Here is a 53,717-nt window from a genome sequence, read left to right on the forward strand (position 1 = left end):
CGAGCGCGCGTTCGTCACCGCCGACCGCGACCAGGCGGACGTCGACGTCGCGTGCATCCACGACGCGTTCACCGTCCTGGAACTGCTCGAACTCGAGGAACTCGGCTTCTACGACGCCGGGGAGGCGTGGCAGGCGACGATGGACGGCGAGACGCGCCGCAACGGCGACCTGCCGGTGAACCCCGGCGGCGGCCTGAAGGCCCGCGGCCACCCGCTCGGCGCGACCGGGGTCTCCCAGCTCGTCGAACTCGTCTGGCAGTTGCGGGGCGAGGCCGACGGCAGGCAGGTGGACTGCGAGACCGGCCTGGCGGTGAACGTCGCCGGCTTCGGGAACAACGCGGTCTGTTCCATCTTGGAGGTGAGCACATGACTGCGACTGAGTGCGAGACCTGCGGCGAGCAGTGGGCGTACGACCGCGTCCGCTGTCCGAACTGTGGCGGCGAAACGTTCGCGGACGTCGAACTCGGCGAGGGCGTACTCGTCTCCACCACCGTCTCGCGGGTGACGCCACCGGGCGTCCGGGAGCCGAACCCGCTGGGAATCGCCCGGTTCGGCGACGTGGCGCTGACGGCACAGCTCGTCGACGAGGAACTGAGCGCGGGCGACGAGGTGGTGCTGACGGGCGACTACGAACTCCGCGAGGGGCACCGCGGCCCGCGGCTGGAACGCGCCTGAGTACCCGGCGGAGACTCGCCGGGCGCGTCCGAGGGAGTCACTCCAGGCCGATGTTGTCGGCCAGCGCCTCCTGGCACTCCCTCGAGCGTTCCGGGTGGACGACGACCGGTTTCCGCTTGTTCTCGACGTGTACGACGAGCTTCTTCCGCTTGCGGTACGTCCGGTAGAAACTGTAGACGCCGACTGCCGCGAACGCCACGCCGACCAGCGGGTTGCGCGTCGCCACGACGTAGCCACCGACGCCCACGAGGAGCAGGCTCATCACCGCGATGTCCCACTCGAGGAGCCGCCGGTCGATCTTCTGGATTGCCTCGTTGGCGATCTTCACCCGCTCCTCCCCACCGCGGTCGACGTACACCGCATCCTCGGAGTAGCCGATCCAGCCGCCGGTGCGCAGCGGCATGCGCGTGATCTCGACGGAACGGCGTTCCTGTCCCTGCTCACTCATGGTCGAAAGAAACTGCAGTGGTTCTTTTGCGTTGCGGAACCGCGGACGGTTAGTCGTCCGCGAGTTTCTCGTTCGCGGGTTCGCCGCCGGGCATGTACCGTTCGTGGTACGGCTCGAAGGCGTCCTCGTCCTCGGTGATGTCCTCCCAGGCGGTGAGGCCGCGTTCCTCCGGCGTGCCGGGGATGGTGTTGTCGAGGATGAACGCGGCGATGCCGCCGACCGCGATCTCGGTGCCGAGGATGATGCTGAGGGTCGTCGCGACCTCGGGGATGCCGAGGACCGAGCCCAGGACCGGCACCTGCGACATTCCGGCCTCGAAAGTGATCCCCTCGGCGTTCTGAACGCTCGAGATGTACTGCGGGATGGACAGGCCAGCGAACAGCCCGAACCCGAGCACGAACACGTTGCGGTTCTGGTTCAGGTCGACGTGCTGGAGCTGCGAGAGCCCGACACCGACGATCTGTGCGAACATCGCGAGGAACAGACCGCCGACGATGGCGCTCGGGATGGTGGTGACGAACGCACCGAAGTACCCGACGTAGCCGACGACGATCATCACCACGGCGCCGATCTGGACGACGTAGCGGGAGGCGACGCCGGTGATACCGATGGCGCCGACGTTCTCCGTGTAGGACGTGGAGCCGTTACCGGTCCCCATGATCCCCGCGAAGACGTTGCCGAGGCCCTCCATACCGAGGCCGTGGTTGATGCGCTTCTTGTTCGGGGCGCCCTCGCCAGCCATCCGGGCGACGGAGTGGTAGTCTCCGAAGCTCTCGATGGCCGACGCGAGCATCCCCGCGATCATACCGGCTGCGAACGACGGCGTGAACAGCGGCATACCCCACTGGAACGGCGTGATCGGGCGGAGTGCGGGCGCCTCCCGGATGGCCGAGAAGGAGACGATGTCGACGATACCCGCGACCGAGAGCACTACTGCGAGCAGGTACGCCGCGCCCAGTCCCAGTAACACCGGGAAGAGCTTGAACACCCGCGAGTAGTCCTCGAGGTACTGCGAGAACAGGACGATGAGTACGAGCGTCAGTCCCGCGAGGTACCAGTTCTGCGAGGCGCTGATGATCTGTGGCACTCCGATTAGTGCGAGCCCGATGAGGGCGATGACCACGGAGATGACCAGCGGCCCGATGTACTTCTTCAGGCTACCGAAGATGCCGAAGTAGCCGATGAGCACCTCGACGGCACCGGCGATGATGATGGCACCCTGGAGCTCTCGCATCAGTACGGTCGGTTCTGTCGTCCCGGAGGCCGTCAACACGGTGATGATGGCGATTGCCGGACCGAGCATCGAGAACGTCCCACCCTGCACGATGGGGTAGCGGTTCCCGACGGTGGTCTGTGCGAGCGTCGCGATGCCCGAGACCACGAAGAACGTCCCGACGAGCTGGGCGGTCTGGCCCCCGTCGAAGCCGAGAGCGCCCGCGAGAACGAGCGGGATGGCGACCGTCGCACCGATCATCGTCAGCCAGTGCTGGGTTCCCAGCAGTATCGACTGGCCGAGTGGCGGCTTGTCCTCGATACCGTACTCTACCATCGAGGCTTCGCTCCCACCGTCTGGTACCATCTCGGGGTCACCCGAACTGTTCGTCCCGTCTACAGTGTCTGAATTGTCGTCTGTCATGTGAATGCCCTCCGTCCTGGAGTGGAGTGCCCCTGTGTGTGGTTCGCATCCATACCGGGCACGTACCTTTCTCTACTAACATACATTATAAAACTGCCGCCAATTCCGGGGGACAACGTGTCGTTATCGGGTTGCCTGGGGGGAAACGTATTTGCGGATGCTACCGGTCGTTGACGTATGGCGAGCACCAGCGAACCAGCGTACAGTGTCCACGCCGACCTCGACGTGATGATCGAGGCGCGTGACGGCACGGGACTGGCGACCGACATCTACCGACCGGCGGACCCGGACACCCGCGAACCCATCGACGAACCGCGGCCCGTCATCCTCGACCGGACGCCCTACGACAAGACGGGTGGGCGGACCCGTCACGGCGAGTGGTACGCCTCCCGGGGGTACGTCATCGCTATCCAGGACGTTCGTGGGCGCTTCGACAGCGAGGGCGAGTTCTACATCAACAGCGACGAGGCGGAGGACGGCGCGGACACCGTCGAGTGGCTCGCCGACCAGGAGTTCTGCGACGGGAACGTCGTCACGCTCGGGACCTCCTACGGCGCCTGGGTGCAGAACGCACTCGCCACGCAGGACCCCAACGGCCTCGCCGGGATGTTCGTCAACATGGGCGCCGCCAACGGCCGGAAGAAGACGTTCCGCCACAACGGCGCCTTCGAGCAGCGCTGGCTGTCGTGGGCGCTCACGCTCGGCGCCGGCTTCGCCCACGAGAGCCTCGCAGACCCGGACGTCCAGCAGGTGTTCGCGGACGTGGACGTCCGCGAGGTGTTCGAGAACGGCCCCATCCAGCGCGGCGAGTCCGCGCTCGCCGAGTTGCCCCAGTACGAGGACTGGGCGTTCGAGATCATGACCACGGCGTCGGCGAGCGACGACTACTGGCAGAACCCGAGCGTCAACTTCGAGCGCTACTACGACGAGTCCGCCGACGTCCCGACGGTGTACTCCGGCGGCTGGTACGACTCCTACACGGGCGCGACCTGCGACAACTTCGTCGGCCTCGCCGACCGGAAGGACAGCGACCACTACCTCCTGATGGGACCGTGGACGCACCTCGCGCGCCTCCCGGGCGGCCACGACCACAGCGAGAACCTGCTGTTCCCGCCACTGACGTGGGAGCACCCGACCGCTGGCGACCTGGCGTTCGGGGAGAACGCGACGATGAACTACCGCGAGACGCGCAAGCAGTTCTTCGACCACTACGTCCTGGGTGAGGACTCCTGGGACCTGCCCCGCGTCCAGTACTTCATGATGGGGCTGGGCGACGGCCACCAGACGGACGAGGGCAACCTGTTCCACGGCGGCGAGTGGCGCAGCGCCGACGAGTGGCCACCCGAGGGGACGGAGATGACGAAGTTCTACGCCCACGGCGACGGCACGCTCTCCACCGAGCAGCCGTCCGCGAGCGAGTCGTACACGTCCTACGAGTACGACCCCGAGGACCCGGTCCCGACCATCGGCGGCAACACCTCCTCCTATCTCACCTACGAGCCGCGCGAGGAGCCAGTGGGAGCGTACCCGCTGGGCGACCGGAACATCATCGACTTCGCTGGCCGCGGCGGCTACGACCAGCGCACGGACGAGGACACCTTCGGCGCCAGCGAACCGTACGGCCCGCTCAGCCAGCGCGACGACGTGCTCGTCTTCCGCACGCCGCCGCTGGAGGAACCGGTCGAGATCGCGGGCCCGATTCGCGTCCGCGTCTTCGGCGAGACGGACGCCCCGGACACGGACTTCACGGCGAAACTGATCGACGAACACCCCGAGTCCGAGGACTACCCCGACGGCTACGACCTGAACCTCTCGGACTCCATCTGCCGCGCGCGCTTCCGGGGCTACCGCGACGAAGCCGACTTCGTCGAACCCGGCGACGTCTACGAGTTCTACATGGAGCCGTACGACACGGCGAACCGCTTCAAGGCCGGCCACCGCATCCGTCTCGACATCTCCTCGTCGAACTGGCCGCGCTTCGACGTCAACCCGAACACGGGCGGCCCGCTGTACACGGACGACGACTACCAGGTCGCGGAGAACACCGTCCACCACTCGGCGACGCATCCGACGCACATCGAACTCCCCCTCCAGCCGAGCAGCGAGTAGCGGCGGAGAAAAAGACCGCGACCGTCTCTTTTCAGAACGTCTCGGAGTCGTGTGTGGAGACGACGCCGCTCCGTTCGAGGCCGTAGTGGCCAGCGACCTGCACGAGCACGGCTGCGATGATGCCGTTGAGCGCCGCGATGCCGGGAATCAGCTGTGGCGCATCGACGCCGGGGATGACCGCTCCCGCGGTGAGCGCCGCGACGACACAGCCGACGACGTACGCGACCACCGGGACGGCCCGGACGCTCGCGAAGTCGACCTCCTCCATCCGCGGGATGTCGAGGCGCCAGCAGAGCAGGAGGTCGGCGATGAGGACGCCACCGAGCGGCGGGACGTACTGGCCGAGCGTGGCGAGCCACGGGACCAGCATCCCATCGACGCCGAACAGCGCGAGCGCGATACCGATAGCGCCACCAGCCAGCACGAACGGGCGCTTGCGGTCGAACTCGAAGGCCTCGCTACCCGCGACGCCGAACGCGTACGCCGCGTTGTCGTTGGTCGTCCAGATGTTGAGGATGAGCGCGAGGAGCCCCACTGCGGCGAGCCCCTGGACGGCGAGCACCTCGTAGAGGTCCCCGCCGGTGTCGACGTACACCGCGCCGCCGACGGCGCCGCTGATGAACAGGAAGCTGTTGCCCGCGAGGAACGCGATGAGCCCCGCCCAGAAGCCGATCCGTCGGGACTCGGCGAATCGGGCCCAGTTGGGCGCCTGCGTGCCACCCGAGATGAAGGTGCCGACGACGATGGTGACGGCGGCGCCGAACGTCATCGAACCGGCGGACCCTGTCGTCTCCATCAGTCCCCCGAGGCCACCGGTGTCCTGGAGCGCGATGCCGATGGAGACCAGGCCGACGACCAGGAGGATGGGGACGGCGACGAGGGAGAGCTTCTCCATGCCCTCGTAGCCGAAGTAGGCCGTCGCAAGGTGGAACACGCCCCAGAGGAGGATGAGCGCGGACACCCACGTGGGCGTGTTGACGCCGAAGAACTTCGCTGTCGGGATGGCGACGAGTGGGATAGTGACGCCGAACCAGCCGATCTGCGTCCCGCCCAGCAGGAGGTCGGCCCACTTCGCGCCGAGTCGGCCGAAGGTGTACCGCGAGAGCAGTACCGTCGTGAGCCCCGTCTGCGCGCCGATGGCACAGAGTGTGGCCACGTAGAGACCGAGGATGATGCTCCCGACAGCGAGGGCGGTGAGCATCGAGCCGAAGCCGAGCGCCGCACCCACTTCGGCGCCCGACCACAGGGTGCCGGCGAAGAAGACGAAACCGAGGAGCACCGCGGAGATGCTCAATAGACTCCGACGTTCGTTCTCTGGCACGTGGTCTGTCGGCCAGTCTGGGTCCGGCAGGTTCTCCTTCCCGAATATCACGGTTCGAATCCAGCTCTGGTCTGTTCCGGATGCCATGGTGACGAGTGGTAACTACACCCAGGGCACTTTACTGTTTCTTTGCCACCCAGCGACAGCCATTTACTCCACGAACGTGAGGTGAACTCGATGGCAGACCACATCGTTACCGACGCACGAACGCTGGACGGCACGCGCGTGGACGTGGCGGTACGCGACGGCGTCGTCGAACGCGTCGTCCCGGCGGGCGAGGGCGACCCCGGGGCGTTCGACCCGGCCGACCACACGGACGCCGACGGCGGCCTCGTGACGCCGCCGCTCATCGAACCGCACCTCCACCTCGACGCCACGCTGACGGCGGGCGACCCCTCTTGGAACGACTCGGGGACGCTGGCTGAGGGCATCGAGACGTGGGCCGAGTACAAGCAGGACCTCGACTACGACGACGTCCAGGAGCGCGCCACGCAGACAGTGGAGTGGCTCGCGGCCCACGGCGTCACGAGAGTCCGCACGCACGCCGACACCACCGAGGAGTCGCTCACCGCCGTCGAAGCACTCCTCGATCTCCGCGAGGAAGTCGACGACCTGGTGGACCTCCAGGTGGTCGCGTTCCCGCAGGACGGCGTCTACACCGCCGACCACCACGAGGACCTGCTCGTCGAGGCCCTGGAGATGGGCGTCGACGTGGTCGGCGGCATCCCGCACAACGAACACACCCGCGAGGACGGCGTGCGGGACGTCCAGACAGCGTTCGACCTCGCGGAGCGCTTCGACCGCCGCATCGACCTGCACATCGACGAGACGGACGACCCCGGGTCGCGGTTCACCGAGGTGCTGGCGAGCGAGGCCATCAAGCGCGACATGGGCGACCGAACCACCGCCAGCCACACGACCGCGCTCCACTCCTACCCGAACGCCTACGCCGGGAAGGTCGTCTCACTGCTCGCGGAGTCCGGCGCTACCGTGATTACCAACCCGCCGGACAACAGCGTCCTCCAGGGTCGCTACGACGACTACCCGAAGCGCCGCGGCCACACCCGCGTCGACGAACTCCGCGACGCCGGTGTCACCGTCGGCATCGGCCACGACTCCGTGATGGACCCGTGGTACCACTACGGCGTCGGCGACCCGCTGGACGCCGCGTTCGTCCTCCTGCACTACGCCCACATGAGCGGCCGTGGCGACGTCGAACCCATCTGGGAGATGCTCACGCACGCGAACGCCGAAGTGTTCGGTGTCGACTCCTACGGCCTCGAGGAGGGGAACGAGGGTTCGCTCGTCGTCTACAACAGCCCGGACGGCTTCAACGCGCTCCGCACGCAGGCGCCCCGCCGCCTCGTGCTCAAGGACGGCCGACCCATCGCCCGCACCGAACCCGCGACAACGACGGTCAGCCGTGAATCCGGCGACGTCGACGTGGACTTCCACCGCTGACCGGCGGATAGCCGAACGCCCCACGGCATCCGACTACGCGACCACCGCCGACCGAACCTCGTTCTCCGCGACGACGCTCCCCTCGTGCAGCACGTACCGCGGGGCTACACCCTCCCGCAGTGCGTCCGTCGGCGTCTCGACGCTCGGCGGAAAGACGTTGAACGTGGCGGGAGCGCCCTCCTCGAGGCCGTAGTCGACGTCCATCACGCGGGCGGCGTTCGCGCCGACCATCTCCCACGCGACGCGGCGCTCCGCGGGCGTCTGGAGGTGCGCGGCGTGCGCGGTGAGCAGCGCCGTCTCGAGCATGCTCGCGCGGCCGTAGGGGTAGAAGCCGTCCCGGATGCAGTCCTGGCCCGCGGCGACCGTGAGGCCCGCCTCGCGGAGTTCGTCCACGCGGGTGATGCCGCGGCGCTTCGGGTGTCCGTCGTGACGGCCCTGCAGCAGCAGGTTCGTCGGCGGGTTCGTCACCATATTCACGCCGGCCTCGGCGAGCAGGTCGACGACGCGAGCGGCGTGCGCGTCGTCGTAGGCGGCCAGCGCGCACGTGTGGCCGGCGGTCACGTCCTCGACGCCGCGGTCGATCGCTTCCGCGGCGAGGTACTCCAGCGAGCGCGCGGTCGGGTCGTCCGTCTCGTCGACGTGCATGTCCACCGGAACGCCGTACTCGGTGGCGATGTCGAGGCAGGCGTCGACGTGCTCGCGAGTGTCGGCGTCGCTGCGTTCGTTGGCCGGCATGCCACCGACGGCGTCGGCGCCCTCCTCGAGCGCGTCTGCGAGCAGTTCCGCCGTGCCGGGGTCCTGGACTACTCCCTCCTGTGGGAACGCGACCACCTGCACGTCGACGACGTCCGCCCACGCCTCCCGGGCCTCGACGACGCCGCGGAGTGGCGTCAGTCCGCCGATGGTGTCGACGTCGACGTGCGTGCGGATGCGGGTACAGCCGTTCCGGACGTGGGCCTCGATGGCGCGCCCGGCGCGCTCGCGGACGTCTTCGACGGTGTACTCGCGCTTCCTGTCGTGGATGTTCGCGATAGCCTCGCCGAGGGTCCCGCTCTCGTTGTCGGGGAGTTCGTCGGCGATGTACGCCTTGTCGAGGTGGACGTGGCAGTCGACGAACCCCGGCGCGAGCAGGCCACCCTCTGCAGCTAGTTCGCGTGCTGCGTCGGCGCCCGTGGCGTCGAGAGCGGCGATGGCGTGCCCGTCGACGGCGACGTCCGCCGTTCGGCCGTCCGGCAGTCGAGCGTTCCTGAGGAGGAGGTCGTGTGCCATAGACACTCATGGACGAGCGGTTCCTTAACTGCTCGCCGACTGCGACTCCTTGGGACGGGTTAGCAAAACGCTTAATAGCAGCCTGGAGCGTATTTCACAATCGTCCGACCGGATTACCGGATATCCACGTGAGATACATGTGCAGGTATCGTTCACCCCCTGACGAGAGAGGCGCCCCGCACGCCGGAGGTCGCACGCCATGAAGCCGGCGACCTTCGAGTACCACCGACCGTCGTCCGTCTCGGAGGCCACGGAGTTGCTGGCGGACCTCGGCCACGACGCCGAACTGCTCGCCGGCAACCAGAGCCTCGGCATCATCATGGCCAACCGACTCGCCACCCCCGACCACCTCGTCGACCTCGACCGCGTCGACGAGCTGTCCGGGGTCTCCATCGGCGACGACGAGGTCGAGGTTGGCGCGATGACGACCCACCGCGACCTGGAGTTCGCTGACGACCTCCGGGACGTGCTCCCGATGGTCCCCCAGGCCGCCGAGCAGATCGCCGGCCCGAGCGTCCGTAACCGGGGGACCCTCGGCGGGAGCGTCGCCGAGGCCGACCCCGCCGGCAACTACCCCGCCGCGCTGGTCGCGCTCGACGCCGACCTCCACGTCGTCTCCGAGGACGACGGCGAGCGCACCGTGCCCGCCCGCGAGTTCTTCATCGCGTACATGTTCACCGACCTCGGCCCGGACGAACTCGTCACTGGCGCGACCGTCTCCCGGGAGCCGTTCCCGGTCGAGCGGACGGGCATGGCCTTCGAGACGCTCAAGCGGGCCGCCCAGACGTTCCCGACCGTGAGCGCGGCGACGGCGGTCCGCGTGGACGACCCGGACGCGGCGGACCCGGAGATCGAGGAGGCGCGCGTCGCGCTGGCGAACGTCGCGGACGTCCCGCTCCACGTCCCCGACGCAGAGGCGGCCGTCGAGGGGACGACGCTCGACGAGGACGCACTCGACGAGGCCGAAGCGGCCGCCAACGAGGCCGCCGACCCCTCCCCCGAGATGCACGCAGACGAGGAGTGGAAGGTCGAACTGGCCGGCGAATACACCCGTCGTTCCCTGCAGGCAGCATACAAACGAGCTATCAATGATTGAGTTCTCAGGCGAATTCGAGTCGGAGCACGAACCGGAAGAACTGTGGAAGTACTTCACCGACCCCGACATCCTGGCGCAGTGCGCGCCGGGCTGTGACCACATCGAACAGCACTCGGAGTCGGAGCTGTCGGCGACCGTCGCCGTCGGCGTCGGCAGCGTCAAGCCGACGTTCGACGTGGACATGACCGTCGTGGAGGCCGACGCACCGAACCGCCTCGTGATGCACGCGGGCGGCGACGCGTCGCGGAACTCCTTCGAGACGGTCGCGGAGATGGACCTCCTCGAGAACGAGGACGGCGGCACCACGGCGACGTGGAACGCCGAGACGAACGTCTCTGGGCTCATCGCGAGCCTCGGCCAGCGCGCACTCGGCAGCGTCGCCGAGCGCCTCGTCAACAACTTCTTCGACGACCTCGAGGAACTCGCGGACGAGGGCGTCCCCGCGGAGTCGAAGATCAGCGCGAAGCCGGACGCGACGGCGAGCCTGGACGAGTAACGCGGCCTCCTTCTCCGTTCTCCTACTTCGACAGCGACCGCTGCACTTCGGTGAGAAGAGAGCGCCGAGCGGTTACTCGCCGTCGCGGAGGCGCTTCCGGACGCGGTGGGGCGTCATCGGGATCTGGTCGGCGACGATCCCCTGGTCGGCCAGCGCGGCGTTGATGGAGGAGGCGATGGCCGCGGGGCCGTCGATCATGCCGCCCTCGCCGGTGCCCTTCGCGCCGGTGGCGGTGAACGGCGACGGCGTCTCGGAGTGCTCCAGTTCGACGTCGGGCATGTTCTTCGTCGACGGGAGGAGGTACTCGAACATGGTGATGGCCTGTGGCTGGCCCTCGTCGTCGTACTCGAACTCCTCCATGAGCGCCGCGCCGAGGCCCTGCGCGAGACCGCCGTGGGCCTGGCCGTCGACGATGGTGGGGTTGAGGCGGGTGCCACAGTCCCGCAGCGAGTAGAACTTCAGGATGTCGACCTCGCCGGTGTCAGTGTCGACCTCCACGATGGGCGCGTTCGCGGCGAACGCGGCCGTCGGGTAGACCGGGAACTTCCGGGTGAGCGCCTCGTCGAACTCGGGGAGGCTCGTCGTCGGGTGCTCGTAGTCGTAGCTGACCCGCGTGAGGCGTTCGTTCTTCTGGCCCGAGTCGAGTTCCGCGAGTTCCGCGAGCGTGAGTCGTTCGGAGCCGTCCGCGCGTTCGACGCCGCCGTCGCGGTAGACCACGTCGTCGACGTCGCAGCCGAACTCGCGCTGCGCGGCGAGCTTCCGGCAGTTCTCGCGGAGCTTCTGGGCGGCGCCCTCGGTGGCGCCCGACAGCATCACGGCCATCCGGGAGGCCGCGGTGCCGTACTCCGTCGGTGCCGTCACGCTGTCGAGGTAGCCGACCTCGATGTCGCTCGGGAGCACGCCGAGGCCGTCGGCGAGCAACTGGGTGACGAGCGTCTGGTGGCCCTGCCCGGAGGTGTCCGTCGCGAGGTACGACTGGACGGTGCCGTCCTCCATCAGTTCGATGCGGAAGTGCTCGGGGAGTTCGGAGACGTCCTCGCGGTCGCGGGCCTCGAGGGCGTCCTTGTCCGTGCGCTGGCGGTCCGTCCAGTCGGAGCCGGAGACGCCGGGTTCGATGTGGACGGTGGGGCTGTAGCCGCGGTACTTCCCCTCCTCGCGCTTCTGCTCGACGACGTCGGGGTCGAGCAGGCCGCCCTCGCAGACCTCTCGCTCCTCGACGATCTCCTCGATGCGGTCGAGTGCCGCCGGGAAGTCCCCGGAGTCGTAGATGTTGTGTGTCGGGAGGCGGAACGGCATGTCGTCGGGCTGGATGAGGTTCAGCCGCCGGAGGTCCGTGGCTTCCACGCCGAGTTCGCGGGCCGCCTCGTCGACGACCATCTCCAGGGCGTGGAGGTGTGGCGGCACGCCGAAGCCGCGGTAGGCGGTCTGGGCTGTCTTGTTCGTCAGCGCGATCTCGTAGTCGTAGCGGACGTTCTCGATGTCGTAGGCGTTCGTGACGACCGACAGCGGCTTCAGCGCCTGATTGACGGGATAGTGCGGGAACGCGCCGAAGTCGTCGACGAACCACGTGTCCAGGCCGCGGATGGTGCCGTCGTCGTCGTACGCGAGGCGCACGCGGTAGTCGCGGTCGGAGGAGTGCATGTCCCCGCCCTGGAGGTTCTCGATGCGGTCCTCGACGAACTTCACGGGCCGCCCGTCGAGCTGCTGGGACGCCATCGCGGCGAGCGTGCAGTAGCGGTGGATCGCGATCTTCGTCCCGAAGCTCCCACCGACGTCCGGTGGAACCTCCAGGTTCACCTTCTCCGGCGGGTAGCCCAGCGGCTCGTAGATGGTGTCGTCGACGAGCGTGTGGAGCTGGATGTTGCAGTCGATGTCGAAGGCGTCGTGGTCGGGGTCGTACGTCGCGACGACGCCAGCGGTCTCGAGTGGGACACCGGAGATGCGGCCCCACGAGTACTCCCGCTCGATGACGTTGTCAGCCTCCTCGAAGGCGCCCTCGACGTCGCCGAAGTCCAGCGTCTCGCTGTCGGCGACGTTCGAGCCGAAGTGCTCGTGGACGAGCGTCTCGTCCTCGCGGGCATCCAGCGGGTCGACCACGGGGTCGAGCTGGTCGTACTCGATGTCGACGAGGTCGACGATGTCCTCGGCGGCGTAGCGGTCTTTCGCGACGACTGCGACGACGGGTTCACCGACGAACCGGACCTTGTCGTCGGCCAGCGACCACTCCTCGAACCCCTTCAGACCGCAGGGCATCGGCTCGTACTCCTCTTTCAGCGTGTCGACGGTGAGCGCGAGCAGGCAGTCCGGATGGTCCTCTGCGGCGCTCGTGTCCACGTCCTCGACGTGCGCGTGTGGGTGGACGCTGCGGACGAGCGCCATGTGGACGGTGTTCTCCGGTTCGATGTCGTGGATGTACTCGGCCTCGCCGGTGAGGATGCGGTGGTCCTCGACGCGTTCGAGGCCCGACCCGACGAACGACTCCCGCTCGACGTGCGTGTCCGTCTCGGTTCCCGGTTCGGTCGGTGACTCGGCGCCGGACATCTACTCGCCACCTCCGGTGCGGTCCGACAGGTCGTCGCTAGGGGCCTCCATCAGTTCGTCGGCCGCCCGGTCGACCGCCTTGTAGATGTTCTGGTAGCCCGTGCAGCGACAGATGTTGTCCGCCAGTCCCTCCTTGACTTCGCCCTTGTCGGGGTCGGGGTTGCGGTCGAGGAGTTCCTTCGTCGCCATCACGAACCCACTGGTGCAGAAGCCACACTGGAGGGCGTGCTCCTGGTGGTAGGCCTCCTGGATGGGGTGGAGTTCGCCGTCGGTCGCCAGCCCCTCGACGGTCGTCACCTCGGCGCCGTCGACCTGGACGGCGTAGGTGAGACAGCTCTTCGTGCTCTTCCCGTCGACGAGTACCGTACAGGCGCCGCAGACGCCGTGCTCGCAGCCGACGCGCACGCCGCGCTGCCCGCACTCGCGACGGAGAAAGTCCGAGAGCTTCAGGCGGGGCTCCACGGTCGTCGATATGGTCTCACCGTTCACCGAGAGCGTGAGCTCCTCGGTGGGACGGTCGAGACTCTGTGAACTGCTCTCACTGCTCATGTACACCACAAGAAGGAACGGCCGCTCATTATAGTTTCGTTGAGAACGGGAGCGGACCGCCGGGCGGCGAACGGATTCGGGGAGCGAACGACCCCCGTTCGCTCGCAGTCAGGTCACGAACCCGGCGATGGTCGAGCGCTCACGGCGTCGGGTCGGTGCGCGGGTGGATGGGACCGGACTGCTCGCGGAGTCGCCCGCCCGCGGCGTCGTTCGCGACGGCCAGCGCCTCCGCGACGACGCTCAGTGCGATGCCCGTCGGACTGCCGTCGCCGAGGTCGAGGCCGACCGGCGTCGACACGCGGTCGAGTTCCCCGGGCGTGAACGTCGTCCCCTCCTCGGCGACCGCGTCCCGGATCTCCTCGAAGCGTTCCCGCGGCCCCATCAGTCCGACGTACGGCACCTCGGTCTCCCGGAGCAACGTCTCGAGGACCAGCTGGTCGTCGATGAGGTTGTGCGACATCAGGACCGCGTACGTGCGCTCGGGCGCCTCGACGACCTCGTCGACGTCGCTCGGGTGCGTGCCGACGACGCGGTGGGCGTGCGGGAACGCGTCCTCGCTGGCGCGCGCGCCGCGCGCGGACGCCACGGTCACCCTGAAGCCGGCCTCCGCGCCGAACCGCGCGACCGCGTGGACGTCGTTCTGCGCGCCGAACAGCAGGAGGTCGGGCGCGGGTTCGACGCCGTCGACGAACACGCGCAGGTCGCCGGCCGCCCGCTCGACGGTCACGGCGCCGCTCGACCCGGACTCCCGGGCGTCCGCCGAGGCGTCGCGCAGTTCGTTGAGGACGTCCGCGGGGAGTCCCGGTCGGTCGTCGCCAGTTCGCGGCCCGTCTGCGGTGACGACGGTGCGCGCGCCCACGGGAACCGTCTCGTCGTCGCTCTCGACGACGGTCAGCACGGTCGCCGGTTCGCGGTCGGCGAGCGCCGCCAGCAGCGGGTCGTAGGAGTCGTCCAGCGGTTCGACGAGAACGTCGATGATGCCGTTGCAGCCGAGGCCGAGGCCCCACTCGTCGTCGTCCATCAGGTCGAACGTCTCCACGGCCGAGGCCGCGGTCTGTCGGGCGTCGGCGGCGAGTTCGGCGACCGGTCCCTCAAGGCAGCCGGCGGTGATGGCGCCGAGCGCGTCGTCGTCGTCAGGCGCGAGCAGTTTCGCACCGGGGCGGCGGTAGGCCGACCCCTCGACGTCGACGACCGTCGCGACGGCGGCCGTCGCGTCGGCGTCCCGGAGGCTCCGGAGTCGGTCGTGGAGGTCGCGGTCGGTCACGCTCCACGGGTCGTCGGAATCCATGTGAACGCCTTTCACCCGCGCACACTTAGACGTATCCACGAATCCGCCCGGACGTAACCACTCGTAGTTTCGGTCAGTCGGCCGGGTGGCTGGTTTCGGTCACGAGAGTACCCCCGGTACTCAGTCGTCGAGCGTCACCGCGGGGGCGCCGCCGATCGCGCTCCGCCAGAGCACCCAGATGCCGACGACGGTGGCGCTCATCGCGGCGAACCCCGTCGCGTACGTCGCCGTCGCGGCCACCAGTTCGCCGACGAGCCACGGGTAAGCGAGCGCGCCTGCGTTGCCGACGGCGAGCATCACGACCAGCGTCACCCCGGCGTCGTCCGCGAGGTTCGAGAACGCGAGCGCGAACAGCGGCCCGAACGGCACGCTGAACCCGAAGCCGGTGCCCGCGACGCCCACGACGAGCAGCGCCGGGACGCCGTAGTGGACGCCCGCGGCCATCCCCGCGAGGGCAGCGGCGAGACCGAGCAGCGACCAGCGGACGACCGCAGGCTCGCCCAGGCGGGCAGCCAGCAGGCCGCCGAGGGCGCGACCGACGACGGTGGTCGCCGCGAACGCGAGCAGCGTGGCGGTGGCAGGCACCCCCGCGACGCCCTCCAGGGCGTCGACGTACCAAGTCGTCGCCACGATGAGGAAGCCGAACGTCGCCATGTTGCCGAGGCCGAGCGCGAGCCCGACCCGGGAGCGGAGCGGCGCGAGGTAGGCGCGCACGGGGACGAGCGGTTCGCTCTGCCCCCTGTCGAGGAACGGTGCGCCGGCGGCACCGACAGCGACGACGACGGCGACGACGAGCATCGACGCCGGGACGCCGACTGCGTCGAACGTCGTCGGGGCGACGGCCAGCGCGACCGCCAGCCCCAGCGTGAACAGCGCGCCGAGCAGTCCCTGCGCGGTCGCCACGAGGTCCCCGGGCGTCCGCCGTCCGACGTGTTTCATCGCGCCGACGAACGCCGCACCCTGGCCGAGACCGAGCAGTCCGCGAGCTACGAGCGTGGTGCCGACGGTGCCGACGGAAGACAGTGCGACGGCGGCGGCGCCGGCGAGCAGGCCAACGGTCGCCACCAGTGCCGAGCGCCGCGTCCGCGTGAGGCGGTCTGCCGGCGCCACGACGACGAGCTGGCCGAGCAGGAACAGCGTCATCCCGAGGCCCGCGACGCCCGGGGCGACGCCCCGTTCGAGGAGTCGTGTGACCGCCGCGCCGTAGCTGCCGACGGCCAGCCCCATGCCGAAGAGACCGACGCCGAGCACTACCAGCGCCCGGTTCGGGAGGCCAGCGGGGAACACAGCCGCCAGCACGCGGCGCGACGAGTCGTCGTTCACGACTCCCGGTGGGTGGCCCCGGTTCAAAACAGTTCGTGCCGCGGCACGAACGTTCATCCCGCAGGGGCGCCGAATTCGGGTATGCCACTCGACTGGGACCTGCAGGAGGCAGTCTGGGAGGAGTTCGAACTGCTCGCGGAGGCCGACCGCGTGCCGACCGGGGAGAACCGCGTGGAGACGGAACTCGTCGAGAACTACCACGGCCGCGGGACCGCCCGCGACTTCGAGTTCGAGTCCGACGAGCCGGCGTCGATGGCCGGCGGGGAGAACCGCGGACCGCGGCCCCTCGAGTACTTCCTCGCCGGGTTCGCGTTCTGCCAGCAGGTCGTCCTGGCGAAACACGCCCTCGCGACGGGGGTCGAGGTGGACGACGTGCGCGTCGAAGTCGAGGGTGACGTCGACCCGCGCGGCGTCCTCGGCATCGGCGACGTCGACTCCGGGTTCGACGGTGGACTCCGGCAGGTCACGCGCGTCGAGAGCCCGGCGACCCCCCACGAGATCCGGGAACTCGTGGCGACCGCCGACGCGAACTGCCCGGCCAGCGCCTCGCTGTCGGTTCCGGTCGACCGCGAACTGTTCCTGAACGGCGAGCGGATCGACGGCTGAGCGCTCCCCGCCTCAGGGTTCGAGAATCGTCATCCCGTGGGTGTCGCCCGTCCGGAGCGCCTCGTGGACGTCGGGCACGTCGTCGAGGCCGACGGTCTGTGTGTACTCCGCGCTCACGCGGTCGTCGGCGAGCAGGCGGGCGGCCCGCACGACCTCGTCCTTCGTCGCGTAGCGGGAGCCGACGACGCTCGCCTCCTTCACGACGAACTCCTTCAGCAGCGGTGCGAACGAGCGCTCGTGGTGGGTCGTGAGCGTCACGACGTCGCCACCGAGCGCGAGTGCGTCCCAGGCGTCCCGGAGCGTGTCGACGTCGCCGACCGTGTCGACAGCGACGGTCGGGCCCTCGCCGTAGGGGGTCGCTGCGCGTGCGCGCTCGACGAAGTCGTCGCCGCGAGCGTCGATGGGTGTCACCGCGTCGCCGGTGACGCGGTCCACGTACGCGAGGCGGTCCTCGTGGACGTCGGCGGCGAGCACGTGCGCGCCGCGGCGGGCGGCGAGTTGCGAGAGGTGGACGCCGATGCGGCCCGCGGCGCCGACCACGAGCACCGTGTCGTCGTCACCGACGCCCGTTCGCTCGCAGACGTGCAGCGGCGTGGCGAGACCGTCGGCGGCCACCGCTCCCTCCGCGAACGTCGCGTCGTCGGGCAGCGGCAGGAGGTTCGACGCCGGAATCGTCGTCGACTCCGCGTACGCCCCGTCGCGCTGGACGCCGAACCAGCCGCCGAAGTTCGTACACTGGTTCGTGTCCCCGCGCCGGCACCGGTCGCAGCGCCCGCAGGTGAGGTAGAAGTACGCGAGCACGCGGTCACCGGTCTCGAATGCCGTGACCCCGGGCCCCGTCTCCGCGACCACGCCCGCGAACTCGTGGCCGGGAACGCGCGGGACGTGGTCGTCGGCGTCGCTGAGTCCGCCCTGGACCGCGTTCTCGATCGTCCGCGTAACGCCGCAGGCACGGACGTCCACGAGCACCTCTCCGGCGTCGGGCGTCGGTCGTTCGACCGCTCTGACGTCGAGTTCGCCGCCCCACTCGTCGAGGATAACAGCGTTCATCGTCGACATACCGCAGTCGTTGCTCGCGGCGGTAGTTAGCTGTTCGGCCGAGCGGGCGTCAGCCGTTGTATCCAGCCGCCTCGAGGCGAAACTTGCCCAAATATTTAAATCATGGGTCGTGGTGGGTACCCCCATGCCAGACGGCAACACAGAGGCAGAACGGAGTAGAGGCAACAGACTCGTCCGGTACGGCATCGAGGACAGACCCGACAACGGCGAGGCGGTCGCGCTGGGCATCCAGCACCTCCTCGCGATGTTCCTCTCGACGGTGGCGCTCCCGCTGGTCATCGCCAGCGCCATCGGCCTCGGGTCCGCCGACATCACCTTCATCGTCCAGATGGCGCTGCTCGTGGCGGGCATCGCCACGCTCGTCCAGGTGTTCCCCATCGGCCCCGTCGGCGCCCGTCTCCCCATCGTGATGGGGACCAGCGCCATCTTCGTGTCGCCGCTCATCGACATCGGGAGCACGTTCGGGCTGGCCACCATCTTCGGCGCCGTCATCATCGCGGCACCCGTCGAAGTGATCATCGGCTACTTCTTCGACGACGTCGAGGACTTCTTCCCGCCGCTGGTCACGGGCATCGTCGTGATGCTCGTCGGCCTCACACTCATCCCCATCGCCATCCAGTACTCCGCGGGTATCCCCGGGACGGACGCCTTCGGTAGCATGGAGAACCTCGGGCTCGCGGCGCTCGTGCTCGTTGTCGCGCTCGTCACCAACCAGTTCTTCGGCGGGTTCATGCGCTCGGCGAGCGTGCTCATCGCCGTCGTCGTCGGCTACCTCGCCGCCATCCCGCTCGGCCTGCTCGACCTCTCGGCGGTCGGCTCGGCCGCGTGGTTCTCGTTCCCGACGCCGCTCAAGTACGGCATCGCGTTCGAACCCAGCGCCATCATCCTGGCCGCGTTCGCGTACATCATCACCTCGATGGAGACCATCGGCGACGTCGCCGGCACCACCGAAGCAGTCGGCCGCGACCCCACCAGTGAGGAGACCAAGGGCGGCCTCGTCGCGGACGGCGTGATGTCGATGTTCGCGGGCGTGTTCAACGCCTTCCCGAACACCTCGTTCAGCCAGAACGTCGGTCTCATCAGCTTCACCGGCATCGCCAGCCGGTTCGTCGTCGGCATCACCGGCGTGTTCCTCATCGTCCTCGGCCTCGTGCCGAAGGTCGCTGCGGTCATCTCCGCGATGCCGAACCCGGTGCTCGGCGGCGCTGCCGTCGTGCTGTTCGGGATGATCTTCTCCATCGGCCTCCGCATCATCACTCGCGGCTCGGAGCTCACGCAGCGCAACCTCACCATCATCGCCACCTCCATCGTCCTCGGCGTCGGCGTCGAGTGGCGTTCCGACGCGCTCGCCCAGCTCCCCGACGACGTCCAGGTGCTGGCGACCTCCGGGCTCATCGTCGGCGGCGTCACCGCACTCGTGCTGAACGCCATCCTCCCCGAGGACGCCGCACCGATGGGCGAGGGCGCGATCGGTGAACCGGTCGCTGGCGAGGACCCCAACGCACGTACCGACGACTGACGGGCCGACCGTCGAAAGAACGAATTCGGTTTTTCGGACGCTACCGCGTTACTCCTCGGTGAACGCGACGACCCGGGAGACGGAGGACTCGCCGCCGCGGAACCGCCACGGGAACGTGCCGATCTGCACGCGCTCGTTGAGCAGCTCCTTGGGCACCTGCGCGTTCTCGACGTGGACGATTCCCTCCGGGAACAGCTCCGTGTGCATGAGCTGGTAGCCCTCGGGCGGGAAGATCTCGTCGAGGTCGTCGACGCCGTGTTTCTCGCGGGCCTCCGCGGCGAGTTCCGGGCGGACGTCGCGGACGACCGTGTTCATCGGGTGGTCCGCGCTCCCGCAGTCGAGGATGAGGTAGTTGAGGTCCATCTCCTTGCACCAGTCGGCGAACTCCTGGTTCGGGCCGGGGTGCTTGCAGAAGAACTTGTGCGGGTCGGCCTCCTCGCGGTGCCACGCGTACTTCTGGTAGCCCGTGTGGATGAAGAGGATGTCGCCCTCCTGGACGTCACAGACGTCCTCGATCATCTCGGAGGTGTAGACGTCGTAGTCGCCCACCTTGTCGGAGATGTCCGCGACGACCGCGTCGCTGACGAGTTCGTCGAGCGGCATGCTCTCGATGTCCCGCCCGTGGGCGATGAAGTGCTTCTCGCCGTCCAGGTGGGTCCCGGTGTGGTTCATGAACTCGATCTTCTGGCCGTTCACTTTCTCGGTGTCCAGTGACTTCTCGTACCAGATCTTCGGGTTGTCGTACGTCGGCCACGCAGGCGTGTCCTGCGACCACGGCTGCGTCAGGTCGTGCATCTCGTATCCGTCGAGCATGGTCAACTCGTCGCGGGACTCCCTCATAAGAATTGGCCATCGGGCAGCGAGCAGGGGGGTCTCGGGAGTGTTACCAAGACTTCGTCCCGCGAGAGGGGCCGTAGAGCGCCGTCAGTCCTCGCCGAACACGCCGGCGTCGGCCAGCGCGTCGATCTCCTCGTCGCTGTAGCCGAGTTCCGCGAACACCTGGCGGTTGTGCTCGCCGAGTTCCGGCGGCGGCGAGCGGAACCCGCTCTCGCTGTGCTCGTAGTTCAGCGGGTGTTCGATGACGGGGATGGTCTTGCCGCGGGCCTCCATCTCGCGGACGACCCCGCGGGCGTCGGTCTGTTCGTTGTGCAGCGCCTCGTCGACGGAGTAGACGGGGCCGGCGGGGATGCCGGCCTCCTCGACGAGGACGTCCATCCACTCCTCGGTGGTGCGCTCGCGGAGGACGCCCTCGAGTTCCGCCTCCAGTTCGTCCATCTGCTCGACGCGGTCGGCGTTCGTCTCGAAGCGCTCGTCGTCGGTGAGTTCCGGCCGCCCGATGGCGTCACAGAACAGCCGCCAGAGCTTCTGGTTGAGGCAGGCGACGTTGATGTGGCCGTCGGCCGTCTCGAACGTCTGGTAGGGTGCGAGTACCGGGTCCTTCGTCCCCATGCGCTGGGGTTCCTCGCCGACGAACGCCTTTCCGGCCTGCTTGGTGAGCCACGGGAGTGTAGCGTCGAGCATTCCGAGTTCGACGTAGTCGCCCTCGCCCGTGCGCTCGCGGCGGTAGAGCGCGGTCACGATGCCGAACGCCGACCACATCGCGGTGATGAGGTCGGTCTGCGGGAGGCCGACCTTCACCGGGCGGCCGTCCGCTTCGCCGGTGACGGACATGATGCCGCTCATCCCCTGGACGAGGAGGTCGTAGCCGGGGCGCTGGCTCCACGGTCCGGTCTGCCCGAACGCGGAGATGGCGCAGTAGACGATCTCGTCGTTGACGCCCCGGATGTCGTCGTAGGCGACGTTGAGTTTCTCTGCGGTGCCGGGGCGGTAGTTCTGGATGAAGACGTCGGCCTCCTCGGCGAGGTCGTACAGCGCCGCCAGCCCCTCCTCGGTCTTGAGGTTCAGTTCGATACTGCGCTTGTCGTAGTTCACCGTCCAGAAGTACGGCGACTCGCCGTCCACGAACGGTGGCCCGGAGTGTCGGTTGTCGTCGCCGACCTCCGGGCGCTCGACTTTGATCACGTCCGCGCCCTGGTTCGCGAGCATCAGCGAGCAGAAACCGCCCGTGACGAACGTGCTCAGGTCGAGCACCGTCACGCCGTCGAGTACGTGTCCGTCTGTAGCCATCACCAGCCACGAGGGGGACTGGCGGCATAAATCATTGCCGTAGCCGGTCGCGGTGACGGGCCAGGACGGACCGCCGCGCGAGGAGAGAGTTGTTCAGTACTGCCGGACGTGAGTTCACCTACCGTGAAACAGCGTAACACCTGAGATACCTCCCGGGACGGCACTTCACGCCCTGGGGACGAGAATCGTTGCCACCAGCCCCAGGATTGCCGTTCGTTATGGTGGGCTTACACCACGATGTGGCGACGATTCGAGACGGTTGTCCGCCGATACTGAACAAAAGTATTACGTAGACGAACACCGTCGGTTCGAGTACACATGACCGACGCGGACACCCCGACGGTGAAATCCGTCGAGACGACGTTCAGGATCATCGAGGCGCTGCACGAACGCGGGGGTGCCGGCGTCACCGAACTCGCGTCCGAACTCTCCGCCCCGAAGAGCACGGTCCACAACCACCTCCAGACCCTCGAACGCAACGAGTACGTCGTCAACGACGAGGGGACGTACCGCGTCGGCAGTCGCTTCCTGGAACTCGGCGCGCACGCCCGCGACCGCCGCGACATCTACGAGGTCGCCCGACCAGAGGTCGACCGCATCGCCGAGGAGACGGGCGAACTGTCGGGCGTCGTCGTCGAGGAACACGGTCGCGGCGTCTTCCTCCACCGCGCGAAGGGCGAGAACGCGGTCCACGTCGACACCTACGCAGGCAAGCGGATCTACCTCCACGGTGCGGCACTCGGGAAGGCCGTCCTCGCCCACCTCCCGGAGGCCCGCGTCGACGACGTCGTCGACCGCCACGGGCTCCCCGCGCTCACCGAGAACACCATCACCGACCGCCAGGTGCTCCGGGAGGAACTCGCGCAGATCCGGGAGACGGGCATCGCCTTCGACGACGAGGAGCGCCTCGACGGCCTCCGGAGCGTCGGCGCCGCCATCACGAGCGAGGACGGCGACGTGCTCGGCGCGGTGAGCGTCGCGGGCCCGACGAGTCGACTCCGGGACGACCGCTTCCGCGAGGAGCTCCCGGCGGTCGTCCGGAGCGCGGTCAACGTCATCGACCTCAACGTGACCTACTCGTGACGATTACAGGCATACGCCCGTAATTCGTTCGACGTGACAGGTTACGGTAGAGAAACCAGAATAGACAGTAAGAGTACGTTAATTCGGACGATAGCAATCTATTTCGGAAAATCCAGCTATATCAGCCTTTATCCGCAGTTCTGGACAGTTTGACTCTGTTCACACTCGTGAACCGTTCGTACACGCCTATTACTCGTTTCGCGGCTGTTTGTGGTGTTTTACGCGACTTCACCGGCCGAGTACGGCGAGCTATCGGAAGAGGTTTCTACCGGTTCGAGATACTGTCTCTAAATCTTATATGGATTCAGCGATGGGGCGGAGCAGGGGGCAAGACATAACGGTAGGGGGCCGCTCCTGTAGGACATGGACCACGACCACGCGGACATGCTGTCTCGCGAGGACGCCGTCGAACGCGTACTCGATGGCCGGGAGCGGGCACTCGACCGCCTCGGGACAGAGACGGTGGCGCTCGACGAGATCGCGGGCCGAGTGCTCGCGACGGACGTCGAGGCGACGGTCGACCAGCCACCGCACAGCCACGCGACGATGGACGGCTTCGCGTTCGACGCGAGCGCCGACTACCCCTACGAGGTCGTCGACCGCGAGGTGTTCCCCGAGGACGACCCGGGCACGCTCGACGCCGGCCAGGCAGTACGAATCGCCACGGGGGCGCCCCTCCCAGAGGGCGCGAACGCAGTGCTGAAAGTCGAGGAGTCCACCGTCGAGGGTAGCGAACTGCGGGGGACCGACCTCGAACCCGGGACGTACGTCTACGAGCGCGGGAGCAACGTCGAGGCGGGCGAAGTGCTGTTCTCGGCGGGCGAGACGCTGTCACCGAAGGACGCGATTCTCCTCCGCGACCTCGGGGTCGAGGCCGTCGAGGTGCGAGCGCGGTTCTCAGTCGGAGTGCTGGCGACCGGGACCGAGATCCACGAGGGACGCATCGACGACCTGGACTCGCCGATGCTCGCGGGTCTGGTGCGCTCGTGGGGCCACGACGCGACCTACGAGGGGAGCGTCCCCGACGACTACGAGATCGTCGAGGACCGCATCTCCGAACTCGCCGAAGTACACGACGTGCTGTTGACCACGGGCGGCACGAGCGTCGGGAAGAAGGACTACGTGATCCGCGCGCTGGACAGCCTCGGCGAGGTGGACTTCCACCGCGCCGCCGTCCGGCCGGGCAAACCCATCGCGCTCGCGGACCTCCCGGACCACGACGCGACGGCGTTCGCCATCCCGGGCAAACCCGTCGGCGCCCACACCATCACGTCGCTCGTGGCGCGGCCGTTCTTCACCGGACGCACGGACCTCCCGACCATCCCCGCCGAGTTCAGCCACGACGTGGGCCTCGGCCCGGAGGGCTTCGAGTACGCGATCCCGGTCACGCTCGAAGACGGCGAGGCGACGCCGCTTGGCCACGCTGACTCCGCGCTCTCCGTCTACGAGGCGACGTTCGACCCGAGCGTACTGTCCTCGAGTACGCGCGCGACCCGCGCCGACGGCTTCGTGCTCACCGAGCGCGCGCTGTCCGCGGGCGAGTCGGTCCGGGTCGTCCCCTACCCGGCGGTGGAATGAGCCTCCCCGTCGTCGACCCCCCGGCGGAGCGCTCGGGCGACTCGCGCGTCGCGGGCGTCCTGCTCGCGGCGGGCACGAGTTCACGGTTCGGCGACGCGAACAAACTGCTCGCGGACGTCGAGCGGGAGACGAACCCGGTCGACGGAGCAGCAGCCGACGGGGACACGACGGACGGGACGCCGATGGTTCGCCGGAGTGCGGAGACGCTGCTGGCCGCAGGACTCGACGAGGTCGTCGTCGTCCTCGGCCACGAGGCAGACCGGGTCCGGGAGGCGCTGGGGGGTCTAGACGTCTCGTTCGTGGAGAACCCCGAGTTCGAGTCGGGGCAGGCGTCGTCAGTTCGCGCGGGCGTGCGGGCGCTCGGCGACGTCGACGCCGCCGTGTTCGCGCTCGGCGACATGCCGTACGTCGCGCCCGACAGCGTCGCGGCCCTGGTCGCTGCCCACGATGCCGACATGGGAACAGCGCTCGCCGCGGGCTGCGACGGCCAGCGTGGGAATCCAGTGCTGTTCGATTCGACGCACTTCCCGGCGCTCGCCGAGCGCGACGGCGACATCGGGGGGAAGCAGGTGCTGTTCGCTGCCGAGCACGCGGCGATCGTGGAGACGGGCGACCCGGGCGTCCTGCGCGACGTCGACCGGCCAGACGAGTTCGCCTGAACCGCGGGCGTTATGCGGGCGGCGGGCACAGTTCGTGACCATGAGCGAGTTCCAGTACACGACGTCCGTCGACGTGCGTTACCAGGACCACGACACGATGGGGCACGTCAACAACGCGATCTACGTCACGTACATGGAGGAGGCGCGCACGGGCTACCTCCGGGACGAACTCGGCGTCGCCGCCGACGACCTGAGTATGGTCGTCGCACACCTCGAAGTGGACTTCCACCGGCCAGTCCAGTACGCCGACGAGGTCGAGGTGGCGGTGTCGGTCACAGACGTCGGCGAGTCGAGTTTCACGATGGTCTACGAGGTGCGCGACGACGAGGGCGTCACCGTCGAGGGCGAGACGGTGCAGGTGATCCTCGACCCGGAGACGGGGTCGAGCGCGCCGGTTCCCGAGGCGTGGCGCGAGTCAATCCGCGTACTCGAAGGGTGAGGACCGCGTCGGCGGGAACGCCTCGAGTCGGTCGAGGATCGTGTCGACGATCTCCGCGTCGAACGTCCAGAACCCGTAGAACTGGTCCCGTTCGCGTTCCTCGGCCAGCAGCGCGCGCTTCTCCGCGTCTCGTTCGGCGTCCAGCACCACGAACCACGTCGACGTGATCTCGTCGTCCGCGTACTCGTGGAGGTCGTGGACCTCGCTCGGGACGTGCCAGTCGGGCGCTCCGTAGAGGTGCGTGTCCACGCCCGCTCGCGCGATCCGGTCGTAGAGGGCGTACTGCGGTTTGAGGTTCGAGTACACCTGGAAACCGGCGTGGAGGCTGCCACCGTGACGGTAGGCGAACTCCTCGATCTCCCGGGAGGCGATGGTCATCCGCGGGCGGCCGTAGTCCGTGAAGACGGTCTGGTCGATCTGGCGGAGCAAGTCCGGATACTCGATCACCGCGGGGTCGACGACGTCCAGTAGCTCGGAGTCGGGCCGGATCACGCGGTAGAGGGACGCCAGGCTCGTCGCGTCCACGAAGTGGTCGCGGTCGTGGAGCACGAAGAAGTTCCGCGGCCGACCGTCGTCAGTGGTCGCGCGCCTGAGCTCCACGCTCTGCACCTGGAAGTACGAGCGGATGTCCCCGCGCATGCCGTCGCCGGCGTCGTCGTTGTACAGCGTGAGCGTGAGCTCGCGCTCGTCCACCAGGTCGACGATCTCAGGCAGCGGTGGCGCGTCATCGGTCTCGGGTCCCGCCATCTCTACCGGCGGTTGTGACGGGGAGCCTATAAAAATCAGTTTGCGGCGTCTGCTGCGCCCACTCTCCCTGCGGTGCAGCCGGTCACTTCGACCGCCCGGTGGCGGTGAGCGCGATGCCGAAGAGGATGATGGCGCCGCCGGCGATGGTGAACTCGCCGGGCACCTCGCCGAAGATGGCGAGTGCGAACAGCGCGGCGCCGACGGACTCGCCCAGCAGGGAGACGCTGACGACGCTGGACTCGACGTACTTCAGCGCCCAGTTGATGACCGTGTGGCCGAACAGCCCCGGGCCGACGGCCATCGCCACGAACAGCCCCCACTCGTGGGCGGGGTAGTCGACCAGCGGTAGCCCCCGGGCGACCGCGACGGCGAAGAGGACGGCCGTACAGACGCCGTAGACGACGAAGACGTACGGCGCCAGCGACAGTCGCTGTCGCACCGACCGACCGGCGAGCACGTAGCCCGCGCCACCCGCGGCACCGAGCACCGCGAGCGCGTTCCCCAGTCCGGGGTTCGGGCCGACGGTCGCACCGCCGAGGAAGTCGCCCGCCGAGAGCAGCACGGACCCGGCGATGGCGACGAGGATGCCGCCGACGATGCGGGCGCTCGCGCGCTCGTCCAGCAGCAGCCACGCGCCCACCGCGACGAACGCGGGTTGTGTCTGTACGAGCGTCGCCGACGCCGCGATACTGGTGTAGTCGATGGACGCGAACCACGACGCGAAGTGCAGCGCCAGCAGCGCACCCGAGAGGGTGACGAGCGCCCAGTCGCTGCCGGCGACCTTCGCGAACTGCTCGCGCTCGCGGACCGCGAACGGCGCGACGAGTGCGGTCATGAACAGCACCCGGTAGCACGCCTTCACTAGACTCGGCGCGCTGCTGAGGTCGACGAGCACCGCGCTCGTGCTGACCGCCACCACCGCGACGGCGACGCCCACCATCGGTGGAACTGGCAGGTCGTCTGCTGGGTTCACGAGTTGAAGTAGCGGTCGCTGCCGTTAGGCGTTGCGCTCGCGGCCAGTCGGACCAAACTCGGCCGAACCGACCGTTCGCGAACCGCTCGAGGAGAGAACGCTGTGGCTAGCGGTTGCGAAGGGTCGACCGAACCTGCTCGACGGAGCCCTCGCACTTCGAGCAGGTTCGCTTCCCGGTGGCGACGTAGACGGTGTCACAAGACTGGCAGTGAAAGAGCTCAGACCGCGACTGTTCCTCGGCCTCTGCGGCTTCCTCCTCCGCCTCTTCCCGCGATTTCAGCGCCTGCGCCGCTCGCTGATCGGGGGTCGAGTTCTCGCTCCGTAGCCGGTCGACGGCCGCCGAGAGCTTAGTAAACACGTGCTCGACCCCCCCGGTTGGAGACGGCTACGACCCCCGGAGTCTGCGGTCGCTGTGCGTGCCCGTCCGTGATGGGACTGTCGTCTAGGATAACCCTGGCCATACCACAGACACGGTCTGAACATACTTCAACTACCGGCCTAGTCAAGTAGAATTAGTCCGCCGCATAACCGGATTACGGGGCTGCTATCCCCCGATTCTACGTGCCCCCGGACTGTAACTGTTCGTTCCGGTGTCGCTCACTCGGCGTCCTCGGGCGTGTCGAAGTCGTGGAAGTGCTCGCCCTTCTCCTTCGAGAGGATGTTGAGCGCGGCCGCGGCGCCGTCACCCGCGGCGATGACCGCCTGCCACTCCTCGACGCGCACCATCGCGCCCGTCGCGTAGGTGTCCTCGACGCTCGTCTCCATGCTGACGTCGACGCCGACTACGTCGTCCTCGGTCATCGCGCAGCCGAGTTCCTCTGCGAGGTCGCGGTCCGCGCCGGTCGCGAGCACGACGTAGTCGGCTTCGTACTCGTTGTTCTCGGTCAGCACCTCGAAGCGCTGCTCGCTCGCGTTGATGCCCGTGACCGCCTCCCCCTCGTGGCGGTCCGCGCCGAACTCGTCGACCTGGTCGCGGACGTCCTCGACGAACGCCGAACCGCCGATGGAGTCGATCCCGGGGTAGTTGTGCAGGTGGGCCTTGTGCATCCACGTCTCGTCCGTGTCGAAGACCGTGGTGTCCAGGCCGTTCTTCGCGGTGAACAGCGCCGCGCTCAGTCCCGCCGGACCGCCGCCGACGACGACCACGTGAGTCATGGTACACAGTTGGCCACTGAGGCCGATAAAGCTACGGCCGTTCGAGGAGCTCGCGGGTTCGTCGGTGGCGGTAGCGGAACATCGGGTCGAAGAACAGGCCCGCGACCTCGTCCGCGATGCCGCCGACGGGGGTCCGGTACTCGACGTGGTCCCGGGCCAGCGTGTCGTCGCCGTCGGCGTAGAACGTGTGGGTGTGCTCCCACTCGGGGAACGGCCCCTCCTCCATCACGTCCGCGAAGTACGCGTAGCCGTCTCCCTCCTCGCGCTCGGTGATGCGGGAGACCCAGCGCTGGCGTGGCCCCACGCCGAACGGCCGGACCGACATGCGGATCCGGGTCCCGACGGTGAGCACGTCCCCGGTGTCGCCGTCCGGCCGCTGGACCGCCTCGACGCGGAGGTTCGCCCAGCCCGGCGTGAGCGACAGCAGACCGTCGATGGTGGAGTGGAACTTCCAGACGTCTTCGAACGGCGCGCGGACGCGGAGGTTCCGCTCGAACGTCGCCATACCGGGCATTGGAGCGGTGGGCGCAAAACTCCGGCGGCCGGGGAGCGTGGTAGCACGCCCGGGCGTCGGCAAGTGTTGACGACCGACGAACGGTTATACCGACGAACCCCTTTCCTCGCGCTATGCCATCGGAGCGCGCAACCGACACCACGCCGTTCGCGGCGATGGACGTGCTCGAGCGGGCGAGCGAACTCGAGGGTGTCGTCCACATGGAAGTGGGCGAACCCGACTTCCGGCCGCCGGAAGCAGCGGCGGAAGCGGCGGTTGCAGCACTCCAGGCGGGCGACGACGACTACACCACCTCGCGCGGCACGGCGTCGCTCCGCGAGGCCATCAGCGACTACTACGCGGAGACGTACGGCGTCGACGTGTCGACCGAGCGCATCGTCGTCACGCCCGGGTCCTCGCCCGCGCTCCTGCTCGCGCTCCTCTCGACCGTCGACCCCGGCGAGGAGGTCGTGCTCACGGACCCGTACTACGCCTGCTACCCGAACTTCGTGCGGCAGGCCGACGGCACCATCACGACGGTCGAACTCGACCCGGCCGACGGCTACGAACCGAGCGTCGACGCCTACGAGCAGGTCGTCGACGAGGACACCGCCGCGATGCTGCTGAACTCCCCGGCGAACCCGACTGGCGCGGTCACGAGCGGCGAGACCATCTCGGAACTCGTCGACCTCGCGGAGCAAACCGACACGATGGTCGTCTCCGACGAGGTGTACCACGGCCTCGCGTTCGACGCCGAGGAGCACACTGTCCTGGAGTACACAGACGACGCGTTCGTCCTCGACGGCGTCTCGAAGCGCTACGGGATGACCGGCTGGCGCCTCGGCTGGGCGGTCTGTCCGCCAGCGTACGTCGAGGCCGTCAACCGCATCTCACAGAACGTGCTCATCTGCGCGCCGCCGTTCGTGCAGGCCGGCGCGGAGGCCGCCATCCGCGAGGGGAACGACCAGTTGGCGGAGCACCGCGAGGCCTACCGCGAGCGCCGCGACCTCCTCCTCGAGGCCGCCGAACGCTGGGGGTTCGATGTCGGCTACACGCCCGAGGGCGCCTACTACCTGCTGCTCGACGTCTCCGACCTCGGGGACGCCTTCGACGTCGCGGACGTCTTCCTCGAGGAGGCCGGCGTGGCGATGACGCCCGGCCCGGACTTCGGGGACGGCGCGTCGGACTACCTGCGCGCCTCGTTCGCGAGGAGCACCGAGGACGTCCGCGAAGCTATCGAGCGCATCGACGAACTGCTCGCGACGACCACTACTTGAGACGTTCCTGCAGGAAAGAGGGGTGGGCGGCGGTGACGCCGTCGATGCCCAGCACGTCGTCGCTGATGACGCCGCCGAGTTCGTCGCCGTCCGCCGCGCGGACTTCGGCCATCAGCATGTGGTCGCCGCTGGAGGTGTAGAGCGAGCGGACGGCGTCCAGTTCTTTCAGGCCCCGGGTCGCCTCGACGTACCGCTCGGAGGCCACGTCGATGCCCACCAGCGCGATGCTCTGCCCAGACAGTTTCTTCGGGTCCACGTCGGCCGAGTAACCCACGATGACGCCCTCCTCTTCGAGTTTGTCGATGTACTTGCGCACCGTCGGTTTCGAGACGTCGGCCCGCGCGGCGATGTCCGCGTACGACGCCTGCGCGTCCTCCTCGAGCGCGGCGAGGATTCGGTCTTCCGTCGATTCGGTACTCACAGACAGTAGTTTGGCGGCTGCGAAAAAATATCTTCCGAATCGGAAAGTGGCGTCTCCGGCGGACAAAGACCGCTCTGTAGCGGGAGCCGTCCCCGAGCCGGACTACTTGTGGCGGTCGATGAACTCGTAGGACCGCTCCCACTCCTTGTCGTCGTCGAAGTAGGCGCCGGCGAGCGGTTCCTCGGGCATGTCGCCGCGGGCCTGCTTCTCCTGCTGGTAGGAGTTGCGACCCTCCTGCTTGTAGTACCGGCCGGTCAGCACGGTCCCCTCGTGGAGCGCGTCCTCCGTCTCGTACATCATCTCCGAGGCCTCGCGGCGGTCGGAGACGTCGAAGTCGTAGTCGTCGGACTCCTGGACGTCCACGTACGGGACGTACTGCTTGGCGTCCTTGTTCCACGTCGGGCACTGGGTCAGGAAGTCGACGTGCGCGAAGCCGTCGTGCTCCATCGCCTCGACGAGGATCTCCTGGGCCTGGTTCGGGTTCACCGCCGCCGTCCGCGCGATGTACGACGCGCCGGCCGAGAGGCTCATCGAGAGCGGACGGAGGGGGTCTTTCGCCACGCCGTGGGGCTGGGTCTTGGACTTGTGGCCCTTCGGCGACGTCGGGGAGGTCTGGCCCTTCGTCAGCCCGAAGATCTCGTTGTTGAACACGATGTACGTCAGGTCGTGGTTCTCACGGGCCGTGTGCATGAAGTGGTTGCCACCGATACCGTAGCCGTCGCCGTCGCCGCCAGCGGCGACCACTTCGAGGTCGTGGTTCGCCAGCTTCGAGGCGCGTGCGACCGGCAGCGAGCGGCCGTGGATCGTGTGGAACCCGTAGCTGTCGAAGTAGCTGTTGAGCTTCCCCGAGCAGCCGATGCCCGTACAGAGGAGGATCTCCTCCGGGTCCTTGCCGAGTTCCGCCATCGCGCCCTTCAGTGCCTTCAGGACACCGAAGTCACCACAGCCAGGACACCACGTCGGCTGGGGTTCGACGCCGGGCGTGAACTCGTCTCGTTCGACGTCCCGTTCCTCACCGATTGCGCTGAATGCCTTGCTCATGGTCAGTCACCTGCCGCGGGTTCGAGGGTGGTCTGGGCGGTCGGCTGCTCGTCGCCCCCGTTCTGTTCGATCTCGACGGCCTCCACGATCTCCGCGGGTTCGAACGGGTTGCCGTTGTACTTCAGGAGGCTGGAGAGCTTCCCGCCGAAGGTCCCGGCCTCCTTCTGGATGAGGCCGCGGAACTGCTTGGTCGCGGACATCTCCACGACGAGGGCCTCGTCGACGCTGTCGACGAACGCGCTGACCTCCTCGACCGGGAACGGCGAGAGGTCGCTGACGCCCAGCGCTTTCACACTGTTGCCGTTCGCGTTGAGGCGGTTGACGGCCTCCTCGACGGTGCCCTGCTGGCTGCCCCAGACGACGAGGCCGAAGTCGGCGTCCTCGTCGCCGTAGACGACCTGCTGGTCGCGCTCGTCGAGGTCCGTACGGATGGACTCCAGTTTCTGGATGCGTCGGTCGACCTGCATCTGGCGGTTGTCCGGGTCCTCCGCGATGTGGCCGTTCGGCCAGTGTTCGTTGCCGGAGGCGAGGTAGCGGCCGCCCTTCTGGCCGGGGATCGACCGTGGGCTGACGCCGTTGTCCGTCTCCTGCTGGAACCGGTGGAACTTCCCCGTGTCGTCGTGGGGCGCCTCCGCCAGTTCGTCCTCCGTGAGCGTGCTCCCGAGCGTCGGGTTGGGTTCGCGGTCGAAGAAGGAGGCGTCCACGTTCCGGTACTCCCCGGAGAGCTTCTGGTCGTAGACGACGATCGACGGGATCTGGTACTCCCAGGCGATCTCGAAGGCCGTCCGCGTCTGCTCGTAGCACTCCTTCGGGTCGCTGGGCCCGAACGCGACGCGGTGGCTGTCGCCCTGGCTCGTGTAGAGGATGTGTTCGAGGTCGGCCTGCTCGGGCTTCGTCGGCATCCCCGTCGAGGGACCCGCGCGCATCGCCTCGAGCAGCACGAGCGGCGTCTCGGTCATCTCGGCGAGTCCGAGCGGTTCGCTCATCAGCGCGAAGCCACCGCCCGAGGAACCGGACATCGCCTTCACGCCCGCGTGCGAGGCGCCCACTGCGAGCGCCGCCGCCGCGATCTCGTCCTCGACCTGCTCGGAGATGCCGCCCATGTCCGGCAGGAGGCTCGTCATGATGGTGTAGACGTCAGTCCACGGCGTCATCGGGTAGCCGGCGATGAACCGGCAGCCGGCGTCGATGGCCGCGTACGCGATACCGTGGCTCCCGGAGACGAGTACCTGCTCCTCGTCGTGTTCCCCTTCGGGGACCCGCAGGTCGTGGGAGAACTCCATCTCGTTGACCTGGTCGTAGGCGTCGTGGAGGACCTCGAGGTTCTGTTCGAGGACCTCGCCGCCCATCGCGTCGCTCATCAGGTCCTCGATGTGGTCGAGGTCCATGTCCGTGAGCGCGGCCGTCGCGCCGACGCCCGCGGTGTTCCGCATGACCTCGCGGCCGTGCTCCTTGGCGATGCCGCGGAGGTCGAGCGGGTAGACGTGCCAGCCGTTCTCCTCGGCACGCTCGTCGAGACCCTCGACGTCGTCCTCGTCGAGCAGTCCCTCGTCGTAGACGATGATGCCGCCCTCGCGGAGGTCGTCGAGATTCTCCGTCAGCGGTTTCACCTCCTCGTCGCCGTAGACGGCGTCGTCGGTCGGGTTCCGGGCGAACGAGTCGCCCAGCGCGAGGAGGAAGTTGTAGCCGTCCCCGCGAGACGTGACGTTGCCATCCTTCGCTCGAATCTCCACGTACGTGTGGCCGCCGCGGATTCGGGAGGGATAGTGGCGGTGCGTGAAGACGTCGAGGCCCGAACGCATCAACGCCTTCGCGAAGTTCTGACTCGTGGAGTCGATCCCGTCGCCGGAACCGCCCGCCACTCGCCAGATGAGTTCGTCATCAGTCATAGTGGATCTGGCCCTCGTCTGGACCGTTACCGGAGGTAGGTACGTTGGCTACTAAATCGTTTGCCATCCATTATCATGGAAAGATGATGAAGGACACTGGTAGACAGAGCGGTTGTCGGGCATTTAGCCAGAAAAAGCACACAGAATTACTCCTCCGTCATCTCCTTGATAATCAATTCAGAAATTTCAGGAAGACGGTTCTGCATCAGCTCTTGCCTCTCTGTTTCAGGGTCCATACTCTCTACCAGAGCCGAAAGTACCTTTGAGTAAACCTCCTCGCTAATTAAACCCGCAAGTGACAGAAGGTAGTACGCATGGACGGGTTTTGTGGGGTTTTCAGCGACCTTCTTATTCCATACAACCTTTGTGAGCAATTCCGGCGGAGTACCGGTTGAAAGGTCCTTGTCGTCAAACATGAAGAAATCCACAACTGAATCACGAACGAGAATTACAGTGAGAAGAAGAAATCCGAATATCGTTGTTCCAACAGAAATCCAACCAAAAGCATAAGCAGGCAAGTTGCTGGATTCCACCCAGTGTTGACTGATTGGTACGAGGTTGATGATTGAAGCACCAATACCGACGACAATTATGACGGACGTGATTATGAACTCGCCCGTGCTTAGAGTACGCTCCGTTTTCCGGGCAGCCTTCAGCCCTAGATGACGGTACGTTTGACGGGCGACAGGAATTGACCCAATATCGTTGTATTCGAGGATTCGAACTGCACCGTCAGACATTCCATCAGCCAAATCATTCCGTATCCGTTCCGCTCGACTTTCTGAAAACAAAATGGGTCTTCGAGCGGCTTTGTAGAGTTGACTTGTTCGGCCTATCCATTGAATGACGGTTACGGGAAAGAAGAGCACCGCAACAAATAGATAGGAAAGCGTTAGGTTTGTCCCAGCCAAAAGCAGCCTTTTCCCAGCCATACTACCCCCATAATTTACAGAACAATTAACGCAATGGTAGAAGTGATAGCGGAAAAGGGACCGCCGCTAACGTTCGATACCGCCCTGCTCCGAGATTTGCAGGATGTTCCGCATGTTGAGGTAGACGTGCTGGGGGTCGGTGTCCTCGCTGTCGTCGTAGATGTCGCTGACGCGGTGGACCAGCGCAGCGATACGCTCGGCTTCGTCGCTCTCCGCTTCGCGGAGTTCGTCGGCGACTTCGCGGAGCGCGTCGCGTTTCTCGGTGTCGTCGAAGTCAGTCATCTGCTGACACTCCGGCGGTTGACGAGGCCGAGCATGTCGGCGGTCTCTGCGGCGAACTCGCGGAACGACTCCCCGGTCTGGTTGTCGTCGTCGAGGACCACGGGTTGGCCCTCGTCACTACCGGTGCGGACGCTCGGGTCGAGGGGGATAGAGCCGAGGAACGGGAGTTCGTTGTCGTCGGCGAACTGTTCGCCGCCGCCGCTGCCGAAGATGTCGTGGTTGCCGCCGCAGTCCGGGCAGACGAACGTCCCCATGTTCTCGACGATGCCGAGGACCGTGGTGTCGTGGCGACCGAACATCCGGAGCCCTTTCCGGGCGTCGTCGACCGCGACGTCCTGCGGGGTGGTGACGACGACGGCGCCGGTGAGCGGGACGGTCTGGAGAAGCGTGAGCTGAGTGTCGCCCGTTCCCGGCGGGAGGTCGACGACGAGGTAGTCGAGGTGGCCCCACTCGACGTCCTCGATGAGCTGGGTGAGCACCTTGTGGACCATCGGGCCGCGCCAGATGACGGGGTCGTCCTCGCCGATCATGAACGCCATGCTCATGAGCTTCATCCCGTACTTCTCGGGCGGGACGATGGTCTCGTTCTCGGTGGCCTGCGGGTGGTCGTCGGCGTCGACCATGCGGGGGACGTTGGGGCCGTAGATGTCGGCGTCGAAGAGGCCGACGCGGGCGCCGCGGTCGGCGAGGCCCGCGGCGAGGTTGACGGCGACCGTGGACTTGCCGACGCCGCCCTTCCCGGAGGCGACGGCGACGACGTTCTTGACGCCGGGGAGGACGTCCTTGCCGGCGCGGTCGGGGATGGCGGCGGTGAGGTCAGCCTCGAGGCCGGCGTCCGAGAGCACTTCGCGTACGCGGGCGGCGATGTCGGTCTCCGCGGGGGAGTACGGTGCGCCGAGTGCGAGCGAGATGGTGACCGTGTCGCCGTCCACGTCGAAGTCGTTGACGAGGCCCAGCGAGACGATGTTGTCGCCGAGCGCGGGGTCCTCGACGTCCCGGAGGAGCGCCCGTACGTCGTCTTCGTTCATGGTTGCGAGTAGGACGTGGTGTGCCGATAAGGGTTGTGTCGAACGAGCGTCGCAGCCGCAGACGTAACCACAGATGGTTACGAAACGCCGGGTTCTACCCGCGGATTTAAACGTCTCTGCGTGGGATACTATCTCATGCTCTCGGACTCGTTTGGGCGCGAGGTCTCCGGCGTCCGCGTGTCCCTCACCGACCGGTGTAACTTCGACTGCGTCTACTGCCACAACGAGGGACTCGGGGACACGCGCGGCCCGATGGACCCCCGGGACCACGAGATGAGCGCGGACGACGTGGTCCGGTTCCTGGAGGTCGCCGCCGAGTTCGGCGTGGAGGCGGTGAAGCTCACGGGAGGGGAACCGATGCTCCGCGACGACCTCGAGGAGATCATCGAGCGGACGCCGGACTCGATGGAGGTGTCGATGACGACCAACGGCACATTCCTCCCGGGTCGAGCGGCGGACCTGGTCGACGCCGGCCTCGAACGGGTGAACGTCTCTCAGGACGCTCTCGACGCCGAGGACTTCAAGGCGCTCACGAAGAGCGGAACGTACGAGCGCGTGCTGGAGGGCGTCCAGGCGGCCGTCGACGCTGGGCTGGACCCCGTGAAGCTGAACATGGTCGTCTTCCGGAAGACGGCGGGCTACGTCCCCGAGATGGTCGACCACGTCGCGGAGAACGACGCTCTCCAGTTGCAGTTAATCGAGTACATGCCGGAGCTCGCGGGCCACCCCGAGTGGGCGGTGGACATCGAGGACGTCCACGACTGGCTCGCCGAGCGCGCGGACCGCGTGGAGACGCGGGAGATGCACGACCGGCGACGGTACTGGGTGAACGGGGGCATGGTCGAGATCGTCGACCCGGTGGGCAACGAGGAGTTCTGCGCGAACTGCCACCGCGTACGCGTGACACACGAGGGGTACCTGAAGGGCTGTCTGAACCGCAACGACGACCTGCGGTCGATGGGGGAGATGACGAAACCGGAGATCCGCGAGGCGTTCCGGGAGACGGTGGACGAGCGGGTGCCGTACTACGGCGAGTACCTGGTCGAAGACGGGGAGGGTGGGTGGGAGGTCAACGACGACTACATCGAGGTGTAGGGCGGCGAGTTCGGCTAGTCGGCGGGCCGACCTTTCGTGATGTTTAAGTACGGGCCCCGATTTCTCTCAGACGCAGTCACTGTAGGGGCCCAGGCCCCGAGTCCGGAAGGGCGAAGATACACCAACGAAAGTCGTGTCGTGGTAGCCTAGCCTGGTCAAGGCGCAGGGTTGCTAACTCTGTGGCGTAAGCCTCCGGGGTTCAAATCCCCGCCACGACGCCTTTCCGTAACACACCCAAATCATGAGTTCGGAAGAACAACAGGACGCGGACGAGGACATTCGATACTTCGTCCGCATCGGTCAGACAGACCTCGACGGGACGAAGACCGTCGAACGCGCCCTCGCGGAACTCGACGGCGTCGGCCGTCGCGTAGCGCGAGTTATCGCGGACGACTCCGGCGTCGACCGCTCGGCGACCATCGGCCGCCTCGACGACGACGACATCGAGAGCGTCAAGGAGGCAGTCGACGGCTTCACCGAGCACGCACCGGAGTGGCTCGCGAACCGCCGAAACGACTTCTACTCGGGCGAGACCCGACACATCACGGGGAACGACCTCGGTCTCACCCGCGACCAGGACATCAACCGCATGCGGATGATCCGTTCGTACAAGGGTATCCGTCACGAGCGCGGACAGAAGGTCCGCGGTCAGCGCACGAAGTCCACCGGTCGTACCGAGGGCACCATCGGCGTGAACGTCGAGGCTATCAAGGAAGAACAGGCAGCAGAAGAAGCGGCAGAGGGAGGTGAGGAGTAATGGCGCTCCCAGGCGAGAACACCAAGTTCTACGAGACGCCGAACCACCCCTACCAGGGCGAACGCATCGCCGAGGAGTCCGACCTCGTCTCGCGATACGGCCTGAAGAACAAGGAGGAGTTCTGGCGCGCGCAGTCCGAACTGCGCGACTACCGTCGCGAGGCGCGACGACTGCTCGGCGAGACCGGCGAGGTCTCCGGCGAGGAGTTCGTCACGCGCCTCCAGCGCATCGGCATCCTCTCCAGCGAGGAGAGCCTCGACGACGTCCTGTCGCTCGACGTGACGGACGTGCTCGAACGCCGCCTCCAGACCGTCGTCTACCGCGAAGGCCTGGCGAACACGGTGGGGCAGGCCCGCCAGTTCGTCAACCACGGCCACGTCACGGTCGACGGCGCTCGCGTCACCGCACCGTCGTACACGGTGCCGGTCGACGAGGAGGACGCCATCGAGTTCGACGAGCGCAGCGACCTCACCGACGAACTGCACCCGGCTCGCGCCGGTGCACAGGAGTGACATAAGTATGGCTGACGACACCAAATGGGGCATCGCGCACATCCACGCCTCGTTCAACAACACCATCATGACGGTCACCGACGAGACGGGCGCCGAGACGCTCGCGAAGTCGAGTGGCGGTTCCGTGGTGAAGCAGAACCGGGACGAGGCGTCGCCGTACGCCGCGATGCAGATGGCAGAACAGCTCGCAGAGAACGTCCTGGACCAGGGCATCGAGAAGGTGCACGTTCGCGTGCGCGGTCCGGGTGGCAACCTCCAGCGTAGCCCGGGTCCGGGCGCGCAGGCGGCCATCCGGGCGATGGCGCGCGCCGGCCTCGAGATCGGCCGCATCGAGGACGTCACCCCGGTCCCCCACGACGGGACGCGACCACCGAAGAACAGCGGGTACTAACCATGAGCACGGACTTCGACGTCGAATTCATCGAACGCGGCGACCGGGAAGCCCTGTTCGTCGTCCGCAACATCACACCGGCGTTCGCGAACGGCATCCGGCGAGCGATCCTCGCCGACGTGCCGACGCTCTCCATCGACGACGTGCGGTTCGTGGAGAACTCCAGCGTGATGTTCGACGAACAGATCGCGCTCCGTCTCGGGCTGGTCCCGCTGACCACGCCCGACGACTTCGCGGTGGGCGACACCGTGACGCTCGCGCTCGACGTCGAGGGCCCGGGCACGGCGTACTCCGGCGACCTGGTCAGTTCCGACCCGGACGTCGAGGCCGCCGACAAGAACGTCCCCATCATCGAGCTCAAAGACGACCAGCGTCTCGAGCTCGAGGCCGACGCAGTGCTGGCCCACGGCCGCGACCACGCCAAACACCAGGGCGGGGTCGCGGTCGGCTACCGACACCTCCAGCAGGTGAACGTGGTCGGGGACCGCGGCGAGTACGCGGACGACGAGCCCCAAATGCTGCGGGGCGTCGTCGAGGACGACGGCGAACTCGTGCCGACTGACGACTTCGACAACGACCTCACCGAGCGGTATCCGGAGCAGGAGGTCGAGGTCGAGGACGTCCCCGGCGCGTTCGTCTTCCACGTCGAATCCGACGGCTCGATGCCCGTGAGCGAACTGGTGCTCCGGGCGGTCGACACCCTGGTCGACCGCGCGGACGAACTCGAACAGGCAGTCCAACTGTAACACAAATGCCCAATCCGACCCCAACTACCGCGCCGGCGTCCGTCCCTGCCCCGGGAGCCACGGGTCCGGCAATCGAAATCGGTAAGAAGGGTCGGGGGCAACTGAGAAGCGTAGCGCCACCGCGGCCGTGCAGGGATAGCCAAGTTAGGCCAAAGGCGCAGCGTTCAGGGCGCTGTCCCGTAGGGGTTCGCAGGTTCAAATCCTGCTCCCTGCACTCGCTTTCTCACAATTTCCAGGAGTTAGGAGCATGAGCAAGACAAGTCCGAGACTCAGCAGTCTCATCGCCGAACTGAAGTCCGTCGCCCGAGATTCGGGCGCGGACGTCTGGCACGACGTCGCGGGTCGGCTGGAGAAGCCACGCCGCACGCACGCCGAGGTGAACCTGAGTCGCATCGAACGATACGCGAACGAGGACGAGACGGTCGTCGTCCCCGGCAAGGTGCTGGGGTCCGGCACGCTTCGAAAGTCCGTCACCGTCGCTGCCGTGGATTTCTCCGGCAGCGCGGAGACGAAGATCGAGCACGCCGACGGCGACGTCGTCCATCTCGAACAGGCAGTCGAACAGAACCCAGACGGTAACGACGTACGGGTGATCCGATGAGTCTCGCAGAATTCGACGCCGACGTGGTCGTCGACGCCCGGGACTGCATCATGGGTCGCGTGGCGAGCAACGTCGCCGAACGCGCACTCGCCGGCGAGACGGTCGCCGTCGTGAACGCCGAGCAGGCGATCATCACCGGCGCGCGAGACGACATCCTCGGGACGTACAACAAGCGCGCGGAGCTCGGCTCCGACAGCGGTCCGTACTACCCGAAGCGCCCCGACGGCATCTTCAAGCGCGCCGTCCGCGGCATGCTCCCGTACAAGGAGCAGGCCGGCCGCGAGGCGTTCGAGAACGTCCGCGTCTACGTCGGCAACCCGACGGACGAGGACGGCGAGGTGCTCGAGGGGACGTCGCTGGACCGACTCTCGAACATCCGCTTCGTCTCCCTCGGCGAAGTCTCCGAAGAACTGGGGGCAAACGTCACATGGTAACCAACACGTCAGGCAAGAAGAAGACGGCTGTCGCTCGCGCCACCGTGAGCGACGGGAAGGGTCGCGTGCGAATCAACTCCACGCCCGTCGAACTCGTCGAACCGGAGATGTCCCGCATGAAGATGCTGGAGCCGTTCCGCATCGCCGGCGAGGACCTCCGCGACGGGGTCGACGTGGACATCGACGTCTCCGGTGGCGGCTTCGCGGGTCAGGCAGACGCCGTCCGCACCGCCATCGCGCGCGGGCTGGTCGAACACCTCGGCGACGCGGAGCTCCGCGACGCCTACCGGGAGTTCGACCGCAGCCTGCTCGTCAACGACGTCCGCCAGAGTGAATCCAAGAAGTGGGGCGGCCCCGGTGCCCGCGCCCGCTACCAGAAGTCCTACCGCTGAGGTGATCGAGCTATGATGGTACCAGTCCGGTGTTTCACGTGCGGTAACGTCGTCGGCGAGTACTGGGAAGAGTTCAAGGCACGCGCCGACTCCCACGACGGCGACGAGGACCCAGCGGACGTGCTGGACGACCTCGGCGTGGACCGGCACTGCTGTCGACGGATGTTGATCTCACACCAGGACCTGGTCGACGTGGTCTCCCCCTACCAATGAGCGAACTACAGCACTTCAATCGGTACGAGAAGGCTCGCATCATCGGTGCGAGAGCGCTGCAGGTGTCCTACGGGGCGCCCGTGCTGGTCGACACCGACCAGTCGGAGCCCATCCTCATCGCGGCCGAGGAGTACGACGCCGAGGTGCTCCCGTTCACGGTCCGGAGGGAGAACTGAATGACGCGCATCGAGGCCGTCCGACTCCGCCCGGTGCTCGACTCCCGCGGTAACAGGACCGTGGAGGCCGAGGTCACCACCGAGAGCGGCGGGTTCGGCCGTGCTGCCGCGCCGTCGGGCGCGAGCACGGGCGAGTACGAGGCCGTCGAACGCCCCGTCGACGAGGCCATCGCGGCGGCCCGCGAACACGTCGCCCCGCGCCTCGAGGGCCGGGAGTTCGCCGGCGACCAGCGGGGCGTCGACTCGGCGCTCCGCGCCGCCGACGGGACGGAGGACTTCTCCGAGATCGGCGCCAACAGCGCCGTCGCCGTCAGCATGGCGACCGCGAAGGCCGCCGCGGACGTCCTCGGTGTGCCGCTGTACCAGCACCTCGGTGGCGCGTTCCGCGGCCGGAACTTCCCGGTTCCGCTGGGGAACGTCGTCGGCGGCGGCGCGCACGCCGCCGACGCGACCGCCATCCAGGAGTTCCTCGCGGCCCCCGTCGGCGCGCCGAGCGTCCGGCAGGCCGTCTTCGCCAACGCCACTGTCCACCAGCGCGTCGGCGAACTCCTCGACGACCGCGGCGTCCCCGCGGCGAAGGGCGACGAGGGCGCGTGGGCGCCGTCCATCGACGACGCCACCGCCTTCGAGGTCGTCGCCGAGGCCGTCAGTGAGGTGGCCGACGAGTTCGGCTTCGACATCCGCATGGGCCTCGACATGGCCGCCGCGGAGTGTTTCGAAGACGGCGAGTACGTCTACGGCGACGAGACCCGCTCGACCGCCGAGCAGATAGACTACGTCGCGGACCTCGTCGACGAGTACGACCTCGCCTACGTCGAGGACCCGCTCGACGAGGACGCCTACGAGGCGTTCGCCGAGTTGACAGAGCGTGTGGGCGACCAGACGCTGATCTGCGGCGACGACCTGTTCGTGACGAACACGGACCGCCTCGGACGCGGCATCGACGAAGGCGCGGCCAACAGCATCCTCGTCAAACCGAACCAGATCGGGACGCTGACCGAGGCGTTCGACGCCATCGAGCTCGCGACCCGGAACGGCTACGACGCCGTGGTCTCCCACCGCAGCGGCGAGACCGAAGACACGACGATCGCACACCTCGCCGTCGCCACCGACGCCCCGTTCATCAAGACGGGCGCGGTCGGCGGCGAGCGCACCGCCAAGCTGAACGAACTCATCCGCATCGCGGACGAAGCATGAGCGAGAACGAATCCGACACAGAGGCCGAACTCGAGGACGCCCCCGAGGAGCAGGACGCGCCTGCCGCCGAGGAGGACACCGAGAGCGAGGCCCAGACAGACGAACAGCCCGCCGAAGAACCGGAGCCGGAGTCCACGGCCACCGAGGACGTGATGTCCGACGAGGAGGCCGACCTCCTCATCCCCGTCGAGGACTACCTCGGCGCCGGCGTCCACATCGGTACCCAGCAGAAGACCAGCGACATGGACCGGTTCATCCACCGCGTCCGCACCGACGGTCTCTACGTGCTCGACGTCTCGAAGACGGACGAGCGCATCCGCACCGCCGCGGACTTCCTGGCGAACTACGACCCCGAGCAGATCCTGGTCACGTCCAGCCGCCAGTACGGTCGCTTCCCCGCCGAGAAGTTCGCGGAAGCGGTCGGCGCGCGCGCCCGGACCGGCCGATTCATCCCGGGGACGCTGACGAACCCGCAGTACGACGGCTACATCGAGCCGGACGTGCTGGTCGTCACCGACCCGATCGGTGACGCCCAGGCCGTCAAGGAGGCCATCACGGTCGGCATCCCCGTGATCGCCATGTGCGACTCGAACAACCAGACGAGCAACGTCGACCTCGTCGTCCCGACGAACAACAAGGGGCGGCGCGCGCTCTCGGTCGTCTACTGGCTGCTCGCCAACGAGACCCTCGACCGGCGCGGCGCGGAGCCGACGTACGCCCTCGAGGACTTCGAGGACGGCCTCTAACCCGGTTTCCGACTTCGACGAAGTACCTTTCTCCGGACGCATCGCCGACAGCGACGGCGCTCGGCGGGGCAGAGAGTCGACAGACCAGCCAGTAGCCGCGGCTACCGCTCGACGAGACCGAGGTAGCCGTCGAGACCCTCGACGAAGCGGACGCGGCGCCCGAACCACTCGCGGCCGTCGCCGAGGGGGTGCTGGTGGCGCGCGTCGTCGACGTCCGCGGTCAGCAGGACGGTTGCGGGACACGGCCCGAACTCGGCGACGCGGTCGGCGACGCGGCCGCCGTCCGGTTCGCAGAGGACGACGTCCTGGCCGGGGAAGCACGCGAGGTCGCCGTACTCGTCGTCGTAGTCGTACTCCGGGGAGGGGAAGCGGTAGAGGCGCTCGAACCGCTCGACGGTGGCGTCGAGGTCGTCAGTCGCGAGGACGACCCACGCGATGCCCGACACCGGCGACCCGTACAGCTCGCTGTCGGGCACGCGGTACTCCCGTGGCGTGCGGTCGCTGACGACGAACGGGAGGAGGTGTTCCTCGGGCGGTCCGAGGAAGGCGTTGTCCCACTCCACGACCGTCCCGTCGGGGCGTTCGCGGCTCCCGCGGGAGGGACCGTGGACCTCCACGTCGTGGTCGATGAGGCGCTGGCACTCGGCGTGGACGCTGCCGGACTCGACACACCAGTCGCTGGGACCCGCCAGGGGGTCGCCGTACTCGAAGAACTCGCCCCACCACGCCGGGTCCGACCGGGTGGGGGCGACGAGTTCGAGGTAGGAGCCGTCCGGGAGGACGAGTGCGGCCATCTCGGTGCCCGCGTCGGGGTGTTCCCCGCCGTAGTCGGGGTCGAAGCCCGCCGACTCGAAGCGCTCGACGATGGCGTTCAGATCGCTGGCAGCGAACGGCACGTGGTCGATGACCGGGCGCATGGCGAGGGTAGCGGCCGTAGGGACATAAACTCGGCCGCTCCGCGGGCCGACTCGGTAGCCGCCGTGGGTTCGCCGTGGAGTGAGCGGACGAGCGGCGTCGACCTCGTCGCGTCGCGTTCCGGAACTTCTGTTACCTCGGGGGTCCCAGCGGGAGGTATGACCACGACTTCGAGTGCGCCGGGGAAGGTGTACCTCTTCGGTGAGCACGCCGTCGTCTACGGGGAGCCGGCGGTGCCCTGCGCCATCGAGCGGCGGGCGACCGTCACCGTCTCCGAGCGCGACGACGACCACCTGCGGGTGTCCGCCGACGCCCTCTCGCTGGACGGGTTCACCGTCGAATACAGCGACGGGAGCGACCAGGAACCCGACGTGAACGTGCCGACGCCGCTCGTCGAGGCGGCGACGGGGTACGTCGACGAGGCCGTCGCGCAGGCGCGGGACGCCGCCGACAGCCCGCACACAGGCTTCGACGTGGAGATCGAGAGCGAGATCCCGCTCGGCGCGGGCCTCGGCTCCAGTGCGGCCGTCGCGGTGGCGGGCATCGACGCCGCGACCCGGGAACTCGGCGTCGAACTCGACGCCCGCGAGGTCGCCGACCGCGCCTATCAGGTGGAGTACGAGGTCCAGGACGGCCAGGCCTCCCGCGCCGACACGTTCTGCTCGGCCATGGGTGGCGCGGTCCGCGTGGAGGGCGACGACTGCACGACCCTGGACGCGCCCGACCTGCCGTTCGTCGTCGGCTACGACGGCACCAGCCACGACACCGGTGAACTCGTCGCCGGGGTGCGCTCGCTCCGCGAGGAGTTCGGCTTCGCGGCGGACACCGTCGCCGCCATCGGCGACCTGGTCCGGGAGGGCGAGCGCGCGCTGGCCGCGGGCGACGTCGAGACGCTCGGTCGGCTGATGGACGTCAACCACGGCCTGCTCTCCGCGCTCGGCGTCTCCGCGCGCTCGCTGGAGACCATGGTGTGGGCAGCCCGGGAGAGCGGCGCACTCGGCGCGAAACTGACGGGCGCCGGCGGCGGCGGGAGCGTCGTCGCGCTCGACGCCGAGGACTGCGTGGAGACGGCGCTCGGCCTGACACCGGACTGCGAGGAGTCGTTCCGCGCGGCGCTCGCCACGGAGGGCGTCCGGCAGGCATGACGGTCGTCCTCAAACTCGGCGGCAGCGTCGTCACCGAGAAGGACAGCCCGGAGACGGTCGACGACGACCAGCTCGCGGATCTGGCGGCAGCGGTCGGGGAAGCCAACGTCTCGGACCTGGTCGTCGTCCACGGCGGCGGGAGTTTCGGGCACCCGCACGCCGCCGAACACGGCGTCTCCACCAGCGAGGGGACGACCGACTCGGCGGCAGTACGCGACATCGCGGCCGCGATGGAGCGCCTGAACGACGCCGTCGTCGGAGCGCTGGCAGGGGCCGGTGTCCCGGCCGTCCCCGTCCACCCGTTCTCGACCGGCCACCGTACTGCCGACGGCGACCTCGCCCTCCCGACCGACCACGTCGCCGCGATGCTCGAGGAGGGGTTCGTACCGGTACTCCACGGCGACGTCCTCACGCACACCGGAGAAGGTGCGACCATCGTGAGCGGCGACGAACTCGTCACTCACGTCGCGGTGGGACTGGGCGCCAAGCGCCTCGGCCTCTGCTCGACGGTGCCGGGCGTCCTCGACGAGGACGGCGAGGTCGTCGGCGAGATTGGGAGCTACGACGACGTCGCGGCGGCGCTCGGCGGGAGCGACGCCACCGACGTGACCGGCGGCATGGCGGCGAAGGTCCGCTCGCTCCTCGACGCCGAATCTCCGGCGTTCGTGTTCGGTCCAGCGGACCTCCGGGCGTTCCTCGCCGGCGAGGACGCTGGCACGCGCATCGAGGGGTAGCGCTACCGCTCGGGCGGCGGTTCGGCGACGACCTCGGCGTCGGGTGCGTTCTCCTTGACGCTCTGGAGTCCCTGCTCGGCCTTCTGCTTCGACGCGTACCCCTCGCCGGAGTCCGCGATGATGTTGCCGTTGCGGTGGACGAGGCGCCACCGGAACTGGCCCGCGGCGTCCTCGTAGACGTGGAACGTGGCGTCGGCCATGGTCACCACTACGACCGCCGTCCGGATTAGCCTGTGGCCGCCTCGCGTCGTACCGCCGAACGGGCAATCCCTGCTGTTTTTAACACCGCGGGTACAACCATGCGCAAGAGCAGCGTCGCGGGCGTCCACGCGACGGCGGCTAACGGCCGCAAGACGCCGTAGTTCGCCGTCGCCAGTCCGCGGCTGTTTAGAGACGCGCACAAACGCGGGTTTCAGTGATTCCAACCATGGAAATCGAAATTGCAACCATCGGCGGTTACGAGGAAGTCGGGCGGCAGATGACTGCGGTTCGAGCAGGAGACGACATCGTCATCTTCGACATGGGTCTGAACCTCTCGCAGGTCCTGATCCACGACAACGTCGAGACCGAGAAGATGCACAGCCTCGACCTGATCGACATGGGCGCCATCCCCGACGACCGGGTGATGAGCGACCTCGAGGGCGACGTGAAGGCAATCGTGCCGACCCACGGCCACCTCGACCACATCGGCGCGCTCTCGAAGCTCGCCCACCGCTACAACGCACCCATCGTCGCCTCGCCCTTCACCATCGAACTGGTGAAGGGCCAGATCGAGGGCGAACAGAAGTTCGGCGTCGACAACGAACTCGTGGAGATGAGCGCCGGAGAGACGATGGACATCGGCGAGCGCTGCGAACTCGAGTTCGTCCACGTCACGCACTCCATCATCGACGCCATCAACCCCGTCCTCCACACGCCGGAGGGCGCCGTCGTCTACGGCCTCGACAAGCGTATCGACAACGACCCCGTCCTCGAGGACCCGATCGACATGAAGCGGTTCCGCGAACTGGGCCGCGAGGGCGAGGGCGTCCTCTGTTACATCGAGGACTGTACGAACGCCGGCCGGAAGGGCCGTACACCCTCCGAGAGCGTGGCGCGGCGCCACCTCAAAGACGTGCTCCAGAGCGTCGAGGACTACGACGGCGGCATCGTCGCCACGACGTTCTCCAGTCACGTCTCCCGGGTCTCCTCGCTCGTGGAGTTCGCGAAGGACATCGGCCGCGAACCCATCCTGCTCGGTCGCTCGATGGAACACTACTCGGGCACCGCAGAGCGCATGGGCCGCGTGAACTTCCCGGACGACCTCGGGATGTTCGGTCACCGGAAGTCCGTCGACCGTGCGTTCAAGCGCGTGATGAACGAGGGCAAGGAGAACTTCCTCCCCATCGTCACTGGCCACCAGGGCGAGCCGCGCGCGATGCTCACCCGGATGGGTCGCGGCGAGACCCCCTACGACATCGAGGACGGTGACAAGGTCATCTTCTCGGCCCGCGTGATTCCGGAGCCGACCAACGAGGGGCAGCGCTACCAGTCCGAGCGCCTCCTCCAGATGCAGGGCGCGCGCATCTACGACGACATTCACGTCTCGGGCCACCTCCGCGAGGAAGGCCACTACCAGATGCTCGACGCGCTCCAGCCCCAGCACGTCATCCCTGCCCACCAGAACATGAAGGGCTTCGCACCGTACGCGGCCCTCTGCAAGAGCCAGGGGTACAAGCTCGGCCGCGACCTCCACGTGACGGAGAACGGCAACACCATCCAGCTCGTCGAGTAGATGTCTCGAAACGCTCGCGAGGAGGCGGTGCTCTCGGCGGTCCGCGAGCGCCGCGAACTGGTGAACGCCGCCATCGACGAGGACCTCCCGTCCAAGCGCCCAGAGCGCCTCTACGAGGCCTCCCGGTACCTCCTGAAGGCCGGCGGGAAGCGCCTCCGGCCCGCAATGTTGCTGTTGACCGCAGAGGCGCTCGCCGACGTGGCCCCGGGCAGCGTGGACTACCGCGAGTTCCCGGACCTCACCGGCGAGACCGTCGACGTCATGGCGGCCGCCGTCTCCATCGAGGTCATCCAGTCGTTCACACTCATCCACGACGACATCATGGACGACGACGACCTCCGGCGTGGGGTCCCAGCCGTCCACCGCGAGTACGACACCGAGACCGCGATTCTCGCGGGCGACACGCTGTACTCGAAGGCGTTCGAGATCATGCTGCGGACCGAGGCGCCACCCGAGCGCGGCCTCGCCGCGATGCGGACGCTCGCGGAGACCTGCACCCACATCTGCGAAGGCCAGGCCCTCGACGTCGACTTCGAGACGCGCGACGACGTGGTGCCCGACGAGTACATGGAGATGGTGGAGCTGAAGACCGCGGTGCTGTACGCCGCGGCCGCCAGCCTCCCCGCCATCGTACTCGGCGCCGACGACGACACCGTCGAGGCGCTCTACCAGTACGGCCTCCGGGTCGGGCAGGCGTTCCAGATCCACGACGACGTCCTCGACCTCACGGTCCCCTCCGAGAAGCTAGGCAAGCAGCGCGGCTCGGACCTCGTCGAGAACAAGAAGACGGTCATCACGCTCCACGCCCGCGACCAGGGCGTCGACGTCGAGGGCCTCCTCGACGCGACTGACCCCGAGAACGTCACGGACGCCGAGATCGAGGACGCGGTCGGCGAACTCGAGGCCGTGGGCAGCATCGAGTACGCCCGCGACCTCGCCGACGACCTCGTCGCCGAAGGGAAAGACCACCTCTCGGTCCTCCCGGACAACGAGGCCCACCGGCGTCTCGAACAGGTCGCGGACTACCTGATCGAACGGGGCTACTAACGGACCTTTTTACTTCGGCGGGTCCGCTCACTTCGCTCGCGCACCACGCCTCGCAAAAAGCTACGCTAAAAACGTCCTGCGCTCGCTCCGCTCGCGCAGTGAACAGCGCGCTCCGCGCGCTGATGCTTACTCCGTCAGCACCGAAACTGCCCACCGCAAATCCCAACGGATTTGCCTGACTCGGGCGAACCCAGAGCCAATGGACGACGAGATTCGCGAGCGCGTGCGACGGGAGGCGGAGGTCGCCGCCCTCTTCAACGCGCTCAAGCACGACAGCGACGCGCAGGTCGGCGCCATCATGGGGCCGATGATGGGAGAGAACCCAGCGTTCCGAGAGCGCGGCGACGAGATTCCGGGCGTCGTCTCCCCCGTCATCGCGGACGTCAACGGGATGAGCGTCGAGGAGAAGCGCGAGCGCCTCGGCGAACTCGCACCCGAGCGCCTGGAGGAACTGGAGGCAGAGGACGAGGGCGACGAGCAGGTGCTGCCGGACCTCCCGAACGCCGACGAGTATGACGAGATCCGGATGCGGTGTGCGCCGAATCCGAACGGCCCGTGGCACATCGGGCACGCGCGGATGCCGGCGGTCATCGGAACATACGCTGAGGAGTACGACGGCGAGTTCATCGTGCGCTTCGACGACACCGACCCGGAGACGAAACGCCCGCTCCTGTGGGCGTACGACGAGATTCTCGACGAAATAGAGTACCTCGGGTTCGAACCGGCCGAGGTGTACCGCGCCAGCGACCGCCTCGAGACCTACTACGAGCACGCCCGACAGCTCATCGGGATGGGCGGCGCATACACCTGTAGCTGTCCCGCCGAGGAGTTCTCCGAGTTGAAGAACAGCGGCGAGGCGTGCCCGCACCGCGAGAAAGACGCCGACGTCGTCGCCGAGGAGTTCGCGGCGATGGTCGACGGCGAGTACGACTCCGGGGAGATGGTGCTGCGCGTGAAGACTGACATCGACCACAAGAACCCCGCGCTCCGCGACTGGGTGGCGTTCCGCCTCATCGACACGCCCCACCCACGCGAGGAGGCCGCGGCGTACCGCTGCTGGCCGATGCTCGACTTCCAGTCGGGCGTCGACGACCACCTCACCGGCGTCACGCACATCATCCGCGGCATCGACCTGCAGGACTCCGCGAAGCGCCAGCAGTTCGTCTACGACTACTTCGGCTGGGAGTATCCGGAGGTCATCCACTGGGGGCACGTGCAGGTCGACGCCTATGACGTGAAGATGTCGACGTCCACCATCGGCGAACTCATCGACGCGGGTGAACTGGACGGCTGGGACGACCCGCGCGCGCCGACGCTGCCGAGCGTGCAGCGCCGCGGCATCCGCGGGCAGGCGCTCGTGGACGCGATGACGGAACTGGGGACGTCGACGAGCAACGTCGACCTCGCGATGTCCTCGGTGTACTCGAACAACCGCGACCTGGTGGACGACGAGGCGCCCCGGCAGTTCTTCGTGCGCGACGGGTTCAACGCCCGCTCGCCGGACGCCGAGGAGTCCTTCGACGCTGTCGAGGTTCCGCTGTCGGGCGGTCCGGGGAGCGCACACCCGCTGGTCCACCCCGACCACGAGGACCGCGGCGAGCGCGACATCCCGGTCGGCGACGCCGTGGTCGTCGAGGAGCGCGACCTGCCCGAGGCGGACGAGCGCGTCTGGCTGAAGGGGTACGGCCCCGTGGAGTTCGACGGCGAGGACTTCCACTACCTCGACGAGGCGGACATCGACGTCGTGCGTGAGGAGGGCGTGGACGTGGTCCACTGGGTGCCCGCCGACGACAACGTCCCGGTGACGCTCCGCACACCCGACGGCGACGTCCACGGGTTCGCCGAGCCCGGGTTCGCCGACGTCGACCCCGACACGGTCGTCCAGTTCGTGCGCGTCGGGTTCGCGCGCTGTGACCGCCACGACGACGGCGAGTCGGTCGCGTACTACGCCCACCCCTGAGCAGCGCCCCTGTCGGACTCAGGCGAACTGCACCCAGACCATCGCGGCGAGGATGGCGACCGTCAGAACGAGTTGCATGGCCGCCGAGGCGAGCACGCCGACGGTGGCGTACCCCGCGGTGCGCGCGCTCGCCTCGACGTCTTGGTTCTCCCGGAACTCGAGGACGAAGACGGTGCCGGCGACGCCAGCGAGGAGGCCGAGCGGACCCGTAGGAATCATCAGCGCGAACCCGACGATGCCCGCTGCGACTGCCGTTCTCGTGTCGGTACCGCCGGCCCGCGCGCCGACGAATCCGGCGAGCCAGTCGACGGCGACGGCGACCACCGCGACGAGGACGAGTGCGGCGAGCAGCAACGTCCCCGGGCGTCCAGTGTGCCACCAGTAGACGAGGACGCCTGCCAGCGAGAGGGCGCCGCTCGGGAGCAGTGGGAGCAGGCTCCCCGCGACGCCGAGCGCCAGCATGACGAACGCGAGCGCGACGAGCACGTCCATACCACCTCGTTGGGCCGTCCGCGCCTAATTCTCGTCGGTGAACCGGGCGAGTTCTGCACGTGCCGTGTCGTCGCCGTACGACGCGACGAGCGGCCGGAGCGCGTCGCCGAGCGCGCGCATCGCCTGCCCGGTGGAGTGGAAGTCCAGTTCGGCGACGACGTCGCTCCACGGCCGGGCCTGCAGGAGTTTCCGGACGAGCAGGCGCTCCTCACGTGCGGAGAGCAGGTCGGCGTCGCCGGCGACGAGGTGGTAGCGCGCGAGTCGCCGGAACGGTCCGGGGTCGACGCTGTACATCCCGGGGCCGTGGGCGGCGCCCGCGACGACTCGCCACTCGTCGGTCGAGAGGTCGAGTCCGGGGTCCGCGTCGCACGCCCGGAGTGCGGCCCGCGCGACGTCCGCGTCGAGGTCATGCAGCGGGTCCGAGAGCACGCTCGCGCTCCGGCGCGCGAACCAGCCGGCGTGGCGGTCGTGGAGCCGCTCGCCCTCGTCGGTGAGCGGTGCGAGCATCACGGCGGAGTACTCGCCGCTGGTGTCGTTTCGCGTCGTCGAGAGGTGGACCGTCGAGTAGCCGTTCGCCGACCAGAACGACAGCAGCTCCGGTGTCGCGCCGTAGCCGACGCCGAGCCAGTCGGCCGTCCCCTCGAACTCGTCGCGAATCGCGCCCAGGAGCCGGGAGCCGAGGCCGCGCTCGCGGACGGCGTGGTGGGTCGCGATGCGCATCACGCGCCAGCCGACGGGCACGGCGGCGCCCTCGTCGCGCAACTGGCTGGTGAGCACGTCGGGGATCATGTTGCCCCTGACGCGAGCGCCCTCGTACATCGCCGCCCGCAACTCCCCGTCGAGGCCGCCCTCGCGAGCGAGCAGCGCGACGGAGACGACGTGGCCGTCGTGTGTGAGCGCGCGGACGGCGAGGTTCGGGGCGTCCAGCAGGCGCGCGAGGTCGTTCGGTTCGGTCCGGTAGTGGGCGTAGACGAGCAGGCCGAACGCCTCCCGGAGCAGGTGGTCGTCCGCGAGCAGGTCCGCTGGCGGGAGCGCCTCGTAGCTCGCGTCGTCGACGGAGACGTCCGCGACGAGCGGGTCGACGGCGGGCCGCGCGTCGAGCAGGAGCGCGCGGAACGCCCACGTCTCGACGGGGTCGCCGGCGGCGTACCGGATCGGGTCGACGAGCGACACCTCGGTGACCTCGTGGTCGGCGTCGTCGAGTCGGTCCCGGAACCGCACGTCGAAGCCGCGTCCCGCGCCCTCGTAGCCGTGGACGGTCGTGGTGAACGCCAGGCGCTCGCAGTCGAGCAGCGACTCGAGCAGGCGGACCGGGACGGCGGCCGCCTCGTCGGCGAACACCGCGTCCGGGTCGCCCAGGAGTTCGGCCGCCGTGGGTGGTTTCTCGAAGCGGATCCGGCCGCCCGACTCGGCGACGAGTGTGTCGCCGTCGGCCCGGAGGCAGTCGAGGTCGCCGAGCAGTTCCCGGGCGCGAGCGAACAGTTCGTCGGTGCTCCGGCGGCCCGGAGCCGTGACGAGGACGTCCAGTCCCTCGCGAGCCAGACAGGCGGCGGCGAGGCCCGCGACACTCGACTTCCCGCGCCCGCGGTCGGCCTCCGCGACGACGGCCGCGGGTGCGTCACGAAGCGCCTCGAACGACGCGAGCGCGCTCAGCTGGTCGTCCGTGAGACAGGCCTCGTACGCCTCGCAGGGGAACGCGGCAGAACTGGGCGGGTCGGGGAGCGGCCGAGCGAGTCGCGGCGCGGGGTCGGTGAGACCGTCGCGTTCGAGTCGCTGCTCGTCGACGTCGTAGATGGCGACTCCCGGGTGTTCGCGGAGCGTGGCGACGAGGCGTCGCCGGAAGTTCCCCGCGACGTCGTCGACGTTGAACGGCGGCACCGCCAGACCCTCGTCGAAGGCGTCGCGGCGCCGCGGCCAGTCGTCCAGCGGGGGCGTGAGGAGAACCAGAAGCCCCCCACCGTCGACGGCGCCGACGACGCGGCCGAGCGCGTTCGGCCGGCAGTCCGGGTGGGCGTCGAAGACGACGGCGCTCCTGGTGGTGCCGAGCAGGCGGTCGGCGTTCCGCGGCGCCACCTGCTCGCAGGCGAGGGCGTCCCGCGTCGAGACCAGCGTGGTGCCGCCCAGCGGGAGCGGGAGGTCCGCGAGGAGCGCGTCGGCTGCCTCGAATCCGGCCGCTCGGTCGCCGGCGAGCACGAGCAGGCGTCGCTCGTCGGCCGACCGGGCCTCCTCGAGCAGCACTCGGGCGGCGTCGACGTTCATCGGCCAGTGCTTCGGGGAGGTGGGGCAAGGGCGTTTCGTCCGGCGTGTCTCGTCGTCGCACGGCGACGTGCTTTGAAAGCGCTTTTAACTGAGGGTCCCCGATGGATAGGATACAGCCTGTGGAGGGTCGATGATGCTCCTAGCCGTCAGGGATTCCGAACCGGCAGGGGAGCGCAAGCCCGTCCGCGGGAAGGTGAACAACATATGCCAGTGTACGTTGACTACGACGTTCCAGCCGACCTCCAGGAGCGAGCCCTCGAAGCGCTCGAAGTGGCTCGTGACACGGGGACAGTAAAGAAGGGAACCAACGAGACGACCAAGGCCGTCGAGCGCGGCAACGCCTCGCTCGTCTTCGTCGCCGAGGACGTCTCCCCTGAAGAGATCGTGATGCACCTGCCCGAACTCGCCGACGAGAAGGGCATCGGCGTGACGTTCGTCGAGACGCAGGACGAACTCGGCAACGCCGCCGGCCTCGAAGTCGGCAGCGCCGCCGCGGCCATCGTGGACGCCGGCGACGCCGAGGACGACGTCGAGGACATCGCGCAGAAAATCGAGGACCTCCAGTAACCAGCAATGAGTGCAGAGGAATCTGAAGAGGGCTCCACGCCCGC

Annotated in this window: 58 protein-coding genes and 2 tRNA genes (2 of these 60 running past the window's edge); 34 read left to right on the top strand and 26 right to left on the bottom strand. The window is 68.0% G+C overall.

Annotated elements, in window-relative coordinates:
- Both LT965_RS01425 and LT965_RS01430 read left to right on the top strand, forming a co-directional pair.
- Nucleotides 1–370: the final stretch of a thiolase family protein gene (locus tag LT965_RS01425; protein ID WP_232702235.1), read on the top strand. 770 nt of this gene lie to the left of the window's left edge; the window shows 370 of its 1,140 coding nt (coding positions 771–1,140); its start codon lies beyond the left edge, outside the window; its stop codon occupies nt 368–370.
- Nucleotides 367–675 (top strand): Zn-ribbon domain-containing OB-fold protein, encoded by a 309-nt coding sequence (locus LT965_RS01430; protein ID WP_232702236.1) that lies wholly within the window; start codon nt 367–369, stop codon nt 673–675. Before LT965_RS01425 ends, LT965_RS01430 begins: the two co-directional genes overlap by 4 nt.
- Nucleotides 676–712: 37 nt before the next feature.
- Here the strand turns inward: LT965_RS01430 and LT965_RS01435 are convergent, their stop codons facing one another.
- Entirely contained in the window at nt 713–1,123 is a 411-nt protein-coding gene (locus LT965_RS01435; protein WP_232702237.1) for a hypothetical protein, read from the bottom strand.
- A gap of 49 nt (nt 1,124–1,172) precedes the next feature.
- Nucleotides 1,173–2,672: a uracil-xanthine permease family protein gene (locus LT965_RS01440; protein ID WP_232703604.1), complete on the bottom strand. Its 1,500-nt coding sequence runs from the start codon at nt 2,670–2,672 to the stop codon at nt 1,173–1,175.
- A 264-nt stretch (nt 2,673–2,936) separates the two neighbouring features.
- Here LT965_RS01440 and LT965_RS01445 point away from each other — a divergent pair, with 264 nt between their 5' ends.
- Nucleotides 2,937–4,868 (top strand): CocE/NonD family hydrolase, encoded by a 1,932-nt coding sequence (locus LT965_RS01445; protein WP_232702238.1) that lies wholly within the window; start codon nt 2,937–2,939, stop codon nt 4,866–4,868.
- A gap of 31 nt (nt 4,869–4,899) precedes the next feature.
- Here LT965_RS01445 and codB read toward each other — a convergent pair whose 3' ends face one another.
- Complete coding sequence (codB, locus tag LT965_RS01450) at nt 4,900–6,276, bottom strand: cytosine permease (RefSeq protein ID WP_232702239.1); 1,377 nt, start codon at nt 6,274–6,276, stop codon at nt 4,900–4,902.
- Between the two features lie 90 nt (nt 6,277–6,366).
- Here codB and LT965_RS01455 point away from each other — a divergent pair, with 90 nt between their 5' ends.
- Nucleotides 6,367–7,650 (top strand): cytosine deaminase, encoded by a 1,284-nt coding sequence (locus tag LT965_RS01455; RefSeq protein WP_232702240.1) that lies wholly within the window; start codon nt 6,367–6,369, stop codon nt 7,648–7,650.
- Nucleotides 7,651–7,683: 33 nt separating this feature from the next.
- Here LT965_RS01455 and LT965_RS01460 read toward each other — a convergent pair whose 3' ends face one another.
- Entirely contained in the window at nt 7,684–8,919 is a 1,236-nt protein-coding gene (locus tag LT965_RS01460) for an amidohydrolase family protein (RefSeq protein ID WP_232702241.1), read from the bottom strand.
- Nucleotides 8,920–9,118: 199 nt separating this feature from the next.
- Here LT965_RS01460 and LT965_RS01465 point away from each other — a divergent pair, with 199 nt between their 5' ends.
- Nucleotides 9,119–10,015 carry an FAD binding domain-containing protein gene (locus tag LT965_RS01465; RefSeq protein WP_232702242.1) on the top strand — a complete coding sequence of 299 codons (897 nt, stop codon included), beginning with the start codon at nt 9,119–9,121 and terminating at the stop codon, nt 10,013–10,015.
- Nucleotides 10,008–10,511 carry an SRPBCC family protein gene (locus LT965_RS01470; protein WP_232702243.1) on the top strand — a complete coding sequence of 168 codons (504 nt, stop codon included), beginning with the start codon at nt 10,008–10,010 and terminating at the stop codon, nt 10,509–10,511. The genes LT965_RS01465 and LT965_RS01470 overlap by 8 nt, the downstream gene beginning before the upstream one ends.
- 72 nt (nt 10,512–10,583) lie before the next feature.
- Here LT965_RS01470 and LT965_RS01475 read toward each other — a convergent pair whose 3' ends face one another.
- The 4 genes from LT965_RS01475 to LT965_RS01490 form a co-directional block, all read right to left on the bottom strand.
- A complete protein-coding gene (locus LT965_RS01475; RefSeq protein WP_232702244.1) occupies nt 10,584–13,052 on the bottom strand; it encodes a xanthine dehydrogenase family protein molybdopterin-binding subunit in 2,469 nt (822 codons plus the stop codon).
- Nucleotides 13,053–13,601, bottom strand: coding sequence for a (2Fe-2S)-binding protein (locus LT965_RS01480; protein WP_232702245.1), 549 nt, complete (start codon nt 13,599–13,601; stop codon nt 13,053–13,055).
- A 139-nt stretch (nt 13,602–13,740) separates the two neighbouring features.
- Complete coding sequence (locus tag LT965_RS01485; RefSeq protein ID WP_232702246.1) at nt 13,741–14,889, bottom strand: XdhC family protein; 1,149 nt, start codon at nt 14,887–14,889, stop codon at nt 13,741–13,743.
- A gap of 120 nt (nt 14,890–15,009) precedes the next feature.
- Nucleotides 15,010–16,212: an MFS transporter gene (locus LT965_RS01490; RefSeq protein WP_232702247.1), complete on the bottom strand. Its 1,203-nt coding sequence runs from the start codon at nt 16,210–16,212 to the stop codon at nt 15,010–15,012.
- A gap of 81 nt (nt 16,213–16,293) precedes the next feature.
- Here LT965_RS01490 and LT965_RS01495 point away from each other — a divergent pair, with 81 nt between their 5' ends.
- Entirely contained in the window at nt 16,294–16,818 is a 525-nt protein-coding gene (locus tag LT965_RS01495; RefSeq protein ID WP_232702248.1) for an OsmC-related (seleno)protein, read from the top strand.
- A 12-nt stretch (nt 16,819–16,830) separates the two neighbouring features.
- On the opposite strand, the gene LT965_RS01500 is transcribed toward LT965_RS01495, so the two are convergent.
- Complete coding sequence (locus LT965_RS01500; protein WP_232702249.1) at nt 16,831–17,877, bottom strand: alcohol dehydrogenase catalytic domain-containing protein; 1,047 nt, start codon at nt 17,875–17,877, stop codon at nt 16,831–16,833.
- 124 nt (nt 17,878–18,001) lie between these two features.
- Between LT965_RS01500 and LT965_RS01505 the strand changes: the two genes are divergently transcribed.
- On the top strand, nt 18,002–19,396 hold the full coding sequence (locus LT965_RS01505) for a uracil-xanthine permease family protein (protein WP_232702250.1): 1,395 nt from the start codon (nt 18,002–18,004) through the stop codon (nt 19,394–19,396).
- Nucleotides 19,397–19,444: 48 nt separating this feature from the next.
- Here LT965_RS01505 and LT965_RS01510 read toward each other — a convergent pair whose 3' ends face one another.
- Nucleotides 19,445–20,209, bottom strand: a complete 765-nt coding sequence (locus LT965_RS01510; protein ID WP_232702251.1) for a cyclase family protein — start codon at nt 20,207–20,209, stop codon at nt 19,445–19,447.
- 111 nt (nt 20,210–20,320) lie between these two features.
- Nucleotides 20,321–21,523, bottom strand: a complete 1,203-nt coding sequence (locus tag LT965_RS01515; RefSeq protein WP_232702252.1) for a CaiB/BaiF CoA transferase family protein — start codon at nt 21,521–21,523, stop codon at nt 20,321–20,323.
- Nucleotides 21,524–21,841: 318 nt separating this feature from the next.
- Here LT965_RS01515 and LT965_RS01520 point away from each other — a divergent pair, with 318 nt between their 5' ends.
- From LT965_RS01520 to LT965_RS01535, 4 genes are all read left to right on the top strand, one after another.
- Nucleotides 21,842–22,606: an IclR family transcriptional regulator gene (locus tag LT965_RS01520; RefSeq protein WP_232702253.1), complete on the top strand. Its 765-nt coding sequence runs from the start codon at nt 21,842–21,844 to the stop codon at nt 22,604–22,606.
- A gap of 363 nt (nt 22,607–22,969) precedes the next feature.
- Nucleotides 22,970–24,184, top strand: coding sequence for a molybdopterin molybdotransferase MoeA (locus LT965_RS01525; RefSeq protein WP_232702254.1), 1,215 nt, complete (start codon nt 22,970–22,972; stop codon nt 24,182–24,184).
- Nucleotides 24,181–24,843, top strand: coding sequence for a nucleotidyltransferase family protein (locus tag LT965_RS01530; RefSeq protein WP_232702255.1), 663 nt, complete (start codon nt 24,181–24,183; stop codon nt 24,841–24,843). The genes LT965_RS01525 and LT965_RS01530 overlap by 4 nt, the downstream gene beginning before the upstream one ends.
- A gap of 40 nt (nt 24,844–24,883) precedes the next feature.
- Complete coding sequence (locus LT965_RS01535; protein WP_232702256.1) at nt 24,884–25,282, top strand: acyl-CoA thioesterase; 399 nt, start codon at nt 24,884–24,886, stop codon at nt 25,280–25,282.
- Here LT965_RS01535 and LT965_RS01540 read toward each other — a convergent pair.
- The 5 genes from LT965_RS01540 to LT965_RS01560 all read right to left on the bottom strand — a co-directional run bounded on the left by LT965_RS01540 (nt 25,259) and on the right by LT965_RS01560 (nt 28,662).
- Nucleotides 25,259–26,029, bottom strand: a complete 771-nt coding sequence (locus LT965_RS01540) for a histidine kinase (protein ID WP_232702257.1) — start codon at nt 26,027–26,029, stop codon at nt 25,259–25,261. The genes LT965_RS01535 and LT965_RS01540 overlap by 24 nt on opposite strands.
- 82 nt (nt 26,030–26,111) lie before the next feature.
- Nucleotides 26,112–26,969, bottom strand: a complete 858-nt coding sequence (locus LT965_RS01545) for a DMT family transporter (protein WP_232703605.1) — start codon at nt 26,967–26,969, stop codon at nt 26,112–26,114.
- Nucleotides 26,970–27,108: 139 nt separating this feature from the next.
- Nucleotides 27,109–27,360 carry a hypothetical protein gene (locus LT965_RS01550; protein WP_232702258.1) on the bottom strand — a complete coding sequence of 84 codons (252 nt, stop codon included), beginning with the start codon at nt 27,358–27,360 and terminating at the stop codon, nt 27,109–27,111.
- A gap of 239 nt (nt 27,361–27,599) precedes the next feature.
- On the bottom strand, nt 27,600–28,157 hold the full coding sequence (locus LT965_RS01555; RefSeq protein ID WP_232702259.1) for an FAD-dependent oxidoreductase: 558 nt from the start codon (nt 28,155–28,157) through the stop codon (nt 27,600–27,602).
- A gap of 31 nt (nt 28,158–28,188) precedes the next feature.
- Complete coding sequence (locus LT965_RS01560; protein WP_232702260.1) at nt 28,189–28,662, bottom strand: SRPBCC family protein; 474 nt, start codon at nt 28,660–28,662, stop codon at nt 28,189–28,191.
- A gap of 122 nt (nt 28,663–28,784) precedes the next feature.
- Between LT965_RS01560 and LT965_RS01565 the strand changes: the two genes are divergently transcribed.
- Nucleotides 28,785–29,927: a pyridoxal phosphate-dependent aminotransferase gene (locus tag LT965_RS01565; protein WP_232702261.1), complete on the top strand. Its 1,143-nt coding sequence runs from the start codon at nt 28,785–28,787 to the stop codon at nt 29,925–29,927.
- Here the strand turns inward: LT965_RS01565 and lrpA1 are convergent.
- The 6 genes from lrpA1 to LT965_RS01595 form a co-directional block, all read right to left on the bottom strand.
- Nucleotides 29,920–30,348 (bottom strand): HTH-type transcriptional regulator LrpA1, encoded by a 429-nt coding sequence (gene lrpA1, locus LT965_RS01570; RefSeq protein ID WP_232702262.1) that lies wholly within the window; start codon nt 30,346–30,348, stop codon nt 29,920–29,922. The genes LT965_RS01565 and lrpA1 overlap by 8 nt on opposite strands.
- 102 nt (nt 30,349–30,450) lie before the next feature.
- The gene (locus LT965_RS01575) at nt 30,451–31,389 is read right to left on the bottom strand and encodes a thiamine pyrophosphate-dependent enzyme (RefSeq protein WP_232702263.1); all 939 of its coding nucleotides are present in this window, start codon (nt 31,387–31,389) and stop codon (nt 30,451–30,453) included.
- 2 nt (nt 31,390–31,391) lie between these two features.
- On the bottom strand, nt 31,392–33,278 hold the full coding sequence (locus tag LT965_RS01580) for a 2-oxoacid:acceptor oxidoreductase subunit alpha (protein WP_232702264.1): 1,887 nt from the start codon (nt 33,276–33,278) through the stop codon (nt 31,392–31,394).
- Between the two features lie 146 nt (nt 33,279–33,424).
- A complete protein-coding gene (locus tag LT965_RS01585) occupies nt 33,425–34,210 on the bottom strand; it encodes a hypothetical protein (RefSeq protein ID WP_232702265.1) in 786 nt (261 codons plus the stop codon).
- Between the two features lie 66 nt (nt 34,211–34,276).
- A complete protein-coding gene (locus LT965_RS01590) occupies nt 34,277–34,492 on the bottom strand; it encodes a DUF7976 family protein (protein ID WP_232702266.1) in 216 nt (71 codons plus the stop codon).
- Nucleotides 34,489–35,520 (bottom strand): Mrp/NBP35 family ATP-binding protein, encoded by a 1,032-nt coding sequence (locus LT965_RS01595; protein WP_232702267.1) that lies wholly within the window; start codon nt 35,518–35,520, stop codon nt 34,489–34,491. The genes LT965_RS01590 and LT965_RS01595 overlap by 4 nt, the downstream gene beginning before the upstream one ends.
- 135 nt (nt 35,521–35,655) lie before the next feature.
- On the opposite strand from LT965_RS01595, the gene moaA reads away from it, so the two are divergent.
- From moaA to rpsB, 14 genes are all read left to right on the top strand, one after another.
- Nucleotides 35,656–36,615: a GTP 3',8-cyclase MoaA gene (moaA, locus tag LT965_RS01600; RefSeq protein ID WP_232702268.1), complete on the top strand. Its 960-nt coding sequence runs from the start codon at nt 35,656–35,658 to the stop codon at nt 36,613–36,615.
- A 135-nt stretch (nt 36,616–36,750) separates the two neighbouring features.
- Nucleotides 36,751–36,833 (top strand) — tRNA-Ser (locus tag LT965_RS01605).
- Between the two features lie 23 nt (nt 36,834–36,856).
- A complete protein-coding gene (locus tag LT965_RS01610) occupies nt 36,857–37,372 on the top strand; it encodes a 30S ribosomal protein S13 (protein WP_232702269.1) in 516 nt (171 codons plus the stop codon).
- Nucleotides 37,372–37,884, top strand: a complete 513-nt coding sequence (locus LT965_RS01615; protein ID WP_232702270.1) for a 30S ribosomal protein S4 — start codon at nt 37,372–37,374, stop codon at nt 37,882–37,884. The genes LT965_RS01610 and LT965_RS01615 overlap by 1 nt, the downstream gene beginning before the upstream one ends.
- 7 nt (nt 37,885–37,891) lie before the next feature.
- Nucleotides 37,892–38,275 carry a 30S ribosomal protein S11 gene (locus LT965_RS01620; RefSeq protein ID WP_009761015.1) on the top strand — a complete coding sequence of 128 codons (384 nt, stop codon included), beginning with the start codon at nt 37,892–37,894 and terminating at the stop codon, nt 38,273–38,275.
- A gap of 2 nt (nt 38,276–38,277) precedes the next feature.
- Nucleotides 38,278–39,021 (top strand): DNA-directed RNA polymerase subunit D, encoded by a 744-nt coding sequence (locus tag LT965_RS01625; RefSeq protein ID WP_232702271.1) that lies wholly within the window; start codon nt 38,278–38,280, stop codon nt 39,019–39,021.
- Nucleotides 39,022–39,150: 129 nt separating this feature from the next.
- A tRNA-Leu gene (locus tag LT965_RS01630) sits at nt 39,151–39,235 on the top strand.
- Between the two features lie 33 nt (nt 39,236–39,268).
- Nucleotides 39,269–39,622 (top strand): 50S ribosomal protein L18e, encoded by a 354-nt coding sequence (locus LT965_RS01635; RefSeq protein WP_009761013.1) that lies wholly within the window; start codon nt 39,269–39,271, stop codon nt 39,620–39,622.
- Nucleotides 39,619–40,056 (top strand): 50S ribosomal protein L13, encoded by a 438-nt coding sequence (locus tag LT965_RS01640; RefSeq protein WP_232702272.1) that lies wholly within the window; start codon nt 39,619–39,621, stop codon nt 40,054–40,056. The genes LT965_RS01635 and LT965_RS01640 overlap by 4 nt, the downstream gene beginning before the upstream one ends.
- Nucleotides 40,050–40,448 (top strand): 30S ribosomal protein S9, encoded by a 399-nt coding sequence (locus tag LT965_RS01645; RefSeq protein WP_232702273.1) that lies wholly within the window; start codon nt 40,050–40,052, stop codon nt 40,446–40,448. The genes LT965_RS01640 and LT965_RS01645 overlap by 7 nt, the downstream gene beginning before the upstream one ends.
- A gap of 12 nt (nt 40,449–40,460) precedes the next feature.
- Nucleotides 40,461–40,661, top strand: a complete 201-nt coding sequence (locus LT965_RS01650) for a DNA-directed RNA polymerase subunit N (protein WP_009761010.1) — start codon at nt 40,461–40,463, stop codon at nt 40,659–40,661.
- Nucleotides 40,658–40,837 carry a DNA-directed RNA polymerase subunit K gene (locus LT965_RS01655; RefSeq protein WP_232702274.1) on the top strand — a complete coding sequence of 60 codons (180 nt, stop codon included), beginning with the start codon at nt 40,658–40,660 and terminating at the stop codon, nt 40,835–40,837. Before LT965_RS01650 ends, LT965_RS01655 begins: the two co-directional genes overlap by 4 nt.
- On the top strand, nt 40,838–42,034 hold the full coding sequence (eno, locus tag LT965_RS01660) for a phosphopyruvate hydratase (RefSeq protein WP_232702275.1): 1,197 nt from the start codon (nt 40,838–40,840) through the stop codon (nt 42,032–42,034).
- Nucleotides 42,031–42,780, top strand: coding sequence for a 30S ribosomal protein S2 (rpsB, locus tag LT965_RS01665; RefSeq protein WP_232702276.1), 750 nt, complete (start codon nt 42,031–42,033; stop codon nt 42,778–42,780). Before eno ends, rpsB begins: the two co-directional genes overlap by 4 nt.
- 101 nt (nt 42,781–42,881) lie before the next feature.
- Here rpsB and LT965_RS01670 read toward each other — a convergent pair whose 3' ends face one another.
- Complete coding sequence (locus tag LT965_RS01670; protein ID WP_232702277.1) at nt 42,882–43,697, bottom strand: VOC family protein; 816 nt, start codon at nt 43,695–43,697, stop codon at nt 42,882–42,884.
- Between the two features lie 156 nt (nt 43,698–43,853).
- On the opposite strand from LT965_RS01670, the gene mvk reads away from it, so the two are divergent.
- Nucleotides 43,854–44,840, top strand: coding sequence for a mevalonate kinase (gene mvk, locus LT965_RS01675; protein ID WP_232702278.1), 987 nt, complete (start codon nt 43,854–43,856; stop codon nt 44,838–44,840).
- Nucleotides 44,837–45,574, top strand: a complete 738-nt coding sequence (locus tag LT965_RS01680) for an isopentenyl phosphate kinase (RefSeq protein WP_232702279.1) — start codon at nt 44,837–44,839, stop codon at nt 45,572–45,574. Before mvk ends, LT965_RS01680 begins: the two co-directional genes overlap by 4 nt.
- A 2-nt stretch (nt 45,575–45,576) precedes the next feature.
- On the opposite strand, the gene LT965_RS01685 is transcribed toward LT965_RS01680, so the two are convergent.
- Nucleotides 45,577–45,774, bottom strand: a complete 198-nt coding sequence (locus LT965_RS01685; RefSeq protein ID WP_232702280.1) for an HVO_2922 family protein — start codon at nt 45,772–45,774, stop codon at nt 45,577–45,579.
- Nucleotides 45,775–46,001: 227 nt separating this feature from the next.
- On the opposite strand from LT965_RS01685, the gene LT965_RS01690 reads away from it, so the two are divergent.
- The 3 genes from LT965_RS01690 to LT965_RS01700 all read left to right on the top strand — a co-directional run bounded on the left by LT965_RS01690 (nt 46,002) and on the right by LT965_RS01700 (nt 50,355).
- Nucleotides 46,002–47,348 carry a ribonuclease J gene (locus LT965_RS01690; RefSeq protein ID WP_232702281.1) on the top strand — a complete coding sequence of 449 codons (1,347 nt, stop codon included), beginning with the start codon at nt 46,002–46,004 and terminating at the stop codon, nt 47,346–47,348.
- Complete coding sequence (gene idsA3, locus LT965_RS01695) at nt 47,349–48,395, top strand: geranylfarnesyl diphosphate synthase (RefSeq protein ID WP_232702282.1); 1,047 nt, start codon at nt 47,349–47,351, stop codon at nt 48,393–48,395.
- Between the two features lie 199 nt (nt 48,396–48,594).
- Nucleotides 48,595–50,355, top strand: coding sequence for a glutamate--tRNA ligase (locus tag LT965_RS01700; RefSeq protein WP_232702283.1), 1,761 nt, complete (start codon nt 48,595–48,597; stop codon nt 50,353–50,355).
- Nucleotides 50,356–50,373: 18 nt separating this feature from the next.
- Here LT965_RS01700 and LT965_RS01705 read toward each other — a convergent pair whose 3' ends face one another.
- Nucleotides 50,374–50,847, bottom strand: a complete 474-nt coding sequence (locus LT965_RS01705) for a DUF456 domain-containing protein (RefSeq protein WP_232702284.1) — start codon at nt 50,845–50,847, stop codon at nt 50,374–50,376.
- Nucleotides 50,848–50,871: 24 nt separating this feature from the next.
- Nucleotides 50,872–53,106, bottom strand: a complete 2,235-nt coding sequence (gene tmcA / locus LT965_RS01710; RefSeq protein WP_232702285.1) for a tRNA(Met) cytidine acetyltransferase TmcA — start codon at nt 53,104–53,106, stop codon at nt 50,872–50,874.
- A gap of 204 nt (nt 53,107–53,310) precedes the next feature.
- Here tmcA and rpl7ae point away from each other — a divergent pair, with 204 nt between their 5' ends.
- The gene (rpl7ae, locus tag LT965_RS01715) at nt 53,311–53,673 is read left to right on the top strand and encodes a 50S ribosomal protein L7Ae (RefSeq protein WP_232702286.1); all 363 of its coding nucleotides are present in this window, start codon (nt 53,311–53,313) and stop codon (nt 53,671–53,673) included.
- A gap of 6 nt (nt 53,674–53,679) precedes the next feature.
- Nucleotides 53,680–53,717, top strand: the start of a protein-coding gene (locus LT965_RS01720; protein WP_232702287.1) for a 30S ribosomal protein S28e. Its footprint extends 187 nt past the window's final position; 38 of the gene's 225 nt are visible here — the first part of the coding sequence; its start codon is at nt 53,680–53,682; its stop codon lies off the right edge, out of view.

The sequence above is a fragment of the Halobacterium wangiae genome (genome assembly GCF_021249345.1).
Lineage (GTDB): Archaea > Halobacteriota > Halobacteria > Halobacteriales > Halobacteriaceae > Halobacterium > Halobacterium wangiae.

Excerpts from the sequence above, each read along its gene's own strand:
- LT965_RS01430 (WP_232702236.1), top strand. The coding sequence starts at position 367 with ATGACTGCGACTGAGTGCGAGACCTGCGGCGAGCAGTGGGCGTACGAC.
- LT965_RS01435 (WP_232702237.1), bottom strand. The coding sequence starts at position 1,123 with ATGAGTGAGCAGGGACAGGAACGCCGTTCCGTCGAGATCACGCGCATG.
- LT965_RS01440 (WP_232703604.1), bottom strand. The coding sequence starts at position 2,672 with ATGGTAGAGTACGGTATCGAGGACAAGCCGCCACTCGGCCAGTCGATA.
- LT965_RS01445 (WP_232702238.1), top strand. The coding sequence starts at position 2,937 with ATGGCGAGCACCAGCGAACCAGCGTACAGTGTCCACGCCGACCTCGAC.
- codB (WP_232702239.1), bottom strand. The coding sequence starts at position 6,276 with ATGGCATCCGGAACAGACCAGAGCTGGATTCGAACCGTGATATTCGGG.
- LT965_RS01455 (WP_232702240.1), top strand. The coding sequence starts at position 6,367 with ATGGCAGACCACATCGTTACCGACGCACGAACGCTGGACGGCACGCGC.
- LT965_RS01460 (WP_232702241.1), bottom strand. The coding sequence starts at position 8,919 with ATGGCACACGACCTCCTCCTCAGGAACGCTCGACTGCCGGACGGCCGA.
- LT965_RS01465 (WP_232702242.1), top strand. The coding sequence starts at position 9,119 with ATGAAGCCGGCGACCTTCGAGTACCACCGACCGTCGTCCGTCTCGGAG.
- LT965_RS01470 (WP_232702243.1), top strand. The coding sequence starts at position 10,008 with ATGATTGAGTTCTCAGGCGAATTCGAGTCGGAGCACGAACCGGAAGAA.
- LT965_RS01475 (WP_232702244.1), bottom strand. The coding sequence starts at position 13,052 with ATGTCCGGCGCCGAGTCACCGACCGAACCGGGAACCGAGACGGACACG.
- LT965_RS01480 (WP_232702245.1), bottom strand. The coding sequence starts at position 13,601 with ATGAGCAGTGAGAGCAGTTCACAGAGTCTCGACCGTCCCACCGAGGAG.
- LT965_RS01485 (WP_232702246.1), bottom strand. The coding sequence starts at position 14,889 with ATGGATTCCGACGACCCGTGGAGCGTGACCGACCGCGACCTCCACGAC.
- LT965_RS01495 (WP_232702248.1), top strand. The coding sequence starts at position 16,294 with ATGCCACTCGACTGGGACCTGCAGGAGGCAGTCTGGGAGGAGTTCGAA.
- LT965_RS01500 (WP_232702249.1), bottom strand. The coding sequence starts at position 17,877 with ATGTCGACGATGAACGCTGTTATCCTCGACGAGTGGGGCGGCGAACTC.
- LT965_RS01505 (WP_232702250.1), top strand. The coding sequence starts at position 18,002 with ATGCCAGACGGCAACACAGAGGCAGAACGGAGTAGAGGCAACAGACTC.
- LT965_RS01510 (WP_232702251.1), bottom strand. The coding sequence starts at position 20,209 with ATGCTCGACGGATACGAGATGCACGACCTGACGCAGCCGTGGTCGCAG.
- LT965_RS01515 (WP_232702252.1), bottom strand. The coding sequence starts at position 21,523 with ATGGCTACAGACGGACACGTACTCGACGGCGTGACGGTGCTCGACCTG.
- LT965_RS01520 (WP_232702253.1), top strand. The coding sequence starts at position 21,842 with ATGACCGACGCGGACACCCCGACGGTGAAATCCGTCGAGACGACGTTC.
- LT965_RS01525 (WP_232702254.1), top strand. The coding sequence starts at position 22,970 with ATGGACCACGACCACGCGGACATGCTGTCTCGCGAGGACGCCGTCGAA.
- LT965_RS01530 (WP_232702255.1), top strand. The coding sequence starts at position 24,181 with ATGAGCCTCCCCGTCGTCGACCCCCCGGCGGAGCGCTCGGGCGACTCG.
- LT965_RS01535 (WP_232702256.1), top strand. The coding sequence starts at position 24,884 with ATGAGCGAGTTCCAGTACACGACGTCCGTCGACGTGCGTTACCAGGAC.
- LT965_RS01540 (WP_232702257.1), bottom strand. The coding sequence starts at position 26,029 with ATGGCGGGACCCGAGACCGATGACGCGCCACCGCTGCCTGAGATCGTC.
- LT965_RS01545 (WP_232703605.1), bottom strand. The coding sequence starts at position 26,969 with ATGGTGGGCGTCGCCGTCGCGGTGGTGGCGGTCAGCACGAGCGCGGTG.
- LT965_RS01555 (WP_232702259.1), bottom strand. The coding sequence starts at position 28,157 with ATGACTCACGTGGTCGTCGTCGGCGGCGGTCCGGCGGGACTGAGCGCG.
- LT965_RS01560 (WP_232702260.1), bottom strand. The coding sequence starts at position 28,662 with ATGGCGACGTTCGAGCGGAACCTCCGCGTCCGCGCGCCGTTCGAAGAC.
- LT965_RS01565 (WP_232702261.1), top strand. The coding sequence starts at position 28,785 with ATGCCATCGGAGCGCGCAACCGACACCACGCCGTTCGCGGCGATGGAC.
- LT965_RS01575 (WP_232702263.1), bottom strand. The coding sequence starts at position 31,389 with ATGAGCAAGGCATTCAGCGCAATCGGTGAGGAACGGGACGTCGAACGA.
- LT965_RS01580 (WP_232702264.1), bottom strand. The coding sequence starts at position 33,278 with ATGACTGATGACGAACTCATCTGGCGAGTGGCGGGCGGTTCCGGCGAC.
- LT965_RS01585 (WP_232702265.1), bottom strand. The coding sequence starts at position 34,210 with ATGGCTGGGAAAAGGCTGCTTTTGGCTGGGACAAACCTAACGCTTTCC.
- LT965_RS01590 (WP_232702266.1), bottom strand. The coding sequence starts at position 34,492 with ATGACTGACTTCGACGACACCGAGAAACGCGACGCGCTCCGCGAAGTC.
- LT965_RS01595 (WP_232702267.1), bottom strand. The coding sequence starts at position 35,520 with ATGAACGAAGACGACGTACGGGCGCTCCTCCGGGACGTCGAGGACCCC.
- moaA (WP_232702268.1), top strand. The coding sequence starts at position 35,656 with ATGCTCTCGGACTCGTTTGGGCGCGAGGTCTCCGGCGTCCGCGTGTCC.
- LT965_RS01610 (WP_232702269.1), top strand. The coding sequence starts at position 36,857 with ATGAGTTCGGAAGAACAACAGGACGCGGACGAGGACATTCGATACTTC.
- LT965_RS01615 (WP_232702270.1), top strand. The coding sequence starts at position 37,372 with ATGGCGCTCCCAGGCGAGAACACCAAGTTCTACGAGACGCCGAACCAC.
- LT965_RS01620 (WP_009761015.1), top strand. The coding sequence starts at position 37,892 with ATGGCTGACGACACCAAATGGGGCATCGCGCACATCCACGCCTCGTTC.
- LT965_RS01625 (WP_232702271.1), top strand. The coding sequence starts at position 38,278 with ATGAGCACGGACTTCGACGTCGAATTCATCGAACGCGGCGACCGGGAA.
- LT965_RS01635 (WP_009761013.1), top strand. The coding sequence starts at position 39,269 with ATGAGCAAGACAAGTCCGAGACTCAGCAGTCTCATCGCCGAACTGAAG.
- LT965_RS01640 (WP_232702272.1), top strand. The coding sequence starts at position 39,619 with ATGAGTCTCGCAGAATTCGACGCCGACGTGGTCGTCGACGCCCGGGAC.
- LT965_RS01645 (WP_232702273.1), top strand. The coding sequence starts at position 40,050 with ATGGTAACCAACACGTCAGGCAAGAAGAAGACGGCTGTCGCTCGCGCC.
- LT965_RS01650 (WP_009761010.1), top strand. The coding sequence starts at position 40,461 with ATGATGGTACCAGTCCGGTGTTTCACGTGCGGTAACGTCGTCGGCGAG.
- LT965_RS01655 (WP_232702274.1), top strand. The coding sequence starts at position 40,658 with ATGAGCGAACTACAGCACTTCAATCGGTACGAGAAGGCTCGCATCATC.
- eno (WP_232702275.1), top strand. The coding sequence starts at position 40,838 with ATGACGCGCATCGAGGCCGTCCGACTCCGCCCGGTGCTCGACTCCCGC.
- rpsB (WP_232702276.1), top strand. The coding sequence starts at position 42,031 with ATGAGCGAGAACGAATCCGACACAGAGGCCGAACTCGAGGACGCCCCC.
- LT965_RS01670 (WP_232702277.1), bottom strand. The coding sequence starts at position 43,697 with ATGCGCCCGGTCATCGACCACGTGCCGTTCGCTGCCAGCGATCTGAAC.
- mvk (WP_232702278.1), top strand. The coding sequence starts at position 43,854 with ATGACCACGACTTCGAGTGCGCCGGGGAAGGTGTACCTCTTCGGTGAG.
- LT965_RS01680 (WP_232702279.1), top strand. The coding sequence starts at position 44,837 with ATGACGGTCGTCCTCAAACTCGGCGGCAGCGTCGTCACCGAGAAGGAC.
- LT965_RS01685 (WP_232702280.1), bottom strand. The coding sequence starts at position 45,774 with ATGGCCGACGCCACGTTCCACGTCTACGAGGACGCCGCGGGCCAGTTC.
- LT965_RS01690 (WP_232702281.1), top strand. The coding sequence starts at position 46,002 with ATGGAAATCGAAATTGCAACCATCGGCGGTTACGAGGAAGTCGGGCGG.
- idsA3 (WP_232702282.1), top strand. The coding sequence starts at position 47,349 with ATGTCTCGAAACGCTCGCGAGGAGGCGGTGCTCTCGGCGGTCCGCGAG.
- LT965_RS01700 (WP_232702283.1), top strand. The coding sequence starts at position 48,595 with ATGGACGACGAGATTCGCGAGCGCGTGCGACGGGAGGCGGAGGTCGCC.
- LT965_RS01705 (WP_232702284.1), bottom strand. The coding sequence starts at position 50,847 with ATGGACGTGCTCGTCGCGCTCGCGTTCGTCATGCTGGCGCTCGGCGTC.
- tmcA (WP_232702285.1), bottom strand. The coding sequence starts at position 53,106 with ATGAACGTCGACGCCGCCCGAGTGCTGCTCGAGGAGGCCCGGTCGGCC.
- rpl7ae (WP_232702286.1), top strand. The coding sequence starts at position 53,311 with ATGCCAGTGTACGTTGACTACGACGTTCCAGCCGACCTCCAGGAGCGA.